Raw genomic sequence first — 57671 nt, forward strand, 5'->3', positions numbered from 1 at the left:
ATGCTGTTACTGCCGATCTATACCCTCCTCACGGCGCACGAACGACGTGGCGATACCGATGACTCCCTGACCGTGAGAGTAGGTCCGTACTTTCGGGTCCGACTCGCCGACTCGGTCCGCCTACATGAACTGAATCGGACAAAAGTAATGAAAAATAACTGATAAAAAGTCTCTCGTGGTGCCGGCAGGGATTACGATGGACGCGCCGCTACGGTCTCATACGGTTTATTGTAAGTCAGTCCCGGTGGTTCGCCAAGACGGTCCGGCTAACCACCGGTACACAGTTACAATAATCCGTATCAGTTGACGGCCTTGGAAAGCTCGGCACCCGCCTTGAACTTGACTACGTTCTTCGCCGCGATCTGGATTTCCTTTCCAGTCTGACGGTTTCGCCCTCCCCGTGCGGACAGCGTCGAGACGGTAAACTCCCCGAACTTCTCGCCTAATGACAACCTATCACCCTTCTTCAGAGCCTTCGTCGTCGCGTTGATGAACGCGTCGAGCGCCCGCTTCGCGTCCGCCTCCGATACCTTGCTGTCCGAGTCACGTCCCGTCTCACGCGCGATGTACTCCGCGTCGATCACTACGTCTGCGTCCCGGCACTTGGCGCTGGCTTCGTCACCCTTGCCGGGGTTGAGATCGAGGGCGGCCGCGAACTCCGGGCACGAGTCGAAGGTCACCGGCGAGTCGTCCGCAGGTCCCTTTCCGGACTCTGGATTCCGCCCCGTCCGGGCGGAGCGCTTCGAGATACTGAACGACCCGAATCCGACCAGTACGGCACTATCGCCCTTCTTCAGGGCCTTCGTCGTCGCGTTGATGAACGCGTCTAGTGTCTTCTGTATCTCCGACTCCTTCATTCCGGCTTCACTCGCCATCTGCTCGATCAGCTCCGCTTTGTTCATCGCCACTGCTCGACCCGTCGTAGTCAACAGGGCCAGTCCGAGGGACGTCGAGAGGATAGCGCCCCTCCGCAGTACGGTTCGCCGCGAGAGCTCGTTTTGGGACATGAATTGTTTACTCACAGTTCTCTATCGCTTGATCAATATATAAAGACATTGTAAGTTCCAATCTGTATATGGTTTTAATATCATCAGTTTGAATAGACTCGAATACTGACTGCGACGTTCTATGGGGAAACGGAGGCGCCGGCGCGCTCGCTGTCGTCGTGGATAGCCCGTGAGAACGTCCCGGAATCGACGCGACTTACGATCCAGCCAAGCCGACGGCTCGCGGCATCGGCGTCGGCGTCGGCGTCGACTTCCCCGGTGGCGACGGACGGGTCGCCGCCGCTTCGACCACGGACGGCGTCACGTCCGTCGCCACCTCGGGCGTCGCATCGAGGACGACCCCCGAGACGCCGAGTCGGACCCAGCCGAGATACGGGATTCTGACGCGCGCGATGCCGACGATCCACTCGGGTTTCACCGGGTCGCTGATCCCGTTCACCTGATCGTACTGTGCGTTGGCGTCGCCTTTCGTCACGAACCCGGCGTGTGGTGCGGGACAGTTGCGCATCTCCGCGCAGCTGCTCGCGCTCACGTACTCGGGGTTGGCCCTGTCGTACCAGTTTTCCCCCTCGTCGACCCAGAATCGCGCGCGATGGATCACTGGCGGCCCGGCGTCCCCGGGGTCGTCGTAGACGATCACCGAACCGTAGGCGCCGAACTTCCAGTAACCGGTCTCCCGGGCAACGTCTTGGGTGACGACGCCTGTCCCCTCGCGGGCGGTGTCGGGGACGAACCGACCGGTGTCGGTGATGAAGACGAGATCACCCTTGTGCATGTGTGGCTCCATGCTCCCGCTCTCGACGGCGACCATCGGCGGCCACACGCCACTGATAGCGAAGAGGAGGAGGCCGATGACGACGACGGCGCCGACACTCAGCGCCGTCTCACGCAGGATCAGGAGGGGTCCGTCGTTCGCCGTCGCGATCCGGCGAAGGGGCCCCATCGACTCCGTGCGTTCGCCGTCACCGCCGTCGCTTCGACTGCGCCGCCCGCGTTCGCCGTCGCTGGGACGGTAGTCGTCGGAGGGACGGGGACCGTCGTCGGCGCTCATCGGTTGCCGTTTACCGCCGGCCGAGTTGAAGGTTCTGGAGTTCCGGCACGCTTTTGCCCGCACCAATCGTCCCTCCCCTGTGCCTCTGGAGACGCCCGCACGGATCGCGCGCGAACTCGCTCGGCGCGGCTACAACGCCGAACGCGAGGCCGTGACCCTCCTCGCGGGTGCGACCGATCCGGCGGCGGCCCTCGACACCGCCGTCGAGACGGCGCCCGACGACGCGCTTCGACTCACCGCGGAGCACGTCCGCTCGGCACTGTCCACGGACGCACCGGCCGCCGCGTCTCCGCCGACCGATACCGACGCCACGGATACGACAGCATCCGCCGACACGGTTCCCGACGATACCGCCCCCGACGCCCCGCCAGAAGACCCCTCTGTTTCGACTGCAACTCCCTCCCCCTCGTCTGGGACTCAGGCGGCTGACGCTCCAGTTGAAACGAAGGGGTCTCGGAAGGGTGAGATGGCCGGCACAGAGTCGGCGTCGACCACGAGCGCAGACACGGCCACTGCCGACAGCGACACCGCCGCAGTCAAGCGATCTATCGACATCGCCGGCGACATCACCGGTCGAAGTACGGGCACCGGCGAGTACGGCGACTTCGTCTCCGTCTTCCGCGACCGTTACGAGAAGCTCTCCGGCAAACTCCGTGGGCGGGTGAACCACCGCCCGGCGTCGGCCGTCGCGGACATGCCCGGCGGGAGCGATGTGGCGATGATCGGCCTCGTCAACGACGTGCGCTCCTCGGCCAACGGCCACTGGATCGTCGAACTCGAAGACACGACCGGCACCTTCCCTTGTCTGATCACGAAGGACCGCGACATCGCGGACCTCGTGGACGAACTCCTCCTCGACGAGTGTGTCGCAGTGGAGGGCACGCTCTCGGACGACGCGGGCATCGTCTTCGTCGACGCGCTCCACTTCCCGGACGTGCCCCGGACGTACAAGCCCTCGACGGCCGACCGGCACGTACAGGCCGCCCTGATATCCGACGTGCACGTCGGGAGCCAGGAGTTCATGGCCGACGCCTGGCACCGCTTCGCCGACTGGCTCCACACCGAGGAGGCCGCGGCCGTCGAGTACCTCCTCGTCGCCGGCGACATGGTCGAGGGCGTCGGCGTCTACCCCGATCAGGACGAGGAACTCGACATCGTCGACATCTACGACCAGTACGACCGCTTCTCGGAACACCTCAAGGAAGTGCCCGGCGACCTCGACATCGTGATGATTCCGGGCAACCACGACGCCGTCCGGCTCGCGGAGCCCCAACCGGGCTTCGACGAGGAGCTCCGGGAGATCATGTCCGCCCACGATCCGCGGATCGTGGGCAATCCCTCCACCGTCACTATCGAGGGCGTTTCGGTGCTGATGTATCACGGCGTCTCGCTCGACGAGGTGATCGCCGAACTCCCCGAGGAGACAGCGAGCTACGACCACCCGCACCGGGCGATGTACCACCTCCTCAAGAAACGCCACGTCGCGCCGAAATACGGCGGTCACATGCGCCTCGCACCCGAGGAACGGGACTACCTCGTCATCGAGAACGTCCCCGACGTGTTCCACACGGGCCACGTCCACAAACTGGGGTACGGGAAGTACCACAACGTCCTCGCGGTCAACAGCGGGTGCTGGCAGGCCCAGACCGCGTTCCAGAAGAGCGTCAACATCGACCCCGACGCCGGCTTCGCGCCCATCGTCGACCTCGACACGCTGAATCTGACCGTTCGGAAGTTCGCCTAGCTCGCCGGGTCGAGTCGGTAGCGGACGGTCGATTTCCCGTCGAACGCCGGTCCCGTCCCTTCACGCCTGAAGCCGGCCGCTTCGGCCGCCTCCAGCACTGCCTCATCGTCTTCGATTGCCAGCAGTTCGACGGTCATCCCCTCCGTCGTCGCGAATCGGACGGGTTCGCCGAGCAGTCGTTCACAGGCCGCCGTCGTCCCCGCGAGTTGCGTGACGTGGACCGTCCCGTTTCGCACGTCGAAACTGACGAATCCGGCCACGTCCCGCGTCTCCTCCTCGGCCGTATCGGCGTTGGGACCTGCCGCCGTCGCCTCCCGCTGGGCGACCCGAACCGTCCGGTCGTGGATCAGGTTGCGGATCACGTCCGCCGGCACGTCCGCGATGGCCGAGAGCGCGTCGGCGTCGGCCTCGACCGCGTCGCGCACTTCCATGCCACTCCGTTGGCACGGGAGCCGTTTAAACGCTCGCTCCCGATCGGTGGCTGGTTCGTGGCGAATCCCGCCGGCCTCTACTTATAACTCCCTACCTGTCGAACGTTCGCCGATGGCATCGCCACCGCCCGGGATGGTCCTGGTGTTCGCCCTCGTTCTCGTCGCCCTCGTCCTGTTCGTCACCGAACGCCTCCCCAACGACACGACCGCGCTCGCCGTTCTGGTCTCGCTCGTCGTCTTCGAGCCGTGGACGGGCGTCACCGCGGCGGAGGCCATCTCCGGGTTCGCCAGTCCTGCAACGCTCACCATCGTCGCCATGTACATGTTGAGCGAGGGCATCCAGCGCACGGGGCTGGTCGAGCGGCTCGGTACGATGCTCGGGGAGGCCACCGGCGGCAACGAGCGGAAACTCCTCGGGGCGACCGTCGGGACGACGGGGCTCGCCGCCAGCGTCGTGAACAACACGCCCATCGTCGCGGTGTTCATCCCGATGATTACGGATCTCGCGGGGCGGTACGGGCTCTCGCCGTCGAAACTCCTCCTGCCGCTCTCGTACGCGGCGATGCTCGGCGGGACGCTCACCCTCGTCGGCACGGCGACGAACATCCTCGCCAGCGACCTCTCCAGCCAGCTGCTCGGTCACCAGCTCTCGATGTTCGAGTTCACGAAACTCGGCGTGGTGATCTTTCTCGTCGGTGCCGCGTACCTGCTCACGGTCGGCCGGTGGCTCACACCCGCTCGCATCGATCCCGCCGCCGACCTGACCGAGACGTTCGATCTGGGGAACCACCTCGTTCGCCTCGTCGTCCGGGAATCGTCGCCGCTGATCGGCTACCGTGTCGACGAAGCCGGCGAGGAACTCGCGGCGGCCGGCTACGATCTGGACATCCTCCAGATCGAACGCGACGGGGAGGCGTTTCTGGCGTCGGCGACCGACCGCCGCTTCGAGGACGGCGACCTGCTGACCGTCCGCACGTCGCTCCAGACGGCCAACCGGGTCGCCGGCGAGTACGGCCTCCGCCACCGCCACCGCGACGAGGTGACCGAGGACGACCTCTCCGAAACCCCACACCGCGGCACGCTGGTCGAGGTGGTGATCCCCGGCGAGTCCCGATTCGTCGGGAAACGGATCGGCGACTCGGCGCTCGACGAGCGCTTCGACACGACGGTGCTGGCCGTCCGCCGCGGCGACGAGGTGACGAAACGCGACCTCGACGCGGTCGAACTCCGCGCCGGCGACACGCTCCTCCTCCAGACGACTGCCGGTGCCATCGCCTACCTCGCGGACCGAGACGAAGTGTTCGTCACCCACGAGGCCGAGGATCCGGGTGACCTCGACGAGGCTGTGCAGGCGGAGACCAATGCCGAGCCGCTCGACGCCCACACGCCGGTCGCCGTCGCCATCCTCCTCGGCGTCATCGCCATCGCCGCGCTCGGCTTGCTCCCCATCGTCATCGCCGCCCTCGGTGGCGTCGTCGCCATGGTCGCGACGGGCTGTCTCCGCCCCTCCGAAGCCTACGAGGCCGTCAGCTGGAACGTCGTCTTCCTGCTCGCAGGCGTGATTCCGCTCGGGCTGGCGATGCAGAACACCGGCGGCGACGCTCTCCTCGCGAGCCTGCTCGTCGCCAGCACGGCCGTCCTCCCGCTGATCGGCGTCCTCGCGCTCGTCTACCTCGTCACCTCGCTGCTCGCGAACGTCATCACGCCGGTCGCGACGGTCGTGTTGATGATCCCCGTCGCCGTCGACACCGCGGCCCGGATCGGCGCCACCCGTCTCACCTTCCTCCTCGCCGTGATGTTCGCCGCCTCCACCGCCTTCATGACGCCCATCGGCTACCAGACCAACCTCATGGTGTACGGCCCCGGCGGCTACCGGTTCACCGACTACGTCCGCGTCGGGGCGCCCCTGCAGGCGCTCATGGCCGTCGTGACGACGGTCGGCCTCGTCGTCTTCTGGGGCCTTCGGTAGCGCCCGCGGCGCTCGTGTGTGGGCAGGACACGCACGACGAACACCTATGCTCGCTTCCGTCGCAGTTCTCGTGGGTGTCTCACCGTGACACGATACGACGAATGGACTGCTGCACAGGAGTCGACGACCGTCACTGTCGACGGCCACGACCTCGACGTTGCGTACTACGACGACGGCTCGGGCGACCCCGTCGTCTTCCTCCACGGCATCCCGACGAACTCCTATCTGTGGCGGGACGTGATCGATCCGATAGCCGACCGCCGACGGGTGATCGTCCCCGACATGGTCGGCTACGGCGCGTCGGCCATGCACGACGGGTTCGATCGTTCGATTCGGGCACAGGAGCGGATGCTCGACGCCCTCCTCACGGCGCTCGACATCCAGTCACCGTCGCTCGTCGGCCACGATCTCGGCGGCGGCGTCTTCCTCCGCTACGCGGCCCACAACCCGGACGCCGTCGACGAACTCGTCCTCTCGAACGCCGTGGCCTACGATTCGTGGCCCATCCAATTGGTCACTGATCTCGGCCTCCCCGAGACGGCCCGGACCACCAGCCCCGAGGAGATGCAGACGATGCTCGACGACCTGTTCCGCGATACGCTCGTCGGCGACGATCCCGACGAGGCGCTCGTCGAGGGTATGACGGCGCCGTGGAACTCCGCCGAGGGCGTCACGTCCCTCGTCCGCAACGCCGCCTCGACGAACACCAACCACACGACGGAGATCGATCCGACGGCCATCACTGCCGACACGCTGTTGCTCTGGGGGGCCGACGACGAGTTCCAGCCTATCCAGTGGGCCGAACGCCTCAGCGACGACATCGAGCGTGCCGAACTGGTCGGCCTCGACGGCGCGTCCCACTGGGTGATGGCGGATCGTCCCGACGCCTACCGGACGCACCTGTCGGACTTCCTGCGGTGACAGCCGCCGTCGACGGACTGGGAGCGGGCCATCCCGGCGCCGGCGCACGCACCCGCAACGGCCGGCGTCACACCGATTCGTTATCGCGCGGCACGGGGACGCTTTTGTCGGCGGTCGGTGTTGGTCCCTGACGATGCCGTCTCGGAAACACCGCGTCCTGCTGGTGATGGCCGTCGCCGAACTGCTGGCCATGTCGCTGTGGTTCAGTGCGACCGCCGCTGCGCCCGAACTCGCCGCCGAGTGGGGGCTGACCGACGCCGAGACGGCGTGGCTCACCATCGCCGTCCAGCTCGGCTTCGTCACCGGCGCCCTCCTTTCCTCCGTACTCACCCTCTCGGACGTGTTCCGGCCGCGCTACCTCCTCGCCGGCTCGGCCGTCCTCGGCGCGGCCGCTACCGCGCTCATCGCCGCCGCCGTCTCCGCGGCGCTCCCGGCTATCGCGCTCCGCTTTCTCACCGGCGTCGCCCTCGCCGGCGTCTACCCACCGGGAATGAAGATCCTCGCCGGGTGGTTCGAGGAGGGCCGCGGCTTCGCCATCGGCGTCCTCGTCGGGGCGCTCACCGTCGGCTCCGCGCTCCCGCATCTCATCCGCGCGGTCGGCGGTGTCGGCCAGCCACGGGTCGTGCTGTACGGCGCCGCCGCCCTCGCCACTCTCGGCGGCCTCCTCGCTCTCCTCGTCGAACCCGGACCGCACCAGGCGCCCGCGGCGCCGTTCGACCCCGGTGCTATCGGCCGCATCCTCCGTGACCGCGGGACCATGCTCGCCAACGGCGGCTACTTCGGCCACATGTGGGAGCTCTACGCCGTCTGGACGTGGATCCCGGCGTATCTGATCGCGAGTATGGCCGCGAACGGCGGGGGGTCGACCGGGCTCGCCTCCCTCCTCGCCTTCGCCACCATCGCCGTGGGTGGTGTCGGCGCCGTCGTCGCCGGGTCGGCCGCCGACCGGGTCGGGCGCACGCGCGTCACGAGCGTGAGCATGGCCGTCAGCGGCCTCGCCTGCCTCGCCGCGGGCGTCGTCTTCGGCCGCTCGCTATTCCTGCTCGTTCCCTTCGTCCTCGTGTGGGGGGTCGCCATCGTCGCGGACTCCGCGCAGTTCTCCGCGGCCGTCTCGGAACTGGCCGAGCAGTCGTACGTCGGCACCGCACTGACGCTCCAGACGGCCATCGGCTTCCTCCTCACCACGATTTCGATCCAGCTGATACCCGTGGTCGTCGACCTCGTGGGCTGGCGGTGGGCGTTCGCACCCCTCGTCGTCGGTCCGCTCCTCGGCACGCTGTCGATGCAGTGGCTCCGTCGCCTGCCCGAGGCGACGCGTCTGGCGGGTGGGCGGGGGTGATCCGAACGAATCCGTCAAGTTCTTCGAGCGACCAGTACCGGTACCGTGAGTGACGCCAACTCGGGCCCGCTCCAGCCGGACCGCCCCGACGCCGACCAGCCGTTCCGGGTCGACGCCCCCTTCGACCCGGCGGGCGATCAGCCCGACGCAATCGAGGAACTCGTCGCCGGCTACGAGGCCGGAATGGACGAGCAGACGCTCCTCGGCGTCACCGGCTCGGGCAAGACCAACACCGTCTCGTGGGTGATCGAGGAACTCCAGCAGCCGACGCTGGTCATCGCCCACAACAAGACGCTGGCCGCCCAGCTATACGAGGAGTTTCGAAACCTCTTCCCCGACAACGCGGTCGAGTACTTCGTCTCTTACTACGACTACTACCAGCCCGAGGCGTACGTCGAACAGACGGACACGTTCATCGACAAGGACGCCTCGATCAACGACGAGATCGACCGCCTGCGCCACTCCGCGACCCGTTCCCTGTTGACCCGAAACGACGTGATCGTCGTCGCCAGCGTCTCGGCCATCTACGGCCTCGGTGACCCCGCCAACTACGTCGACATGGCGCTCCGCCTCGAACGGGGTCAGGAGATCGGCCGCGACGACCTGCTCGCCCGGCTGGTCGACCTCAACTACGACCGCAACGACGTGGACTTCACGCAGGGCACCTTCCGCGTCCGCGGCGACACCGTCGAAGTGTTCCCGATGTACGGTCGCTACGCCGTCCGCGTGGAGTTCTGGGGCGACGAAATCGACCGTCTGACCAAACTCGATCCGCTGGAAGGGGAGGTAAAGAGTCAGGAACCCGCCGTGTTGATCCACCCGGCAGAACACTACTCCATCCCCGAGGAGCGACTGGAGAACGCTATCGAGGAGATAGAGGTGCTGATGGAGGACCGCGTGGCCTACTTCGAGCGACAGGGGGATCTGGTCGCCGCCCAGCGGATCGAGGAGCGCACCACCTTCGACATCGAGATGCTGCGCGAGACGGGGTACTGCTCGGGCATCGAGAACTACTCCGTCCACCTCTCGGACCGGGAGTCCGGCGAGGCGCCCTACACCCTGCTCGATTACTTCCCCGACGACTTCCTCACGGTCGTCGACGAGTCCCACCAGACCCTCCCCCAGATCAAGGGACAGTACGAGGGCGACAAGTCCCGCAAGGACTCGCTGGTCGAGAACGGCTTTCGGCTCCCCACCGCGTACGACAACCGCCCGCTCACCTTCGAGGAGTTCGAGGAGAAGACGAACCGGATGCTGTACGTCTCCGCGACCCCCGGCGACTACGAGCAGGAACACTCCGATCAGGTGGTCGAACAGATCGTTCGGCCCACCTATCTCGTCGACCCCGCGGTCGAGGTTGCGGACGCGACGGGGCAGGTCGAGGACCTCATGGACCGCATCGACGAACGCATCGAACGCGACGAGCGCATCCTCGTGACGACGCTCACCAAGCGGATGGCCGAAGATTTGACCGAATATCTCTCAGAGGCCGGCGTCGCCGTCGAGTATATGCACGACGAGACGGACACGCTGGAGCGCCACGAGTTGATCCGCGGTCTCCGGTTGGGTGACTTCGACGTACTCGTCGGCATCAACCTCCTCCGGGAGGGGCTGGACATCCCCGAAGTCTCCTTGGTCGCCATCCTCGACGCCGATCAGGAGGGGTTCCTCCGGTCGGAGACGACGCTCGTCCAGACGATGGGCCGGGCGGCGCGCAACGTCAACGGCGAGGTGGTGCTCTACGCCGACGACGTGACGGACTCGATGCAGTCGGCTATCGACGAGACGCGGCGGCGCCGGCGCATCCAGCAGGAGTTCAACGAGGAACACGGCCACGAACCGACGACCATCGAGAAGGCGGTGGGTGAGACGAACCTGCCGGGGAGCGAGACGGACACCTCGGGCGTCACGGGCGACACCCCCGAGACCGAGGACGAGGCCCGTGAACGGATCGAGGCGCTGGAAGAACGGATGCAGGCCGCCGCCGACAATCTGGAGTTCGAACTCGCGGCCGACATCCGCGACCGGATTCGTGACCTGCGACAGGAGTTCGAGTTCGACGACGCCGACGACGGCATCGCGCCCGAACTCGATTCAGAGTTCTGAGCGGCAGGACGGGGTCGGCCGCCCCGGTACGCCTCTCGATGGTAACTATCACCAACGTTTATGGCGCGACGGTAATATGATACTAGGTGACACGGATGAGCCACGAAACTGATCCCCCCCTTCGTGGAGAGGGCCGACCGACTCCCGAAGACCCGACCTCGCACAGCCTCATCGGCCGTCTCGCCGCGTATCTCGCCGAGTGGCCACGGAAGTATATCGACATGCAGGTCGAGGCGCTCGATCCGAAGCGCTGAGAAGAGCGAGCAGCCGTCTTCTTCGGCCGTCAGTTCCCGCTGTGGCAGTTATCCGAGTCCCGCCGCCATCAGGAACAGCGCCGTCGAGATGATGCCGAACAGCATCGCGACGAACCGCTTGATCGTGCGGGTACTGAGCGCGTTGGAGACGTAGGGGGCGATCTGACCGCCCGTCACCGTCGCCGGGACGGTGAACACGACCATGTTCCACGGCGTCGAGGCGAGCGAGAGGGAGTGACCGCCGACGATGCCACCGCCGAAGACGTGGACGAGCGACGCGAGAATCGCCGTCAGCGCGACGACGATGTGGTTCGTCCCGATGGCCACCCGGACCGGCACCTTCGTCCCGAGCATCGAGATGATGCCGAGTTCGCCGATGCCGAAGCCGGCGAGCCCCTGGAACGTGCCGCCGATGCTGTAGTTAGCCGCGCGGCGCAGGTAGCCACCGCGGGTGTAGGTGTAGTCGTCGCCGTCGCGGTCGACGCGCGTGACGGTGCCGTCCTCGGCCGTCTCGACGCCCGCGGGGCCGAGTTTGTCGTCGTCGTCGGGGAGACCGGCCGCTGCCGGGTCGGCGGCCGTCCCGCCGTCGGCGGCCGGATCGGCATCGGCGTCCGCGTCGTCGCTCCCGCTGTGATCCAGATTCGTCTTGAACAGGAGGTAGGCGGCCGCCAGCAGCGCGATCCCGAGTAGCGCGTGGAAGAGCGGCTCCGGAATGACGAACGAGAGCAGGGCGCCCCCGACGACGAATGGGATCGACCCGCCGACGAGCGTGAGCGCCAGTCGGCGGTCCACGAGGCCGTACTGGATGAAGGCGACCGAGGAACTGGAGAGGCCAAAGGCCTCGCTGATGAGGCCCACCTTCACCAGCGTCTCCGGTTCGAGCGGGTGGGCGAAGAGCGGGAAGATGAAGATCAGGAAGGGCACGAAGAGCGCGGACCCGCTGATGCCGACCGTGTTCACGATGGTCGCCCCGAGCAGGAAGACGGGGAAGAGCCACCAGTACTCGAGCCAGTAGTTCGCCCCCGGATCGCTCGCCGTCGTCGGGGCCGTGAAGAACACGGCGACGACGAACGCCACTGGGGCGGTGAATACGAATACGTGCTGATACTTCAGGAACCACTTCTGGATACGGCTGTATGAGGATGTACTCATCGGTCCGTCTGTGATTTAGCGGCCGGTGCCTGCGACCGTCGACACCGGGCGGTGCGACGACGCGGGTGCGAGGAGGAGGGTGTTCGTACTGGGAAGCGACACGCCGTCGACCGCGTCACGACTCATTGTCAGCGTGTCCGTAGCGAACTCCGTGTAAAAAGCCTTGAGATTCAGTAGCGGCGTGGGGACCACCACCACGCGCCACGTTCAGGATTGAGGCCCCACTACACACCTTGAAGTCTTTATACAATAATATCAAACACACAATACGATGTCATCTAGAGCCGCGGTGGTAATCGTACTGATCCTCGTGGTGGCTAGTGGTAGCCTGCCGACACACGCTCTCGATCCCTCGGCTCCGCTCGCACAGCACGGTGGCGGCGACGGAACGCCGATGGGTGGTGGTGACGGCGGCGATGGGCGGCGAACGCCCGACGGTGGCGACGGGCAGCGCACCCCCACCGACGACGGTCGACGGACATCCGGTGGTGACGGGCGAAGCACCCCGACCGGTGGGGACGGTCCCCGGACGAACGTCTCGGTCGACCACCGTCAGCCCGGTAACGCCTCGATCATGGTCCACAACGCCGCGGCGAACCGGACCGTTCACATCCAGTTCGAGCGGATGGCCGCGAACCCGGAAACGGGATTGATGCTCCGCGAGATGACTATCGCAACCGGCGACCCCGAGTACCAGTTGGCCGTCCGCACGACCACCCGCGCCAGCGAGGGTGTCACCCCCTTCCCCGGCGACCCTCCGTTCGGCTACCTCAACGTGACCCACTCGGTGCCCAACGCCAACGTCACCAACGCCTCTCTCACGTTCACGCTCAACCGCACGCGACTGCGCGAGCGAAACGTGACTGCCGAGAACGTCAGCCTCTATCGCTACCGGGAGACTAACCGGACGTGGCAGCGCCTCCAGACTCGGGTGATGGAGCAGAATCGGACGCAGGTGACCTACCGATCCGAGTCGCCGGGTCTCTCGGAGTTCGCCGTCGCACCTACTGCCGAGACGACGACGCCCACGGCGACCGCCACGTCGACGCCGACTGCGACGGCGACACGCACCCCGACGGCGACTCCATCACCGACGCCCCGACCCTCGACGCCGACGCCGACGCCGATGCCCGGAACCGACGGCTCAGCCCCCGGATTCGGCTTCCTCGCTGCCCTGCTGGCACTGTTCGTGCTGGGCCGCCTCTGGAAGCCGCGCTGATCCCGCCATCACACTTTTGCGCGTTCCGTCCCCACCGACTCTCATGTCTCGCGCCGCCGTCGACGTGGATGATCTGCTGAAACTGGTGCTCATTCTCGTCGTCGTCTGGCTCGCGCTCGAAATCGTCGGTGAGGTGTTCGACCTCTTCGTCGGCCTGCTCAACCTCTTCCCGACGCTGATCGGGCTACTCATCGTTGTCCTGATCGTCCTCTGGTTGCTCGACCGGATCTGACGGCTCCGGTACGCTCTTTTCTCCGCCCCGTCACCGTCCGCCGTGTACAGTCTCAACGTCCCCGTCCCGGGCGCCGTCGAACGCCTCGCGGCCGACCTCCACCCGCGACTCACCCCATTCGACCGGGTTCGCGACCGCCACACCCTCGTCTGCAAGCGGTTCGAGGCCGACGAGGGCGACTACGACCACCTGCGCGAACGCCTCCGGGTCACGCTCTCGCCGACGCCCGCTTTCGAGGCGCAGATTACGGGCATCGACACCTTCGAGACACCCACCCACGGCCCCGGCCCGGTCGTCTACCTCGCCGTCGAGAGCCCGGGTCTCCACGACCTGCACCGGCGGTTGGTCGACGCCTTCGGCGCCGTCCACGACGAACTGGAAGGCGAGGCGTACGTCCCGCACGTGACGCTGGCCCGCGGTGATGGACGGGACGCCCTCGCCGACCTCTGCACGCTCGATATCGAGCCGATCACGTGGACCGTCTCCGAACTCCACCTCTGGAGTCGCGCTCGCCGCGAGACGGCGTGGCGAGTGTCGCTGCCGCGCTAACGGGTCTCGACCCGCATCGGCATCCCGTCCTGTGGGTGCATCGTCAGCGACCCCCGGAGGTCGAAATCGTCCGTTCCCGTGTATTGCAGCCGATACTCGCGGCCGATCACGGCGAGGATGAGTTTCGCCTCCAGCAGCGAGAACTGCTTGCCGATGCAGTGGCGTGGCCCGCCGCCGAACGGGAAGTGTGCGAACCGGGGACGCTCGGCGCTCCGGTCGCGCGTCCACCGATCCGGATCGAACCGGTCGGGGTCGTCCCACCACCGCGACGACCGGTGGACGGCCCACTGCGGGAGCATGACGGCCGCCCCTTCGGGAATCCGGTATCCCCCCAGTTTCACGTCCACGACTGGCTCCCGAAACATGGCGTACACCGGCGGATACAGCCGCATCGTCTCCTGTAACACCCGATCCAGATACGTCAGCTCCCGCGCGTCCGCGAACGTCGGTGACCCGTCGAGGACCGAATCGAGTTCGGCGTGGACGCGCCCCTCGGCCACCGGATGCTCCGCGAGCAGGTAGCAGGCGTAGGTAAGCGTCAGCGCCGTCGTGTCGTGGCCCGCCAACAGCATCGTCATCACCTCGTCGCGGAGCTGTTCGTCCGTCTGCTCGCCCCGCCGTTGCGCTCGGAGCAGGATCGACAGCAGGTCCATCGGCGGATCGTCGTCGTCCGCGTCCCCCTCGGTGCCGCGGCGCTCCGCGACGATCTCCATCACCACGTCCTCCAACTCCTCCAGCGCCGCCTCGAACGCTCGGTTCTCCCGGGTCGGCACCCAGTTGGGCGTGACGAAGCGGAACGGGTCGGGTTCGAAGCGAGCCCCGAGGGGTTCGAGGGTCTCCTGAATCGTCCGCACCCGCTCCTCGGAGAGGTCGATGCCGAGCATGGCGTCCGCGATGATCCGCACCGTCAGCCGCGCCATCTCGAGTTCGACGTTCAGGTCGTCACCTGTCGACCACTCCGCGACCGCGGCCTCGGCGTGCCGCGTCATCGTGTCGGCGATCCCCGCGATCCGCGACATGTTGAACGCGGGATTGGCGAGGTCGCGCTGGCGGCGCCACCGATCCCCCTCGCTCAGGAGGAGACCGTCACCGAGGAGCTGGCCGAGCGCGTCGTCCTGAAACGCCGGTTTGCGGTACTTCCCGTGGTCGCCGACGAGCACCCGTTCGATGTCCGTGGGGTTGGTGAGGATGTACGTTTCCAGTGGTCCGAGGTCGACCCGAACCACGTCGCCGTACGCCGACTCACACGCACTCAGGAAGTCGAACGGATCGCGTGCGTACTGTCTGCTGTTCCCGAAGACGGGTTCGCCGCGGGGACCGGGCGGCCGTGCGCGTGACCGTGGCTGCTGGGGCATCGACCGGCGTTAGGATGGGACCGGCATAAGCGCGTGGCTCGCTAGTTCTCCTCGGTGACGAACCAGTAGTCGTACGGCCGATCGTCGTACGCTTGCAGGGAGAGCGTCACGCGATACGGGCCAGCAGGGGGGCCGTCGACGACGCGAACCCGCTTCCCGCTCGCATCCTTGATGCCGGTCACCGTCGTCCCGTTCCGATACGTCGCCGTCACGTTCGTGGCGATCAGCGCGTGCCCCGCCGTGAACCGACCGGGGGCGGTGATCCGGCCGAGCGAGCGCTCGCCGTCGAGAGCGGTCAGATCGAGTGTGACCGATTCCGAGCGGTAACACTCGCCTTCCGGCGGGGCGATGGGTGTGATCGTCGGCTTGTACGGTCCGGTGAACGTCCCCCGCCAGCACGGGCCCATGTCGCCCGCGCGTTCGACGAACACCACCTGCAGGGTCACCTCGACCGACTCGATATCGTCGGGAATCGTGCCCGCGCTGACGGCGTACTCGACAGCGACGGGTTGGGGTGTCGCCGTGGGCGGAGGTGTGGCCGTCGCGGTTGGCGTCGACGTGGCGGTCGGGTCGGTGGTGTCGGAAGGACCAGTGGGCGCGGTACAGCCAGCGAGCAGGATGACTGCCGCGAGGACGAGGTGGAGGGCGTCTCGCCGCATACGTTCGCCCCGTAGCGCCCGAGACAAATGTTTTCGGGAGCCGCGACGGCGACTTTTTCAGCCGTGCGGTCCTCCCGTCGCTATGAACGGGGCGCTCGTCCTCACGGGCCTGCTTCTGATCGCCGTCGGTGCGGCGATGATGGTGTTTCCCCTCCGTGTCCGCAGTTACGTTCCGCCGCGCCAGTGGCGACAGGATCCGGAGCGAGCCGAACGCAGGCAGGTGCGCCGCGCCCGCGCCATCGGTGGGCTCATCGCCGTCGGCTTCGGCTGTCCGGCGTTGCTCGCCGGACTCGTCCTCTAAACCCTACGGCGTCGGCGGATCGCCGTCGTAGGCGTCGAGGTCCGCGTAGAAGTTCAGCATCGCGAACTTCACCTTCTCCGGCGCCACGTCGATGAGTTCGTCCCGTTCCTCGGGTGGGAACGAGTCGCGGACACCGTACTTCCCCATGTCGCGGCTGGCGCGGGTGTATCGTTTGTCGAGGAGGACGCGCACGCCGTAGTCGTCGGGAGCGCGGATCACCCGCCCGAGCGCCTGTCGGGTCTTGCGGATCGTCGGAATCTCGACGGCGTAGCGCCACCCCGCTCCCCTGCGGTCGTCGTAGATCCGGTCGTAGGCGTCCTGCACCGCCTCCAGCCGTTCGGAGAGGTTGGGGTAGGGGACACCCACGACGACGACGGTTCGGGCGTCGTCCCCGTCGAAGCTCACCCCCTCGCCGAGGGTGCCCCAGAGGGAGGTAAAGAGGGTCGACCCGCCGGCTTCGCCGGCGGTCGGAGGTGTCGAAGCCCCCTCGCCTTCGACGAACCGCTGGCGCAGGTCCTCGGTGGGCGTCCCCGCCTCGTCGAGGTATCCGCCGAGGCGTTCGTGATAGCGCTCGGCCTCCGCGTACGAGGGACAGAAAACGAGCGTGTTGCCGGGGGTCATCTCGATCACGTCCGCGAGCGTCTCCGCCACCGTCGCCTGCGTCTCGGGGTCGTCGCGCTCACTCGCGAACAGTGCCGGCCCCTCGACGGCGTACGTACGCCGGCGTTCCTCGGGGTACGCCAGCCCGTAGGCCATCGTCACGGGGTCGCCGAGGCCGAGAACGTCTTCGACCACGTCGAACGGGCGGAGCGTCGCGCTCATCAACACGCTCGCGGCCACTTCGTCGAACAGGCCCTCGGTCACTTCGCGCGGGATGCACGTGTAGAGTTCCGCGCGGCCGTACACCTCGTCGGTGCCCGCGTCGCGCCGCACCGCAGCCATCGGGTGTCGCCCCAGATCCGCCCCGTGGCCCATCCAGTCCGCGATGAAGCCCGCCGCCTGCAGCGTCGCGGACTCCGTGCGGGTCGTCGTCTCGCCCCGGCGGTAGGCCTCCTCGTACTCCTCGTCTAGTCGTTCGCCCACCTGCAGCGCGAGGTCGATCTCGGCGTCGATGCCGCTCCCCTCGTAGGCGTCGAGGAAGGCGAGCGTGAGGTCGTCCCGGCGGTCGTCGTTGGCGATGGCGAGGTCGTGCCAGTCGTCGCCAACCTGTTCGCGTTCGCCGAAGCCGAGGGCGTCGTCGACGGCCGTTCCGAGCCCCGTTCGAAAGGCCTCGATCACGTTTCTCGCTCGCCCAGCCCGCGAGTCGTCGGCCTCGTCGAGTTCGGCCAGCGCGCCCTCCAGCGTCCGCGCGGAGAGGGTCCGGGTGGCGTGGTCCCGCGCCGCCGACTCGACGTTGTGCGCCTCGTCGAAGACCGTGATCACCTCGGCGGGATCGCGGTCCAGCCACCGGAAGAAGTGTTCGCGGATCGTCGGATCGAGCAGGTGGTGGTAGTTACAGACGGCGAGGTCGATGCCGTCCATCCCCTCCTTGAGGAGTTCGTACCCACAGAGGCCGCGCTCGTCGGCGTAGGCGTAGATTTCCTCGGGCGTGCGCACGTCCTCGAACAGCCAGTCGTGGAAGGCGTCGGTGTCGCGGGTGAGGTTCGCGCGGTAGTGCTCGCAGATGTTCGCCGCCTCTAGCTCCTCGATCTCCTCGTCGAGCGCTTCGAGTTCGTCCATGACGGCCGCGCGGGCCTCGCCGGCCTCGCCGTTGCCCTCGCGCACGTCGTCCAAGAGCGCCTCGCTCCGCTGGGCGAGTTCCTGTCGGTCGGCTTCGGCCTCCACGAGCGAGCGGGTGGTCTCCTTGAGGCTCCGACACTCCTCGTAGCCCACGTCGAGGTGGCACATCGAGCCTTTCCCCTTGAAGACGACCGCGCGAATTGGCTCTTGGGCCCGGATGGCTCGGGCGTCCTCGACGAACTGCCGCATCTGCTGGTGGACGTTCGTCGTGATGACGACTGTCCGGTCGTGTTCGCGGGCGTGCGCGAGCGCCGGCACGAGCGCCGAGAGCGTCTTGCCCGTCCCCGGCGCGCCCTCCATGAGTACGTCCTGTCCGCGTGTGAGGGCGTTGGCGATGCGGTCCATCGCCTCGCGCTGGTTCGGATACGGATCGTCGTATGGGAAGAACCGCTCGTATCCCGCCGTGTCTGCCACGACAGGGAGTTACGCGTGCTCGGATTAAAGCATCGGGGTCACAGCCGGTCCGCCGTCGCCGCGTAGACGCCGCCGAGGACGGCCCCGTACACCACGTGCCACAGGAGCGACGGCGGCGCGAAGTTGGGGAACGGCGGCGAGGCGGGAGAGCCGACGACGCTCAACCACACGGGCATCACGAGCGCCGCCAGTCCGATCCACGTCGCGACACCCCAGCCGATTCCGAGACCGACCTGGCGGCCCGTCCCCTCGACACCGAACGCGCCGACGAGGGCCGCGAACACCACGCCCAGCACCGCGCCGTGGGTGACGTGGACCGCCATGCCGACCGCTGGATTCGGCGGCGGCGCCAGCCCGTACAGCGACGGAATCGCCACCGTCAGTACCGGCGGATTCATCGCCAGGACGAGTCCGCCCATCACCAGCGCCCCGACGATACCGCCGAAGACGCCGGCCTGCCAGTTGCCGCTCGATTCGCCGGTATCGCCGACCGTCTCTGTCGCCGTCGACATACCCGAGACGAGTTCGCCTGACGACATTTCCGTTCGGGAGTCGGGTGCGGTCGATACACGGCGTCAGAAGGATGATATACCCGGTCCGACCACCGATAATTCCGTTCCGGTGCTGTGCGGATGTGTGACACGACCGCACGGACGACGACACGACGCCCAACCTATCTACGTCTAGTAATTAGTTATTAATCATTTACGCGTGACAGTAACCTATGTCGCTCGAAGACCGACATCTGGAGAACGAGTACTACACGCAGGCCGAACACGGCGACTTCGAACTGTTCGACCTCGGTGACTTCGAACTGGCGTCCGGGCAGCGGATTCCGGACTGCAAGCTGGCGTACCAGACCCACGGGAAGCTGAATCAGGCGAAAGACAACGTCGTCGTCTTCCCGCACATGTACTCCGGCACCCACCGCGACATGGAGATGTACGTGGGCGAGGACATGGCCATCGATCCGAAGGAGTACTTCGTGATCATGCCGAACCAGCTCGGCAACGGCCTCTCCACGTCGCCGCACAACACGCCGCCACAGGACGGCGGGATGGGCAACTTCCCCGACGTGAACATCGAGGACGACATCGACGCGCAACACCGACTGGTCACGGAGGAGTTCGGCATCGAGGAGATAGAACTGGTGCTCGGGTGGTCGATGGGCGCCCAGCAGACCTACGAGTGGGCGGTCCGGTATCCCGAGATGGTCAAACGCGCCGCGCCCATCGCAGGCACGGCGAAGGTGACGCCCCACGACCAGTTGTTCATCGAGGCCCACATGGAGACCATCCGCTCCGATCCAGCGTGGAACGACGGCTTCTACGACGACCCGCACGCGGTCATCACGGGCCTGAAGCGCCACGCCCAGATCTGGTCGGTGATGGGGCTCTGTACGCAGTTCTACCACTACGACGAACGCGCGTGGGAGGATGCCGGTTTCACGTCCGTCGAGGACCTGATGGCGAACTTCTGGGAGGACTGGTTCCTGCGGATGGACCCGAACAACCTCCTGACGATGGCGAAGAAGTGGCAACACGGGGACGTGAGCCGGAACACCGACGGCGACCTCGAGGAAGCGCTCGGCCGTATCGAGGCCAAGACGTTCGTGATGCCGTTCGAGGAGGACATGTTCTTCCCCGTCAGCGACTGCGCCCACGAGGAGTCGATGATCCCGGACAGCGAACTCCGGCCGATTCCGAGCCTCTGGGGCCACTTCACCATGTTCGGCATCTTCGAGGAGGACAAACAGGCTATCGACGACAACATCCGGGAACTGCTCGAGACGCCCGTGTAATCGGGAGCGTCGGCTCCGTCGACGTTCGAGCCGTCTCCCTTCCGACGGTCGTTACTCAGGATCGCTGACAATAGTTAACACAGTTCACGAACAAGTGGGAGCTAGTGCTCGTCGCGCGGGATGGGCAGGGGACGAGACACGGCGGGACGGGCACACCGGGGAGGACACGATGGCGACAACAGCGCGCGAGAACAAAGAACTCGTCCGACGGTTCATCGACGAAGCGAACGACAAGCACTACGACCGGGTTGCGGAGCTGTTCACGGCCGACTACACCAGACACGATCCGGATGCACGGGTCGACGAGACGGGGCCGGAGCCGTTCGTCGAGGCGCTCCGACGACTCCACGAGGCGTTTCCCGACAGCGAGGTCCACATCGGCGAGATCGTCGCCGAAGGGGATCTGGTGGCGTTCGAGGGGACGATGACGGGAACCCACGAGGGCGTCTTCCGGGGACTCGACCCAACCGGCGAGACGATCGAGATACCCGGAAACGCCATGCATCGAATCAGGGACGGCCGGATCGCAGAGACGTGGGCTACCTGGAATTTCCTTCTCGGACTGCAGCAACTCGGGGCTATCGACGCGTTGGGAGAGTAGCGACCTCCCACCTTCCGGTTCGGCGTGCGGTATCCTACGCCAGCAGTTCGACGAGTAGGCCGGCCTGCGCGTGCAGCCGGTTTTCCGCCTGTTGCCAGACGATGGACCGGTCGCTCTCGACTACCTCGTCGGTGATCTCCTCGCCGCGGTGGGCGGGCAGGCAGTGCATCACGAGGGCGTCGCTCCCGGCGAGGAGGTCGTCGTTCACCTGATACCCCTCGAACGCCGCCAGTTTCTCCTCGCGTTCGTCTTCCTCGCCCATCGACACCCACACGTCGGTGTAGACCACGTCTGCCCCGTCGACGGCGTCGGCGGGGTCGTCGACGAGCGTCGGCGTCGGACCGAGGTCGGCCGCCCGCTCCAGTACGTCGTCGTCGATGCCGTACTCGGGGGGCGTGGCGACGACGAGGTCGAGGTCGGCGAGCGCCGCCCCGAGGACGAACGACTGCGCGACGTTGTTGCCGTCGCCAACCCAGGCGACGGTCACGTCGTCGAACCCGCCGAAGCGCTCGCGGATGGTGAGCAGATCCGCGAGCGTCTGGCAGGGGTGGGCGTCGTCGGTCAACCCGTTGATCACCGGCACGTCCGAGTAGGCGGCGAGTTCCTCGGCGTCGGCGTGGTCGAACAGCCGCGCCATGATGGCGTCGGAGTAGCCGGCGAGGGCGCGCGCGGTATCCTTGACGGGTTCGCCGCTGCCGAGGTGGATGTCGTCCGGGCCGAGGAAGATGGCGTGTCCGCCGAGGCGGGTCATCGCCGTCTCGAACGACGTTCGGGTGCGCGTGCTCGGCTTCTCGAACACCATGGCGAGCGTCTGCCGGTAGAGTTCCGTGTCGTCTTCGCCGGCCTTGATGGCCGCCGCGCGATCCAACACCGTCTCCAGGTCCTCGGCCGTGAGGTCGTCCACGTCGAGGAGGTGGGTCGTTTCGATCATTGCGGTGGTTGCAAGCGTTGACAGGCGTCGATCAACACCTCGATGGAGCGGTCGTACTCGTCCAGCGCGAGGTGTTCGTTCGGCGCGTGGTCCAGATCCGAATCGCCCGGCCCGTACGTAATCATCGGGCAGTCCCAGACCGAGGCGAAGACGTTCATGTCGGCCGTCCCCGTCTTACGGAGGAGACGCGGGTCGCCCCCGGCCTCGCGGATGGCCGCCCGGAACGCCCGCGCGACGGGCGTCCGCGGACTCTCCATCACCGGCGGCACCCGGTCGTACCAGTGGACGGTCCCCGTATCGAGTTGGCCGTCGGCCATCTCGCGTACGTCCCCCACCGTGTACTCCGGGGGGACGCGGAACTGCACTTCCATCGTCGCCTCGACGGAGAGGCCGTCCGCGCTGGGGCCCCCCTCGAACGACGTGGGCTTGCAGGTGACGCGCTCGAAGACGGGGAGGTACTCGTCGGGGTCGAACTCCTCCTCTACTCGTGCCCACCAGTCCATCGCGTCCTGAATCGCGTTGTTCTCCGGCCGGGAGGTGTGCCCCGACTCGCTGGTGGCGACGTACGTCCCGGCCAAGAGTCCACGATAGCCGAGCGTGATGCCCGTCCATCCGCTCGGTTCGCCGTTGATTAGGGCGCCGGGTTCCGGGCGGTCGCTCTCGATGACGTGGCGCGAGCCACGGGAGTCGACCTCCTCACCAACGACGCCGAGGAAACTCACGCCGGTCTCCACCGCGGCGACCGCCATCGCTGCCAGCGGCCCGGTCGCGTCGACGCTCCCGCGACCCCAGAGTTCCTTTCCACGCTCCACCTCCCGGATCTCGACCGGGATGTCGCCCGGCACGGTGTCGATGTGGGAGGTGAGGAGGACCGAATCGTCCGCCGGCGCGTGGACGTTCCCCACCTCGTCGATCCACACCTCGCGGTCGTGGGCCTCGAAGAAGTCGACGAGGCGCTGGGCCGCCGCTTCTTCCTCGCCGGAGGGCGAGGGGATGGCGACGAGGTCGACCAGCAGTTGCTGGGCGTCCGTCAGTTCCGCGTCGGCCACGTCGGGAAGCGCCTCGGTCATCCCAGTACCGCCTCCAGTGAGTCGACGAACTGGTCGGCGTGGCTCTCGCCGATCGTCAGCGGCGGCAGGAGGCGGAGGACGGTCCGCCCGGCCGGCAGCGCCAGTACCTGCTCGTTCAACGCGAGATCACGCAGGAGCCGGTTCGATCCCCGCTTCACCTCGATGCCGATCATCAGCCCCTGTCCGCGCACGTCGCGGATCGGGAGATCGGTCTCCTCGATGGACTCCATCAGGTAGCTCCCCACGTCCGCCGCCTGCGTCGGCAGATCCTCGTCGACGACGACGTCGAGGGTGGCGTTGGCGGCGGCGCAGACGACGGGCCCGCCGCTGAACGTCGACCCGTGTTCGGGGTCGGCGTCGGCGATCCAGTCCGCACACACCGTCGCGCCGAGGGGCAGGCCGCTGGCGATGCCTTTCGCCGTCGTGAGGATGTCCGGTTCCACCTCGGAGCGCTCGCACGCCCAGAGCGTGCCCGTCCGCCCCACGCCGGTCTGAATCTCGTCGAAGACGAGGGCGGCGCCCGCCTCCTCGGTCACTTCCCGTGCGCGACGCAGGTACGTCGCGTCGGCGGGGTGGATGCCCCCCTCACCCTGGATGGGTTCGAGGAAGACGGCGGCCGTCTCCTCGTCCACGGCGTCGGCGAGTTCCTCGCCGTCGCCGTAGGAGACGAACTCGATGCCGTCGACGAGGGGTTCGAACGACTTCTTGTACTTGTCCTTCCACGTCATCGACAGGGCACCGAGGGTACGGCCGTGGAAGCCACGGCGGGTGGCGACGATCTTTCCCCGCCCGGTGGCGTTGCGGGCGAACTTCAGCGCCGCCTCGTTGGCTTCCGTCCCGGAGTTACACAGCCAGACGTTGTCGAGTCCCGGCGGCGCCACCGTCGCCAGTTTCTCGTACAGTTCCGTCCGCGCCTCGACGGGGTAGGACGCCTGTACGTACATGAGGTCCTCGACCTGCGACTTCACGGCGTCGACGACCTGCGGGTGGCAGTGGCCGACGGGCGTGACGGCGTAACTCGCGCCGAAGTCGAGATACTCCGTGCCGTCCTCGGCGTAGAGGTAGGCCCCCTCGCCGCGTTCGATGCCGATGGGCTTCTCCGAGAAGACGAATCCGCTCATGTGTCCTCCAGGGCGCTCGGGTGGATGTGTGTACCGCTTTCCCCCAGTGCTGCCGTGACGGGGTCGTCGGCGTTGGCGTCGGCGACGATCACCTCGCTTGCACCGCGCTCCAGCGCCTCCGTGGCGGCCATCACCTTCTTGGTCATGAACCCCTCCGCGGCGTCGGTCAGCGCGTCGTACTCCGCGGGGGTGGTCACCGATTCGATCAGCGTCGACGGGTCGTCGGGGTCGGCGTAGACGCCTTCCACGTCGGTCAGGACGACCAGCGTCGCGCCGAGGGCGCCCGCCACCGCGGCGGCCGCGCGGTCCGCGTCCGTGTTGACGGGCACGCCGTCGTCGGCCAGCATCGGCGGTCCCGCGACGGGCGTGTAGCCGTCTTCCAGTAGCGTCTCCAGCAACCCGGCGTTCACCGACTCGATTTTCCCCGAGTGGTCGCCGCGCTTGATCTTCTTCTTGCCGTCTTCGACGACACGCACGGCGGATTTCCGGGGGCCGGTGATGAGGCCGCCGTCGACGCCCGAGAGGCCGACGGCGTCGACGCCCGCCTCGCGGAAGGTGGCCACGAGTTCGGTGTTCACCTTCCCCGCCATCGCCATCGTGAACGCCTCCATCGTCGCCTCGTCGGTGAAGCGGCCGACGACGCCGCCCGGCGTCTCGACGTACGTGGGGTCGATGCCGAGCCGATCCAGCAGGTCGTCGACGGCCGTCGACCCGCCGTGAACGACGGCGACGGGTTCGCCGTCGGCGACGAGGTCGGCGATGTCGGCAACGGCGCCAGCCGGATCGACCGCTTTGGCGCCGCCGATCTTGACCACGACCGACATCTCACGGCGCCCCCACGGGGTGCAGGCCCTGGAACTCCAGGCCCGCGGTCTCCTCGAGGCCGAGCGCGACGTTCGCGGCGTGGACCGCCTGCCCGGCCGAGCCTTTCATCATGTTGTCGATGGCGGAGAACACTACTAACCGCCTGTTCCCGGGGTCGAGTTCGAATCCGACCTCGCCGTGGTTGGTGCCCGCGACGGCCTTCGGTTCGGGGTAGCGGTAGACGCCACCGCCGCCGGCGACGGTGCGCATGAAGGGTTCGTCGCCGTAGCTGTCGCGGTACGCACCCCACAGCTCTTTCTTCTTCACCGGGCCGTCCGGGAAGACGTGACAGGTCGCGGCCGCGCCACGGGTCATGTCGACGGCGTGGACGGTGAAGGAGACGGAGAGACCGAGGAACTCCTCGATTTCGGCTTCGTGGCGGTGCCCCGTCGGGGCGTAGGGGCGGACGATGCCCGAGCGCTCGGGGTGGGAGGAGGCCGCACCGCCGCCGGCGCCGCCCTCCGAGGAGCCCACTTTCACGTCGACGACCACCTGCTCGTCACCCGAGAGAATATCGGCGTCGAAGAGGGGTTTGAGCCCCAGTATCGTCGCCGTCGCGTTACAGCCGCCGGAGGCGATCAGATCGGCGCCGTCGAGGTTGTCGCGGTTGATCTCCGGCAGGGCGTACTCCGCTTCTTCGAGGAGGTCCGGCCGGTCGTGGCCGTCGTACCACTCGTCGTACTGTTCCTCCGTACTCAGCCGGAAGTCGGCGCTCAGGTCGACGACGGTGTCGGCCGCGTCCTGAAAGGCGTCGATGCGCTCCATCGAGACGCCGTGGGGCGTCGCCGCGAAGAGCACGTCGACGGATTCGAGATCCTGCGGGTCGGTAAAACGGAGGTCCATGTTCCGCAGGTTGGGGTGCTGGTGGCCCACCGTCTTGCGTTCGTAGCTCCGACTCGTCGCCTGCGCCACCTCGAACTCGGGGTGGCCGTTCAGCAGGCGGAGGAGTTCGCCGCCCGTGAAGCCGCTGGCGCCGACGACACTGGCGGTGTAGGTGTCGGTCATGCCGTCGCCTCCTGTGCTGCCTTCGATTCCAGCCAGTCCACGATGGCCGCAGGCACGTCGAAGTCGACACACGAGTCGAGCGCCTTGAACTCCACCGTGTGGTTCACCTCGTGGACGGTGTACGAGTCGCCCGTCTCCATCAGGTCGACGCCGAGCAACCCGCCGCCGACGGCGTCGGAGGCGCGTTTCACGAGATCGGCCACCTCCTCCGTCACCTCGAACTCGTCCACCTCGCCGCCTTTCGCGGCGTTGGTGAGCCAGTGATCCGAACTCCGGGTCATGGCCGCGACGGGTTCGCCGTCGGTGGCGACGACGCGGATGTCGCGGCCGGGCTTCTCGACGAACTCCTGAATGTAGAACACCTTGTGTTCGTAGTGACCGAGGGTGGCCTTGTGTTCCAGAATCGCTTCGGCGGCGCTCCGGGAGTCCACCTTCGCCATCAGGCGCCCCCACGAGCCGATGACGGGTTTGAGGACGCAGGGGTAGCCGAAGGCCTCGATGGATTCGAGGGCGCTGTCGGTGGTGAAGGCCACGTCCGTGTTGGGCGTGGGGACGCCCGCGGCTTCGAGGACGAGGCTGTTTTTCACCTTGTCCGCACAGAGTTCGGCGGTGTCCGCAGCGTTGACCACGGGGATGCCGTAGGCGTCGAGAAAGCGAGTCACGTACTTGCTCCGGCTGGTCGCCAGACAGCGGTCGACCGCGATGTCCACGTCGTCGAACGCCGCAGGCGCTTCGCTGATGTTGAACCGCTCTTTCCGAACGTCGATTTTCGTCACCTCGTGGTCGCGGTCCCGCAGCTCCGAGAGGAGGAGCTTCTCGTCGCGCCTGATCCGCGAGTAGAGGAGTCCGACGTGCACGGCTACTCCTCCTCTTTGGCCTTCGCGAGCACCTTCGCCGCGAGGCGCTCCTGGAAGCCGTGGTACTTCGCGACGCCCGTCGCGTCGGCCTGCGTGATATCGCCCACGTCCTCCGTGTTGAACGAGGCGAAGCTCTCGTCGTAGACGGCGTACTTGCTGTCGCGGCCGACCGGGCGAGCCTGCCCGCCTTCGAACCGGATGGTGACCGTCCCCGACACGCGGGTCTGCGTCTCGTCGATGAAGCCCTCCAGCGCCGCCATCAGCGGCGCGTCGACGAGGCCTTCGTAGCCCTTCTGGGACCACTCGTTGTCGACGAGTTTCTTGAAGTCGCGCTCCTCTTTGGTCAGGACGAGCGACTCCAGCGTCTCGTGGGCGTTGAGGAGCGTCGTCGCCGCCGGGTGCTCGTAGTTCTCGCGAACCTTCAGGCCGAGCATCCGGTCTTCCATCATGTCCGTGCGCCCGACGCCGTACTTCCCGGCCACCTCGTTGAGGTGTTCGATGAGGGCGATCGGTTCCATCTCCTCGCCGTCGACGGCGGTGGGATAGCCGTTCTCGAAGGTGAGTTCGATCTCCTCGGTGTCACCGGACGGGGCGCGCGTCCAGTCGTAGATCTCCTCGCCGGGGACGTGGCCGGGCTGTTCGAGGTCGCCGCCCTCGATGGAGCGACTCCAGAGGTTCGTGTCGATGCTCCAGACGCCCTCGTTGCCGCCCTCGACGGGCAGTTCCTTCTCCGCGGCGTACTCGATCTCCCACTCGCGGGTCAGGCCGAGTTCGCGCACGGGCGCGATGACTTCGAGATCGGAGGCGCGCCAGACGGCTTCGAACCGAAGCTGATCGTTCCCCTTGCCCGTACAGCCGTGGGCGACGGCGTCGCAGTCCTGCTCTTTGGCCACGTCGAGAATGGCCTCGGCGATGACCGGCCGCGCCAGCGCCGTCCCGAGCGGGTAGCCCTGATACGTCGCGTTCGCGCGCACCGAGTCGAGACACTGCTCGGCGAATTCGGCCTTGGCGTCCACGACGTAATGTTCCAGATCGAGCGCCTCGGCCGTCTCCGCGGCCTCCGCGAACTCGTCTTCGGGCTGTCCAACGTCGACCGTGACGCCGACGACCTCGTCGTACCCCCACTCCTCTTCGAGAAGCGGGACGCATACTGTCGTATCGAGGCCGCCGGAGAACGCGAGTGCCACACGTGTCATTACCGACTTCTCGACCCTTCAAAGACTTAAATTCTACGTTTTTGTAATTGAAATAAAATGCGAAACGGGACGCTCACGGGAAGTCGCTGGTGTATCGGACGCACGGGGAGAGTGGGAGAAAGGTGGGCCTAACGGCCCCGTCGTCGCGGTCGTCGGACCGCGGGCGAGAGGCGGACGAGTTCGGACGAGTACGCCGATGTCCGGTCCATTGTCGCTAGAAATCGCGGCTCGCTACTAATATCTTGCGAACGGACGGCGGACGCGGCCGTTTCTACTCCTCTTCTTCGTCGTCGGGGACGACCCGCCTGTGCACCGTCCCACCAGTGAACCGCCGTCGGTCGTGGGGCATGCTAGCATATACGACGACTGACAGCATAACCGTATCGGCGCTCTCTCGGCTCACTGGTGCCTGAGGCGCCGAAACTGTGTGATCGGATCGAGCAGCCAGGTGATGCTCGCGAGGACGACCAGTAACACCGCGGCGAACGGGAGCCCCACCGACGGCACGAGTGCGACGACGACGCCCACCGACAGCGACGCGATGCCGTAGATGATGGCGAGGATGGTCACCGTGATGAAGACACTCTGGCGCTGGTTCGCCCGCCGGTTCGCGTCGATCCAGTCCGCGTAGCCCGTGAGGAGGTCCGTGTGCAGACTGCGCCGGAACTCCCCGTCTGCGTAGCCCCCGTCGGCGATCCACCGGAGATCCTCGGCCCCGACGCCAGCGTGGTACTCGCCGGTCGCGTAGGTGATGGCCGCCGCCGCCATCGCTCCCACGAGGCAGGCCAGACCGGCCAGCGTGAAGGGGTTGAGCAACTCGACGGCTGTGGCCTCCCGCCCGTCGTACACGAACGAGAGCAGACTCAGCAACAGGCCGAGCAGAACGGTGACCACCTGAAACAGCTGGATCGCCTTCCCGTCGACGTTGTCGATGCTCGATAGCTGTTCGTCGAGAAAGCGCCGCGCTTCGGCCAGACTCGTCTCCAGTCCCCCGAGTTCGTCGTCCACGTCTCCCATCCGTAGTCGTACGTCGGCTCGGGAAATAGCAGTTCCCCGGCGTTACTCCGTCGGCACTGGCGGCTCGTCGCGTACCGGCCCGCCGGCCGACCGCGCCGTCCCCGCGGCCCGTAGATACTCCGAGACGCGGTCGCGCACGTCGACCACGTCGCCGACGACGGTGACCGCCGGCGGGTCGATTCCCACCTCGCGGGCACGGTCGGTGATGGTGTCGAGCGTTCCCGTCACCGTGAACTCGTCGGCACGGGAGGCGCGTTCGATCATGGCGACAGGCGTCTCGGGATCGACGCCGCCCGCGCGGAGCGCCGCCATGTTGTCGGGGAGACGGCCCACACCCATCAGGATCACCAGCGTCCCGCCGGCGGTGACGGAGCGGGCGAGGGCGCCCCAGTCGAGGGCGCTGTCCGCCTTCGTCGGGTCCTCGTGCCCCGTCACGACGGTCAGGCTGGACGCGTGGTCGCGGTGGGTCGGGGGAATGCCGGCGACGCTCGCGCCAGCGACGGCGCTGGTGATGCCGGGGACGATCTCGAAGGGGACGCCCGCCGCCGCGAGTTCCTCCGCTTCCTCACCGCCGCGGCCGAACACGCAGGGGTCGCCGCTCTTGAGGCGGACCACGTCGTCGCCGGCGGTCGCGTGCCGGACCATGCGGTCGTTGATCTCGGCCTGCGTCGTCCGCTCGCCGTCGCCGCGCTTGCTCACGTCGATCAGGTCGACCGACGCGGGCGGCAGATCGCGGATCGTCTCGCTCACCAGGCCGTCGTAGAGCACCACGTCGGCCTCGTCGAGCAAGCGACGGGCTTTCACCGTCAGGAGATCGGGATCACCCGGCCCGGCGCCGACGAGATAGACCGTGCCGACGCGCATCTATCGGTCGCCTCCCGTCATCGTCCCCGCCCTCCCGGCACGTCCTCGCCGGCCTCGGCGTTCGCCGCGTAGCGCTCCAGTTCGGCCGCCAGCCCGCGTGCCTGGTCCGGCGAGAGCGTCAGGCAGTCGGCGTGGGGTTCGACGTGGTCGAGATCCGAGCCGTCGAACTCCATCCGGAGGCGGACCGTCCCCGGCGACTCCTTCGGCCGATCCACGTCGACGACGGCCGCCGACTCGTCGCGCCAGTCCGGCCCGACCGCGTGGCCTTCGACGAAATCGAAGGTCGTGTACGCCGTCACGTCGAGTAGTCTGATCGGCATCAGTCCGACGAGATGGGGATGTCGTCGACGGTCGTGGGGGCGGGGCTCGGGTCGTCGGTGAACGGGTACCACGACTGCTTGGCGTCGTGCATGTACGGGTCCTCGTAGTCCGTCTCCTCGGGTTCACAGAGGTCGACGATTGGCTCGGTGCCGAAGTCCTCGACCCACTCGCGGAAGGTCTGGCCGTCCTCGCGGTGGGCGGCGAACGCTTCGACCAGACTCCGGATCGCGCCGGGCACCTCGTCGGCGGGCACGCGCTGGCTGACCCACTCGACGAACTCGGGGTGAGGGCCGAGGCCGCCGCCGACGCCGATGTCGAGCGCCTCGACGATTTCGCCGTTCTTCTGGGCGCGCATCCCCTGCAGGCCGATGTCGGCCGTGTAGGCGTGGCCGCAGTCGGCGGTACAGCCGGAGTAGTGAATCTTGATCGTGTCCACGTCGTCCGGCACCTCGACGTTCGTGTTCAGCCAGCGGAGCGTCCGCGTCAGGCGAAGTTTCGTCTCCGTGAGCGCCAGCCCGCAGAACTCCGTGCCGGTACAGGCCATGCCGCCACGCTCGAACGGCGACGGTTCCGGTCGATGGGTGTCCAGCAGGGGTTCGTCGAGGAGGGCGTCGAGCGACTCCTCCTCGACATCCATGATCAGCGGGTTCTGGCGCCGGGTGAGTCGGATCTCGCCCGAGCCGTACGCCTCGGCCACGTCGCCGAGGGCGATGGCTTCCTGGGCAGTCATCCGACCGACGGGGACGTTCAGACCGACGTAGTAGTCGCCGCTCGGCTGTTCGTGGACGCCGACGTGGTCGGTCTTGCCCGCCTCCGGCGGCTTGCCCGCGTTGTACGTGTACTGCTCGCGGAAATCCCGCCCGGCACGGTGGAGGTCGATATCGACGTACTCCTCCTGCAACAGGTCGCGGATCTTCTCCGTCCCCCGGTCGTCGACGAAGAACCGACTCCGGTTCTTCTGGCGGTTGTCCCGCCGACCGTGTTCGTGGTAGAGTTCGACGAATCCACGAACCACCTCGTAGGCGTTCTCGGGCCGGACGAAGGTGTCGATGCTCCGCGCCCGACGTGGCTGGCGCCCGCCGAGGCCGCCGCCGATCCGGACGTTGAAGCCGGTGACGACTTCCCCATCGATCTCTTTCTCGGCGGGTTCGAGGCCAATCCCGTTGATCGCGTCTTGGGCACAGCCTTCCCGACAGCCGGTGACGCTGATGTTGAACTTCCGGGGCATGTTGGCGAGGTCGTTGTCGCCCCGGAGATCCTCTTGCAGGCGTTCGAGAAGGGGTTGTGTCTCGACGAGTTCCGCCTCGTCCTTGCCCGCGACCGGACAGCCGACGATGTTGCGCATCGTGTCGCCGCCCGAGGAGCGGGTCGTCACGCCGACCGACTCCAGTTTCTCCCAGATGGCGGGCACGTCCTCCAGGTTGATCCAGTGAAGCTGGATCGACTGGCGGGTGGTGAAATCGAGCCAGGCGTCGCCGAATTCGGGGTTGTCGACCGGGCCGGTGGCGTACTCGCGGGCCACCTCGCCGATGGCTCGGAGCTGTTCGCCGGTCATCTGCCCGTTGGCGTTCGTCAGCCGCATCATGAAGTACGACTCCTGCCCGTCGCGCTGGTGGAAGACACCCCAGAACTTGAACCGCGAGAACCACATGTCCCGCTCCTCTTCGGGGATCGACTCCCACCCCTTCTCGGCGAACTCGAGAATCTTCTCGCGAACCTCGTCGCCGTACATTCCCTCCTTCCAGGTCTCTTTCTTGTTGCTCATGGCCGCCCTCCGAAGCTAGGCATTCGTCCAGCTTTACTCCTAATATCTTCAATAGGTGTAGTGTTTGTCACGTCAGATTATCTGTTAGTTCGAGATTATAAGCATAACCGTTTACAAACGGATATTTTAACATGGTTGGATCGATGCCTGTTCGGTTTATTATGGAATATTCCGCATATAAGGTTGTATTTCGTCGACTCGCTCGCTATTGAGTGGACATTCGTTGTCCAAAATCCGGAAACGTCGTCGTCGAACGTGTCGGCGGCAGTCGTCGGATCGCGTCGGTCGCGCGCCTCATTCGGATTGTTGTAACTGTTTACCGGAGAGTCGTCGTGACGTGTCGACGACTCTCCGGTAATGACTTACAACAACCGTATCAGTCGTCCGCGCTGGCGATGTTCCCCTCGTCGCCGAAGGAGTCGTCGGCCGAGAGGTCGATCTTGTACGACTCGTTGATGTACCAGTACGCCGCGCCCATCATGACGACGCCGGCGAAGGTGTTGCCGACCGTGACAATGGAGATGTTGTAGGCCATGTTGACCCAGTTGATCGCCGCGGGGCCGGCCTGTCCGGTCGTGATCGTCAGGAAGTTCGCCAGCGAGAGCACGGTCATGTTGGCGACGCTGTGTTCGAAGCCCGTTCCGATGAACGCCAGCAGGCACCACCAGATCATCACGAGTTTGGCGATGGCGTTCTCGAGGCGGAAGTTGCTCCACACCGCGAGCACGACCAGCCAGTTACAGAAGATGCCCTGAATGAACAGTTCGAGTGGCGAGAGGGTCATCTTCGTCTCCGCGACGGCGTAGACCAGCGTCGGATCGGAGAAGACGCCACCCCAGGCCGCCATCGCGGCGACCAGCAGGGAGCCGAAGAGGTTGCCGATCCACGACCACACCCACACCTTGCCGAGTGCGCCCCAGCTAGTGCGCCCCTCCAGGGCACCGACGCCCATGATCATCGCGTTGCCGGTGAACAGTTCGGAGCCGGCGACGATCACGAGGCTGAGTGCAATCCCGAAGGCACCGGCCATCACCACGCCGCGGAGGGGTTCCAGCGGCGTCCCGACCATCGGGGTCCCCAGTGCGAAGATGAGGAGGATCGCGAGACCGATGTACGCCCCCGCCATCCCCGCGTGGATGAGGTACGCCGGGAGTTTCTTGTCGATCAGTTCGATCTGTGCTGCTGCCGCCTCGCTGACACCGTCGAGCGTGTTGTCGTACACCTCACTCACCTCCCTCGTCTACTGCCGACCGCGTACGTGGGACGTTCGCATCTATGCCGAGACTCGGCCGGAATGTTTGCTTTGGTTCCTTTTCAATAGACGATCGTCCGGGTATTTCGGAATGAAGGCCATTTTCCTTCATATTTCGTCGGATAGTCGATCTTACTGCCCGTATATAATCCTGATCATTAGGCCTCTAATTTTTTCCAAGGTATGCACCATGAATTGAGGAATATCTCTGGCATATATAGTTCATATGTCCAAATATAAGGTCTCGAATCGGAGTTCTGACGGGCGACGCCCTCGCCCGACCGAGTGTCGGGCGACATCCCGGCCGCGAGGCGTCACGCGCTCACGCGTAGCACGAGCCAGATTCCCAGACACGCAACCGGGGGGATGGTCAGGTTGTCGTCGAGGACGTAGCCGCGCACGACGGGTGTGAAGCCGTCGGCGACCGTCGCGCCGGCGCTTCCGACCGCCGCGGCGACGAGCGCCGGCGGGAGGGGGACGTGCGGCACCAGCACCAGCGCCGCCAGCGCGAAACAGACACCGAACATGACCGCGATGACGCTGGCGCGTTTGGCTCGCCCCGCCTCGTTCGATCCGAGGAGGCCGCTGATCGGATCGCCGAGCGTCAGCATCAGCATGCCGGGGACGGCGACCAGCGGGTCGAACACGAGCGCGACGCCGGCCATGCTGAACATGTAGAGCGCGTAGCCGGCGACGTTGTCCCGTTCGTACTCCCGCGTGAGCGTCTCGTAGATGGCCCAGTCGAGGCCGATCCAGAGTCGGATCGTCTCGAGCCCCGCGGCGACGCCGGCGCCGACGAGAAGGAGCCAGCGGAGCGTCGTCCAGTCGGCCAGTCCCAGCAGGTAGAGCGCCGGGAAACCGACGCCGCTGGCGTGGACGGCGCGCCGCCGGAGTTCGGCCATGCTACGAGCGCGTCACGTCCGTCTCGACCCGTTCGTACGTTTCCAGCAGGTCGTCGAACGCCGCCCGACCGTCGAGGATGGCGCCGAGTTCCGCCGCCAGCTCAGCGGTGGGAACCCGTACCTGTGCGGTCGTGTCTCGATCCCGAACCGTCACCGTTTCGTCCGCCGCTTCGACGCTCTCGTGATCGACCGTCACCGACAGCGGCGTGCCGACCTCGTCCTGCCGGCGGTAGCGGCGGCCGATGTTGCCCGAGTCGTCGTGGGCGACCGACAACCCCGCTTCGCGCAGGGCCGCCACCACGTCGTCGGCCAGCGTCTCCAGCGCGTCGTCGCTCACCAGCGGGAACACCGCCACGTCCGTCGGCGCCACCTCGGGCGCGAGCGAGAGATACGTGCGCTCCTCGCCGTCGATCACGTCGCTGTCGTACGCGTGCGCGATCAGGGTGTACACCGTCCGGTCGACGCCGAAGGAGGGTTCGACCACGTGCGGCGTGACGTGTTCGCCCGCCTCCGTCTGCTCCTCGATCCGGAAGTTCGTCACGTCGGTGTCGACGGTCACCGTCTCGCCGTCCACCTCGACGCGTACCTCGTCGCCGTCGAACGCGTCCGGGTTCCGTTCCGCGAGGTCACGCAGCGCGTCGGCCACGTCGCCCGCCTGCCCGCCGAACTCCGGGCCGAGGACGCTCATGTCGGGATCGACGACCGCCCGTTCGACCGTCCGGGGCTCGTCGTACTGTTCGAAGACGGTGAAGTCGTCGTCGCCGTGTTCGGCGTGCTTGGAGAGGTCGTAGTCGCCGCGGTAGGCGAAGCCGGCGATTTCGATCCAGTCGCCGGCGGTGGGGTCGTCGAGGTCCTCGTCCGCCACGGCGCCGCCCACCTCGCTCTCGGCGTCCCAGCAGTCCGCCGCGTAGTGGGCGCGTTCGCCCGGGAGATGCTGGCGGAACCGGAAGCGGTCGCCGTCGACGCCGATCCGCTCGTACCACTCGCGGGCGACGCCGAGGTAGTAGGCCACCCAGTCGCTCGCGACGATGCCCTCATCTACTGCCTCGCCGACCGTCGCCTCGACGTAGCCGCCGTCGGGATCCTCCTGCTCGTCGGCAGGGTACAGTCGGAGCGACACGTCCGCCACGCGGTCGAGCGGCGGTTCGTCCGTGTCGGGGTTGACGAACTGTTCCAACTCGGCTTGCGTGAACTCCCGGGTGCGGACGAGGCCCTTCCGGGGACTGATCTCGTTGCGGTAGGCCCGACCGATCTGCGTGATGCCGAACGGAAGCTTGTTGCGCGCGTACTCCTTCAGCCGCGGGAACTCGACGAAGATGCCCTGTGCCGTCTCGGGGCGGAGGTAGCCCGACTGGCCGGAGCCGGGACCGATGGTCGTCTCGAACATGAGGTTGAACTCCTCGACCGGCCGGCCGGCGAGGGGCGCCCCACACGAGGGACAGGCGATTTCGTACTCCGCGACCAGTTCCTCCACCTCGGGGATGGGCAGGCTCTCGGCCTCTTCGATGTCGCTCGCGTCCTCGATCAGGTGGTCGGCGCGGTGGCTCTCGCCGCACTCGCCACACTCGACGAGCATGTCGTCGAAGCCGTCGAGGTGGCCCGACGCCTCGAACACCGCCTCGGGCGCGATGGTCGGCGCCTCGATCTCGTCGTTGCCCTCGCGGACGGTGAAGCGGTCACGCCACGCCGATTCGACGTTGCCCTTGAGCGCCGCGCCCTCGGGACCGAAGGTGTAGAAGCCGGCGACACCGCCGTACGCTTCGTTCGCGCCGAAGAAGAAGCCGCGGCGCTTCGCGAGTTCCGTGATCGCGCGCGCGTCGCTCATCTACACGCCCCGTAGCAGATCCACGTCGCGGACGATGCCGGTGAGCGACCCGCCCTCGACCAGCGGCACCTGTTCGATGTCGTTCGAGAGCAGGAGCCGGGCGACCTCCTGAGCGGTCTTGCGACCGGAGACCGTCACCAGGTCGTCGGTCATGAAGGTCTCGACGGGTTCGCGCGGAATCTCCACGTTCCGGGTCGGGAAGTAGCGGTTGCCGACCGCCTTGATCCCCTCCCACATCCAGTCGTCGTCCTCGTTGGCGATGCTCTCGCCGGTGTCGTCCTCGCCTTCGACCACGCGGGCCACCTCGATGATGTCGACTTCGGTGAGCATCCCCGTCATTTCGCCGTCGTCGTCGAGGACGATCGCGTAGGGGACGTTCGCGTAGTTGATCTCGCGCTCGGCCACGGTCAGCGGCGTCCCGCGGTGGGTGGTGTTGACGGCCGCCGTCGCCAGCGACGCGACCGGCGTGTCGCCGTCCACGTCGCCGCGGGCGATCGCCCGAACCACGTCCGTCACGGTGAGGATACCCTCTAGGCCGTCGTCGACGACCGGCACTCGGCGGGCGTTCTCGGCGAGCATCATCCTCGCCACCTCGACGAGGTCGGCGTCCACCGTCGTCGTCGGTACGTCCCGCATCAAGAGGGCGAGCTGGTCTTCGTCCGGGTTCTCGATGAGATCGTCTCGCGAGACGAGGCCGCGGTACGCTTCCCCGTCGTCGGTCTGTTTGACGACGGGAATCGACGAGAAGCCCCGCTCCTGGAGATACTCGAGAGCGTCGTCCCGGGTGCCCGGGAGGGCGACGGTGACGACGTCCGCGCGGGGCGTCATCGCGTCGGCTACTTGCATGTCCCCCGTTCCGCCGCCCACCCTCTAATACTCTGCGAAGGACACGCCCGGACCGTCCTCCCCACACCTCGTATCGACGTATTTATATGCGGGTGTTACTATCTAACATACATGGCGCCCGATGCGACGGCTGTGGGGGGACAGGGTTCGGATGTCATGGCTTCGGTGGATGACGGGACTGGGGCCCCGGAGTTCGTCATCGCCGACGTTTCCCGTGACGACGCCTGGGTATCGATCCAGCTTCGAGACGCATCCGGCCTCGACGACTGGCGGTAACGCCCATCCTCCGCGAGACGCGCTCGCTCCCGACTTTTAGACGCGACTCTGCCGACGACGATCCGCGGGCTTTATTCGCTCGACCAACACACTGAGGCCTATGTCGAGCGACGCCCCCGGGAACGTCCTCTTCGTCGTCATGGACACGGTTCGGGCGGATCACCTCACCCCCTACGGCTACGACCGGCCGACCACGCCCGGTCTCGCCGACTTCGCCGCCGAGGCGACCGTCTTCGAGGAGGCGGTCGCCCCTGCGCCGTGGACCCTCCCCGTCCACGCCTCCCTCTTCACCGGCCTCTATCCCAGTCAGCACGGCGCCGACCAGGAGAATCCTTATCTGGAGGGCGCTACCACCCTCGCCGAGACGCTCTCGGCCGCCGGCTACGACACCGCGTGTTACTCTTCGAACGCCTGGATCACGCCGTACACCCATCTCACCGACGGCTTCGACGACCAGGACAACTTCTTCGAGGTGATGCCCGGCGACCTGCTCTCCGGTCCCCTCGCCCGCGCGTGGAAGACGATGAACGACAACGACCGCCTGCGGGCCATCGCGGACAAACTCGTCTCCCTCGGCAACGTCGCCCACGAGTACTTCGCGGGCGGCGAGGGGGCCGACTCCAAGACGCCCGCCGTCGTCGACCGCACGCAGGAGTTCATCGCGGATTCGGAGGACTGGTTCGCCTTCATCAACCTGATGGACGCCCACCTCCCCTACCACCCGCCCGAGGAGTTCGCCGCGGAGTTCGCCCCCGGCGTCGATTCCGCCGACGTGTGCCAGAACTCCAAGGAGTACAACTCCGGCGCGCGCGACATCGACGACGACGAGTGGACCGACATTCGCGGCCTCTACGACGCCGAAATCGCCCACATCGACGCGCAACTCACCCGCCTGTTCGACTGGCTCAAGGCGGAAGGCGAGTGGGAGGACACGATGGTCGTCGTCTGCGCCGATCACGGCGAACTCCACGGCGAACACGACCTGTACGGCCACGAGTTCTGCCTCTACGACCCGCTGATCAACGTCCCGCTGATGGTCAAACACCCCGCTCTCGACGCCGACCGCCGGGACGACACCGTCGAACTCGTCGACCTGTACCACACGGTCCTCGACGCCCTCGACGTGGCGGGCGGCGAACCGGCCGCGTCGGGCGACACCGCGGTCGCCCGCGACCCGACGCGCTCGCTCCTTTCGGCCGACTACCGCGCCTTCGACGCCGCGACCGACCCCGACCCCGGACAGGAAGCCGCCCCCGGCGGTAACTACGGCTTCGTCGAGTACTCCCGGCCCGTGGTCGAACTCAAGCAGTTGGAGGAGAAGGCCGCTGCCGCGGGCATCGACCTGCCGGAAGACTCCCGGTTCTACTCCCGGATGCGCGCCGCGCGCCGCCCCGACGCGAAGTACGTGCGGATCGACCGCATCGACGACGAAGCCTATCGCCTCGACGACGACCCCGCGGAGACGACGAATCTCGCCGACGGCGACGACGACGCCATCCGCGCCACCGAGGCGGCCCTCACCGACTTCGAGACCCACGTCGGCGGCGCGTGGACCGGCGCCGCCGACGCCGACGTGACCGACGACGCCGTCGCCGACATGGACGAGGACGCCCAGGAGCGCCTGCGCGACCTCGGCTATCTGGAGTAGCGGACGATTTTTTCGTGTTGGGAGACTATCATCTAACATGGAGCCCAACGTCGGCGGCACCGACCGCACCGTCCGAGTGATCCTCGGGACGCTCGCCCTCCTCTCGTCGATGGCCGTCGTCGTCTACGGCGGCGGCCTGACCGGCGGCCGTCAGATCCTCGTCGCGGGCGTGATGCTCCTCTTCGCGGCCATCATGTTCGCCACCGTCGGCGCACGTCGCTGTCCCGTCAACGCCGCCATCGGCCGGAACACCTGTCGGAGCCGGAAGTAGCCGCCCTCACTGCCGTCGAACGGCGACGAGCAAGCGGCCGACGATGACGGCCCCGACGGCCGTGAGTCCGGTCGACAGCGTCCCGTCCCCGCGCGTCGTCGGCTGTTCCCCGTCGTCCTCGCTCGCGGTCGTCGTCGCGGCGGGTGTCGACGCCGTCGTGGTCACCGCGGGTGTCGCGGTCACGGTTCGCGTGGGCACCGGGTCGGTCGGCGTCTCGACTCTCGGCGTCGCCAGCGTCACCGATTCGCGGTGGTCCCGTCCGGCGGTGTCGACGGCGCGGATCACGACGGTCGTCTCGTCGCTCGCGGCCGCGAGCCGCTCATGGATCTCGACGCTGGAGGTTGCGTCCCCGTCGTAGGCTGTCCGGCTGTCGACCACGTCGCCGTCCGGGCCGACCGACTCGACCACCACCCGCGTCACTTGCCCGTTGGCGACGGTCCCCGCTACGTCGACGTGGCTTCCGTTCACCCGCGCGTCGGTGATCGTGATCCGTGGCTCCAGGTGACCCCGGTAGTCGAGTGGAACGGTCCACTCCCGCTCGTTCTCGTTCACGTCCGTCGCCTCGAGGACGATACCTTCGGTGCTGTCGCTGATCGGGACGGTGAACGCGAAGTCGACGGCGAGACGCGACCGCGTCGGTTCGGCCGACGTGGGGTTCGACACGAAGTTCTTCTGGGCCGTGCCCGCGACCCGATACGACAGCGTGTTCACTTTCACGTTGTCGCGGACGGTCCCCGCGACGTGGAGCGTGTCGCCGGTCCGTTCGAACCGGTTCAGATCGATCACCGGGCGCTGATCGTCGAGTACCCACACCGTGATGTCGTGTGTGCGTCGCTGGCCGTGCACGTCGACGGCGACGACGTGGAGTTCGTTTCTCCCGAGGCCGAACAGAATCGGCTGGGAGACGTTGTCGCCGGGATTCTCGATCCGGTACGTCTCCAGATCACGCCGCGACTGCCCCCCGAACCGCCACTCGTAGGTCCGTTCGATCCGCACCTCGCGGACGCCGCTCTGGTCGTCGAGGTCGGCCGCGAGCGTCGTCGCTCCCTCCCGGACGGCAATCTGCCCCGTCGGTGGCCTCCCGACCGACTCGAACGGTGACGTGAACGTCACCAGTGGTGCAGTCGAGTCTTTCAGTATCGTCGCCGTCCAGCGCTCGGTCGAGTCGACGACGACGGCTACCTCGTGGTCACCGTCCGTGAGGCCGAGCGTGACGCGTTCCGAGAACGTCGTCGCGTTCGGCTCGAACGACCGGCGCGACTCCCCGTCGACGCGAATCGTCACCGACTCGATCGACTCGGCGCCCGTCACTTCGATATCGAGGACCGGATCGTCGGTGACGGTGCGCCGCTCGCCGCTCTCGGTCGGCGTGCCGTCGACGGCCACCTCGACCGTCGCCCGCGCCGTCGCCATCGTCGGGGCGAGCGCCGCCACGAGGACGACCCCGACCAGCACGACGGCGAGCCGGTGGCGTCTCGGCTCCATCCGTCACTCACGTTCGGCTCCGGCGCGAATCAATCCTCCGTCCAGTAGTACAGATCCTCGCGCGGCGCGTCACAGTCCGGACACGCGTCGGGCAGGTCGCCGAGTTCGCCGACCGCGCCACACTGCGAACACCGCCAGATCAGTTCCGCTCCGCCGAACTCGTGACCGGCGCGTTCGTGTTCGATCGAGAGCGCCTCGATTCCCTCCCGCGTCGTCACGAAGACGCCGTCCTCATCGAAGCCGCGGATGGTCCCGAGCGCCGTGCCGTCGGCGTCGTACACCGTCTGCCCGATCGTGAGTCGCGTCTCTTCGGTCATGCCCCACCTTCGCGTTCGCGCCGCTTAAGTATAAGTGAGTAATCAGGAACTCTCCGACGCCGTCCGGCTTCCGTCAAGGGCGTACACCGTCCCTCCGACGCCGACGAACGCGAGGTTTCCGGCGGTGGCCGGTCCGGAGGGCCGCGATTCGGGTGTGAACCGCCACCGTTCCGTTCCGTCTGCCGGGTCGAAAGTGTGGATCCGGTCGCCGCGGACGTCGGCAAAGACGGTGGTCGAGGCGTGGACGCCGACCTCGACTGCCGGCGGCGTGAACGACCACGCGCGCTCGCCGGAGACCGGATCGAGGGCGTAGACGCCCGGCCCACCCACGTACAACCGCTCGCTCGTTCGAGCGACGCTCGGCCGGAACCCATCGGTGTCGACCGAGAGCGTCCACCGCGTCTCGCCGTCCAGCGGACTCACTGCCAGCAGCCGGCCCGCGCGGTCACCCACGAACACCGTCGTGCTCATCGCTTCGCGAGGGGTCACCACCCGCGACATCGTGAACTCGACATCGCGACGCCAGCGCTCGCGCCCGTCCCCGAGTCCCACCGCTCGCACCGCGCCGTCGTGGCCGACGAAGACCCGCTCGCCGCGGGAGTCGACGGCCGGGCCGTGGATTGCGGTCGAACTGTCGATCCGCCACCGCTCCGCGCCCGTCGCCGCATCGAGCGCTCGAACCCGCGCCGGCGTCCGCACGAGGAGCGTCTCCCGTCGGACCGCGTGGCCGCTCGGAAGCGCGTCGCCACTCTCCACACGCCACCGCTCGTGGCCGTCCCCGGCGGCCAGCGCGTACACGGTTTCGCCGCTCCGTGACACGTCGTCGTCCCGCGTCCCCACGAACACCGTGTCCGCGGTCGTACCGAGCGGGTAGAACCGCCGTCGCTCGGGGGCGTCGAACTCCCAGACACGCGTCCCGCGAGTGGGGTCGATCGCGTGTAGTTCCGCTGCGCCGTCCGTCACCCGCGTGGCGACGTAGAGGCGCGGCCCCGCTTCGCCCTCGGCGTATATCGGTTCGGTCACCGCCGGGGCCGGGAGCGACACGCGCCACTGCTCGGTGCCGTCCGCCAGTCCGACGGCGTGGAGGGCGTGGCCGCCCTCGCCCGCGCCGCCGCCGTCGCTCCCGACGCACACCACCGGCCCGTCGGCGCCGGGGGCGAGTGCTACGACGTCGAGCGCCTCGTGTGGCGTCTCGTGGCGCCAGCGAACGGGGACCGTGCCGTTCGTGGGCGTCGCCGTCGCCGTTGCCGTCGCACTCGACGCGGTGTCGGTGGCGCTCCGTCTCGACGACTCCGTCGACTCGCTCGACCGATTCGTACAGCCAGCGACTGCCGTCAGTGCGGCGAGAAACGCTCGTCTGGAGGGCATCGTTCGCCCATGGCTAACGACCGCCCCCGATATGTGTACTTCGCTCGCCGCGCTACATGAAGTCGTCCAGCCGCGACGGCTTGTTGTGGTCGTCCTGGAACACGCTCTCCAGACTCTTCTCCAGTACTTCCAATCGCTGTTTCGTGTACGGCCGGCAGTCGAACTCGTCGGCCACCTGGATGGCGGTGTCCATGTACTTGTTCACCGACCCCTCGTGGACGGTCAGGTTCACGCGGCCGCCACACTCCCGACAGTCGCCCGAGAGCGGCATCCGTCGGTACGACTCGCCGCAGTCCAGACACCGGGTCTCCTGCCGCGAGAAGGCACGGAGGTTGCCGATCAGGTCCGGCAGGAAGTGGTACTCGATGACCCGCTCGGCCACGTCCGTCTCGTCCACCGCGCGGAGTTTGCGGGCCAAGTTTAGCTGCGCGTCCATCTTCTCCATCATCGACCCGAGCGTCTTGTACGCCGACAGATCGGGTCCGAGCGCGATGTTCGAGGTGTCGTGGGTGTGGTCGAAGCCGTGGTACTCCGTCTCCGTGTCCAGCGACTCCTCCGCGATTTCGATGTCCACGTCCTCGGGGTCGGCCATCTCGCGGGTCGCCTCGTAGAAGTCGAGGGGATACTCCCGCACCACGTCGACGTTGTGCGCCTCGTCGTCGATTTCGGTCGGGTCGATGCGCGAGGACATGACGAGGGGGGCGTCCATCGAGTTGTGAGCGTACAGCCAGTTCGCGGTGAAGATAGGTTCACCGCCGACCTGGAGGTCGTAGAGGTGGCCCTCGTACTCGACCGCTTCGATTCCCTGGATCCGGAGGTAGGAGAGGTCACCGTCCACGAGCGGTCGGAGGTCCGCGAGTCGCGGTTCTGCGGCTGCCGGCAGGTTGCGACTCTCCAACTCGGCGACTATCTCCCGTAATTTCTCCAGCGATACGTTCTCGCGTCGCCGGAGATACTTCGGAATCAGTTGCTTGATTCCCTCGATGTCCATCTCGCGGATTTCCATCAGTGCGTCCGGGATCGGGACGACGAGACTCTTCGGCTGATACGGTTGCTCGCCGTCGAGAATCCTGCGTAACGGATTGTCGGTCGCGCCTCCGGACACCGTCACCGTGTATATGTCCTGCCTGTTCCCGTCGCGTTCCGTCCTCGCCGAGACGTTGGCGACCAGTCCGAGGCGGTGGAGTAGGAACACGAGGCCATCCTTGACGTCCTCGCTGGTCGAGTGGAACGCGATGGTCGTCGCGTTGTCGTCCGTCTTCTCGCTCCCGTCGCCAGCGATGAAGCCGCGAAGGAACGAAAGCGCAACCTCGCGTGGTGCCCGCAGGATGCACTCGGGGATCACTTTCTCGCTGGAGTCGTACGACTCGGCGTCGACGAATCCGAGTCCGTAGAGCACGTCGCGGAAGACCGTCGGAAGCCGTATCTCGTACGCGCGGTTCGACCACCTGATCGAGGGATCGTGGCCCAGCGTCGACTCGACGTGCGAACGCGCTCGTTCGATAATCGCTTCGTCGCTGTTGTGGATCGCCGGATACGTACCCGACAGCGTCCCCTCGGCGACGAACAGGCCGAGAAGCCACGCGAACTCCTCGTCGACCGCAATCTCGCGGTCGATTCCGGTCTCGGATCCCGGTAATCCGACCGTCACGTCGGTCGGAACGCCCTCGAAGCCTCCCGCATCGAGGATGCGTTCGAACCGGTCGTAACCGATCTTGCGCTTGGCGAGACGGTACGAGAGCCCCCGCATGAACTCGTCGTGGGCGTCGCTCCCGTGGCCCGTCGACTCCCAGACGGTTCGGAGCAGGTCCTCGACACGATCGTCGATGAAGATGTACGGATCGTCGACCGCCTCGGTGACGTTGATGGTCGTCTCGACCGGGTCGATATCGAGTTGTCGCGGTGCGAGGACGAGATCTCCCTCCTGCAGGTCCTCGCCGGCGACTTCCTCGATTCCGTCGTCGTAACGGAAGAGGCTGTGATCGGCGGTGATGTCAAGTGACCGGCCGAACTGCGTCTCGACGCGCAGGAGCGTCTCGTTCTCGTCGGCCGGATACCGGATCGCCTTCTCGATCGGTGCGAGCGATGCCCGATGATCGTCGTCGAAGACGTACGTCTGCCATCCTTCCGAGAGACACGGCTTCTTGCGGAATTTCCCGTCGCGTACGATTTCGCTATCGAGTTCGTCCCAGAACGACTCGACAGTCAGGAAGCGGACCTCGCCTTCGGGCGAGACGGCAACCAGTCGTGAATCGGCGGCGACGCTCCCGCCTCGCTGGTCGGGCAAATACTCCCGACTGAAGTTGAGGAGGCCGTCCATGAGGAGCATGACGCAATCTTCGTCTCCATCGCAGTTGCGACGCTTCGCTGCATGAAAATAAGGGTGCGCGTACCCCACCGCCGCCGACGTGAATCCCACGACCCGCCCGACCACCGCCGCCGACGTGTGCGGCGCCATCCCGAAGACGAGTTCGCCGACCAGATCCTCCCGCTCCTCCACCTCGTAGAAGGCGGGCAGGTCGTAGAACTCCGTCAGCAGGTCGTCGACGAAGTCGGCGGTCTTCAGCAGATGCTCCGCGGCGCCGTCCGAGAGGACGATGTCCTGCACCCTGAGTTCGACCAGTTGGTCGTCGAATCGGAGCGGTTCGCCGTCGATATCGGTCTCGTAGCCGAGTTCGCGGAAGTCCTCGGCGGTCACGTCCAGTTCCTCCGGTTTGACCGCCGTCACCGGCAGGTCCGTCATGTCGTAGCGGACCGTGCCGTCCTTGAACGCGCTGACGCCGTGTTTCGCCCGGAGGACGCCCTTCTCCATCGGTTCGGGCGTCTTGTCCGCCGAGGTGAGCCCCTTCACGCCCTTGAGTATCTCGAACGCCGCCTCGCGTTCGCCCACGTGGTCGAGCGCCTCCTGATAGCGCTCTCCGAGGTCGATCCGCTGCCACTCGGCGCTGGTCACGTCCCGCTCACAGCGGTCGCAGTACACCCGCCCGGACTCGTCGGGGTCCACGATCCGTTCACAGGATTCGCACTCGTAGACGGGTTCGGTGTGGGCGCCGCAGTCCGGACACTGCGTGCGGTGGGTGGTCGCGCCGCAGTCGCCACACACCCGGCGACCAACCTGCACGTTCACGATACCCCGGCCCGCGTCGGTGCGGGCGCGGGCCGCACTCCCCACGTCGCGCTGGCTCCCCCCCGCTTCACCGATCGGAAAGAGCGTGTGGACCGCGGGCGAGAGGTCGCGGCGCTCCGATTTCTCTGGTCGGCCCATCCGGTTGCCGATCCGGGTGGGGGCGCGCTCCCGAACGGTGAAAGGCGCCACCTCGTTGATCGCGCGGATGGCGTTGTCGCCGTCGGCGTACTCGCGGGCGGCGGACGGGAGGTCCGCGAGGGTCCACGTCCGGTCGAGGTCGGTCGTCACGCCGAGCGACCGGGCGAGCGGCCGCCAGTCCGCGATTCGAAGACCCTCGTCGGTCGCCACGTGTTCGACGAGGAGGGTTTCGAGCGTCCGTCGAACCCCTTCCGTCGCCTCGACGAGGAGTTCGTCCGCCGTCTCGCCTGCGCCTTCCGGCGCCAGTCCGACCCCGCCATCGCTCTCGACGGCCACTACGTCGCCGTCGGCAACGGCCCCGGCCAGTTCGTCCACCGCCTCGACGCTCACGTCGTGCCAGAGGTAGGTGTACGCCGGGTGGAGCGGGCAGTCGTACTCCGTCGCCCACCGGAGCGCCGCCTCGACCGTCGGATCGTCGAGGGCGACACGGGGGTCGTCCCGGAGCGCCTGCACGTCCGCGCCGCTCGCTTCGAACTCCTGTATCCACCACTCGACCGTGTAGGAGGCGGGGGCGAGCGGGTGGTTGTTCTCGACGAACTCGCCGTAGTTGACGAGATACTCCCCGAGGTCGAGAATCTCCTCGACGCCGTTGCGAATCTCTAACGCCTCCGCGGGGTCGTCGATCCGGCGGACCTCACCGTTCGCGAGGCGGACCGTCGGGCCCTCGATGGTGTCGACGGGTACGACCCCCGCGGCTTTCCCCGGACGCTCGGTCTTGATCTGCGTGCCCGTCGCGAGGAAGTCGTCGACGAGGTGCATCGTCGCGGGGTGGACGCCCGCGGTGGCGAACCCGTGATTCCTGGCGCGGCCGTAGCGGAGGCGGAAGCCGCCGTCCTCGGAGGGGTGGCCGAACACCGGGCGGCCGGCGATCAGGTCGCGCAGGAACTTGGTCGACGGGTCGACGCGCGGGGGACCGGCCGGGGTCTCGTCCGCAGGTTCGTCGTCGGCTGCGTCCGTCTCGTCCTCGTCGTCGGCGTCGTCGCCGTCGTCGGCACTTTCGTCGCCCTCGTCTTTCCCGATGGTGCCGTCGATGAGGTCCTGGAGCCACGGCCACTCCACCTCGTCCAGATCCCGGGTGTAGCGCTGGATCTTCGGTGCCTTCAGCGCGATCCCCTCCGCGAGGACGAGACACATCCCCCCACGGGCGGAGTTGGTGTCGATCCGTTCCAGATCCCGGAAGCCCGACACCTCCTCGTCGCCCGTCGCCTCGCCGTCCAGCATGATCGGTATGTGCTCGGCGATGAACTTCGTCTCCTTGTCCTTCGGCGTGTACTGGAGGCCCGTCTCGGAGTCGTAGAGGCTGATCTCCTCGGCGTAGCGCTCGATCTCGTCGTCTCGGGGTTTGAACTCGTCGATGCCCAACAGGGAGCGCGCGTAGTCCGCAACGAGGACGGAGAGCGCCTGTGCCGTGCCGCCGGCCGAACGGATCGGCCCCGCGTAGTAGACGTTGACGAACTCGGTGCCGTCGTCGTTCTCCAGCACTTCGACGCGATCGATCCCCTCGATCGGGGCGGCGACGACCCCCTCGGTCAGGAGGGCGACGGCCGTCCGGACCGCACCCTCCACCTTTCCCGCGTTCGTGTCGTAATCCCCCACCTCGCCCTCGACGAAGTCCGTGACCAGCGCCAGCGCCGCCTCCTCGCGGCTCATCTGCCCGTCGAGTTCCCGCACGCGTTCGGCCACGCCGTCGATGCCGAGGATGTTCTCTACCCGGTCGGCCATGTCGCGCGCGACCGGTATCTCTACTTCCTCGGTGGGATCGGCGCCCCGCGACCGCGCCAGTTCGGCGCGCTCGAACGCCTCGTCGAGTCGGTCTTCCATCCGCTCGAAGTACGCCTCGTCGTCCGGTGTCACGGGTCGGTCGGATCGTCGGTCGGTCGGTCGAACGATGCCCCGTCCTCGAAAGCACGGAGATGCACGGTGCCTTCGACGGCCGTCGCGGCGTTGAGGTAGCCGCCGACCGCCTGCCCGCTCGGTCGCGTGAGAACGGCGTGGGGGCGGGCGACCGCCTCGCCGTCGTCGACGGTGACGCCGCCGATGCAGGCCGCGACCGACAGCGGTTCGTCGAACCGAACCGCGCGGTGTTCGGCGGCCGTCGGATCGTAGTGCCACACGTCCGCGTCGCTGACCGTCCCCACTCCGGTGAACCACGCCGACGCGACCCCCTCGGCGTCGGCGGCGTGCTCGATGGCCTCCCGCCAGTCGTCGCCTTCCTCGATGGCGACGCGGTACTCCGCACTCACGGCGAGTTCACGAGCGTCCATAGACGCGACACGGACGGGGCCGGATTAAACCTAACCTTCGGCCACTCGGCGTCGGTCGACGGTGCCGCCGCTGGCGAGGTGAACAAACACCGCGGCGACGTGCCGTTTAGAAGGGAGCCTGCGGGCCTTCGTCGCTCGTCTCGCCGTCGTCGCTCGTCTCGCCGGGGAACGAGGGCTCCATGCCGCCGTGGCCGCCCTCGCCGCCCATACCTTCCATGCCGGTGTCGGCGTGGACTTTCGTGATCTCGGGAATCTCTTTGACCATCCGGCTCTTGATCGCCTGAATCGTCATCGGGGAGATGCCACAGCCGGAACAGGCGCCGCCGAGCTGGATGCTCACTTCGCCCGTCTCCGTGTCGATGTTCTGGATGGCGGCGCTGCCGCCGTGCATCTGGATCTGCGGGAAGTTGCGTCGCAGGAAGTTCGTCACGCGCTCGCGGAGGTCGTCCTCGGCGTCGCCGTCGGTGTCCTGAGCGTCAGTACTCATGCGCGGTGATTGGATTCCGACGGGCTTAGGCCTTTGGTTCGCCGCCACTGTCGACCCCGAACACGCTCCGCAGTTCCGCCTCGATTTCGTCGACGTAGCGCTCGAGCGTCGCCTCCAGTTTCTCGTCGTCGACGATCACCGCCGTTACCCGCTCTTTCGGGTTCTCGGGCAGTTCGACCCGGAAGTCGCCCTCCTCGTAGAAGGGTTCGGACTCGTTCAGTACCTGCTGGTCGATGGCGTGGACGAGTTCGGAGTCGAACTGGTCGTTCATCGTCTCGAAGGCGTTCTTGTACGCCCGCTGGAGTTCGGTGAAGTAGTTGGCGTACTTGTCCTCGAACTTCTCGGGATCGAAATCGACCATGCCCGCCCGTACCTCGCCGTCCGGCAAAAGTCGGACGGTTATAGGCAGTATCGGAACTCGCGATAGAGTCACCCTACTACCCGTCCTCGACCCGAATCTCGTTGACGCTGATGTGCAGGAACGTGACTGGCGCGCCGCCGCCGCCGGTGAGCACCGGTTTCTGGTCCGCGAGCACCGTGTCGTAGTGGACGGCCGTCCCACCCTGCACGTCGCTCACGCCGCCGACGACGCCGCCGTACACCTCCGCGCCGCCGCGCACGGCGACGTCCTGGTTCCCGGGGGCGTAGATCACGCCGTAGAAGTTCGCGCCGCTTTGCACCGTGACCGTCGACTCGCTGGTGCCGTAGAGCCAGATCTGGTCGCCGCGGTCGCCCACGCTCGTCCAGTCGGTCCGAATCTCGTAGTCGCCGGTGGCGTAGACGTGGACCCTGTTCGACCCGGTCACGTCGACCGGCGACCCGCCCGTGGTCGACACGTCGCCGTCGACGACGAGATAGATCGGCCCGCCGCTGGTGTCGAACGTGAGGTGGTCGCCGCCCGAGAGCGCCATCTCGTCGAGGTAGTAGGTGCCGTTGGTGAGCGTACAGTCGGCGTACGCGCCCCCGCAGTTCCCGGCCTCGATCCGGTCGGCGTCGCTCCCCGCGTTGTCGTTCGTCGCCGCGGCGGTGGAGAGACGCGTCTCGATGGTGTGGTCGATGGGCTGGAGGGTCGGTGGCTGCAGATTCCGCGCCACCGACACCGCACTCAGATCCGGTTGCGGACCGTTCTCCACGACGTTGCCGTTGACGTTCGGCCAGACGCCGCTGTCCTCGAACGTCCCCGCCATCGTCAGGTCGCCGTTGATGTTCTGCCCGTTCGCCGGGTAGAAGTCGCCGCCGACGTGCACGTCGCCGTTGACCGTCCCGGAACTGCTCGCGTAGTCGCCGCCTGCCTTCACGTCCTCGTTCACCGTGACGCCGCCGCCCGTCTCGACCACCCGCCCGCTGACGACGGCCGGGCTGTCCAGATTCCCGCCGCCGCCGAGGAAGAGGTCGCCGTCGGCGACGATCTTCTCGTCGACGCTGACGCCGCCGCCCGAGAGGTCCGCGTCGCCGTCGACGATCAACTGTCCCTCTACGTCGATGCCGCCGCCGGCCTCGAAGTCGCCGTCGACGCGCATGTCGCCGTAGATGGTCCCCCCGCCAGCGTTGACGAGGTCCTCGCCCACGTAGACGCTCCCGTTCTCACCCCGTGTCGCGGGGTAGGTCCCCTCGGAGGAGTTGTAGCTGTCGACGGTCGCGCCACCCTGCACCGTCACCGTCGGCGACCGGGCGGCGATGGAGTTCCGAATCTCCCGCCCCCGCGTCGGGACGCTGAGGACGACTTCGACCGACCGATTCGCGTCTATCACGGTCACCGAATCCGCGTCGGTCCGCGTCTCGAAGTAGTCGGCCCACGCCCGGTAGTAGTCGCTCCGGATCGTCACACGCACACTGCCCGCGTCCAGCGGGTTCTGCCGCCCCGCGCTGGCGTTGGGGAACGCGGCCCGCGTCGGCCCGTCGGAGAACCGCAACGCCTCCGACGAGGACGCCGACCCGCGGAGGACGACCAGCGGGAAGGTCAGGGTCGGATCGCCGCCCGTGCTCGTGCCCCAGCGATAGTGGAACTCCGGGGGCGAGATCATGCGCGCCTGCCCCGACTCCTCGCGCCAGACGCCGCCGCCCTGATACGCGACGGTCGTCCCTCCGGTTCGGTACGTCACCGCCCCCATCGTCGTGTTCACGAGCGGCGGCCCGGTGGCGTTGGCGCCCATCCGCTCGATGGTTATCCGCCCCGCGGACTCGTCGACCGCCGCCTGTCCCTGCCCGCCGAGGGATACGCGCCGCGTCTGGGCGTATCCGAGTGCGACTTCACTGACTTCGGAGTCGACCGTCGACATGGCGAGTTCGGCCTGGCCGGCGCTCGCCTGATCCCGAACGTCCTGGAGCGCACTGCCGCCGACCACCAGCACGGCTGTCGTCCCGGCCACCGCGAGGCCGATAACGAGCACCACGCCGATGACCGTACTCTGGGCGCGGCGGGCTTCTGGAGGGCTCACGTAGGGGGGACCGGACGTCATCGTCGATTCTCGTCGCGACGATACGGCGAGAATCGACGGACAGTTACGATCCCCCCTAACAGCCGCCTCGATCCGTTGGTCGCGCCGCCCGATCCGACGCGTCGATCCGGCCCTGTTCTCATCTGTGATATTTATAGGGTCCGAACGGGTTTTTATCTTTATATTTTTATCTGATAGGTGTCGGGAGCGGGGGAAGCGAGTCGCCACACGACCGCATTCGCCTCCCGTTGGCGTCTCACGGGTGATACTCGGTGTCGCTACTCCGCGTCGAACAGGTCCGTCGAGAGGTAGCGCTCGCCGCTATCGGGGAGGACGACCACCGTCGTCTCCTCCGGGTGTTCCGTCGCGTACTCGGTCGCCGCCGCCAGCGCCGCCCCCGAGGAGATGCCGACGAGCAAGCCTTCCTCTCGACCCAGTCGTCGGGCGGCGTCGCGCGCCGCGTCGCCCGTGACCGCTCGCACCTCGTCGAGCAGGTCGGTGCGCAACACTTCGGGGAGAAAGCCCGGGCCGATTCCCTGGATGTCGTGCCCGTCCGCGCACTGTTCGGAGATGGTCGGCGACTCTGCGGGTTCGACGGCGACCAGCCGCACGTCCGCGCCCCGGTCCGCGAAGAACTCCCCGACGCCGGTGATGGTTCCGCCGGTTCCCACCCCAGCGACGACGGCGTCCACGTCGCCGCCCGTCGCCCGCCAGATTTCCGGCCCGGTCGTCTCCCGGTGGGCGCGCGGGTTCGCCTCGTTCTCGAACTGCCCGACGAGGACGGCGTCGTCGGCGTCGGCCAACTCCGCCGCCCGCCGGTTCGCGCCGCCCATCCCCTCCTCGGCCGGCGTCAGTTCGAGTTCGGCGCCGAGGGCGGCGAGCATCGTCCGGCGTTCGACGGACATGGACTCGGGCATCGTCAGGACGCAGTCGTAGCCGCGGGCGGCCGCCACCGTCGCCAGCCCGATGCCCGTGTTCCCGCTGGTCGACTCGACGACCGTTCCGCCCGGCGGCAACTCGCCCGACGCCTCGGCGGCGTCGATCATCGCCTGTGCGATCCGGTCTTTCACCGAGTACGGGTTCGCCGCCTCTACCTTCCCGAGGAGGCCATCGGCGAAGCCGTCCAGCCGGAGCAGCGGCGTCTCGCCGATCAGTCCCTCCACTGAGTCGACGACGTTCCGCTGGATCGTCTCGCTCATAGCTGAGGCTACCCCGGTGTGGGGCGTGAGCCTTCGCCCGCACATATTCGCCTACTCCAACTGCGCCGCGACGAGTTCGTCCGCCGCGGCGACGAACGCCGCCTGCTCGCCGGCGGGAATCGTCGCCCCCGCGGCCACGTCGTGCCCGCCGCCGTCGCCGCCGACCGACCGCGCCGCCTCGCGCATGACGGTCGAGAGGTCGAGTCCCTGTCGGACGAGGGTGTGCGACCCGCGGGCCGACACCTTCACTTCTCCCTCGTCGTCGGCCTCCGGCCGACTCTCCGTGGAGCGTGGCTCCACGCTCGCGAACGCGACGATCGGTCGGTCCCGCCGGACGCCGTCCGCCCCCAGCGCCATCCCCGCCACGATACCGACGATGGTTTCCCGAATTTTCGTCCCCGCGTCGAACCACTGCACGTGATCCTCTATCGTCACGCCCTCCGATTTCACGAGTTCCAGCCCCTCCGAGAGGTTCTTGCGGTGGTTGCGAAGGAGCGTCCGGGCACGATCCAGCGCCGCGCCGCGGTCGCCCAGACACACCGCGAGGCCGACATCTGCGCGCTCGTACCGTGCCGTCGCGTTCAGGAGCGTCGAGAACTCGCTCACGTCGCGTAGTTCCGTCCCTTCCTCTTCGGCGGTGAGGGTGTAGGTCGTCCCGATCAGGTCGTTTACCCGACTCGCGGGGACGCCGCTCGCCACCGCCCGCTTCAGGAGGGCGCTCGCCACCGTCTGCCGTTCGTCGGCGGTCAGATCGACCCACCGCTTCCACTCGCCGTCCGCTCGGAGGTCGGCGTCGAGGTCGGAGAGAAAGCGCACAGCACCGGATTCGTCGCCCGTGATCCCCGGAATCCGCACGTCGCTCGCGTACTCCAGCAGTTTCGGGAGCGGACGCGTCTGCCGGCCGTACATCGCCAGATCCGTCCCCTCCTGTAGGACGCCCGCGTCGACGCCCTCGGCCACGATGCCCTCGTTGGCGCCGGTGAGGCCGTCGACGCCCGCCTGCATATCGCCCACCGCGCCGACGACGGCGAGCGCCGCGAGGTCGCGGTTCTCGTCCCCGCCAAGCGCCCGCGCGAGACAGTACGCCGCCCCGGCACCCGAGAGTTCACTCGCGCCGTTCAGCCCCTCTAACAGGGGGTTGCAGTGGTAGTCCGTCTCCGCGTCCGCTGGCTGGTGATGGTCCGCGATCACGGGGGTGAAGGCGTCGGCGTAGTCGACGATCACGTCGAGTTGGCCGCTCCCGAAGTCGGTAAAGAGGACCGTCTCGTGCTCCGTCGCGACGATACGCGCGATAGCGGGCTCGTCGAGTTGTTTCTCGAAGACAGTGTCGAAGGGAATCCCCGCTCGCTCCAGTGCCGTCGCGGCGACGGCGGCGCTCGTCAGGCCGTCGGCGTCGATGTGGGAGGCCAGCAGGACCGAGTCGGCGTCGCGGAGGCGGTCGGCACACGCCGCCGCCCGCGCGGCCAGTTCGGGGACGGGTCCGTCCATCGTCGTCGAGTCGGTCGTCATCGCTGATAAACCTTCGACCCGCTCCCTACCGCTCGCGTAGCGCGGCGACCGTCTCGCGGGCCAGCGCCTCGAACGTCGCCTCGGCGGGCACCACGTCAACCTCGATGCCCAGCGATTCCGCCGTCTCCCGCGTCGGCTCTCCGATGACACCGACGACGGCCGCGTTCAGGCCCACGATTGCTGCGGATCGGATGCCGCGCTCGTCCGCCGCATCGAGGAAGTGTTCGACCGTCAGAGAGGAGGTGAAACAGGCGGCGTCGAGGTCGCCCGCCGCGGCGAGGACGGCCGACTCGCCCGCGCCCTCGGGTCGGACGAGACGATAGAGAACCGTCTCGTGCACGTCTGCACTCGCGTCCCGCAGGCCGTCGAGCAGAACCGGGCTGCCGTGGTCGCTCCGGGCTACTTCGACGCTCGCGCCCTCGGTGCGGTCGGCCAATAGATCGACCAGCCCGGTCGAAGAGTAGTCGTCGGGAACCAGATCGACCGCGTAGCCCGCCGATTCGAGGGCGTCGGCCGTCTTCGGCCCGATGGCGACGACCGTCGCGTCGCCGGGTTTCCACTCCCCCGCGACGAGTTCGGCACCCGTCTTGCTCGTGAATACGACGTAGTCGGCGTCCTGCGGGTGCTCGCCCGTCGGCTCGACCGCGAGCATCGGATCTGCCACTGGCTCGATGCCGAGGTCCGTCAAGAGCGACCGGGCCGCGTCGAGACGGTCGTCGTCGGGGCGGAAGACGGCAACGCGGGGGGCGTCCTCGCTCGCGCTCACGCGTCGGCCTCCTCACCCTCGTCCTCGTCCGCCTCCTCGCGCGCCCGATCGATCAACTCCGCCGCCCCCTCCGCTCGCAGGTCGGCTGCGAGGTCGGCCGCCGCGTCGGCGTGATCCGTGATCGGGAGGTCGGCCGTCCGCTCGATTGCCTCCGTCCCGTCGAGCGAGAGGACCTGCACCGCCACGTGGACGTACTCACCCTGCACGACGGCGTAGACGCCGATAGGGGCGATACAGCCGCCGCCGAGTTCCGCGAGTATCGTCCGCTCGACGGTCGTCTCGACGCGCGTCACGGGGTCGTCGACGAGGTTGCGGATCGTCTCCGTCGCCTCCGCGTCCCCGCGGGCCGTCACCGCGATGGCGCCCTGTCCCGGCGCGGGGACGAACGCGTCTTTCGGGAGGCGCGTCGTCTCGACGCTATCGAGCAACCCGCTTCGCCGCAGCCCCGCCTCTGCGAGAACGATGGCGTCGTACTCCGTCTCGACCGCGCGCTCCATCGCCTGCCGCTCCAGTTCGGTCAGGCCGTCGAACCACTCCTCGACCGGTTGGTCGAAGTTGTCGGGATGTTCTCCCTCGTCCTCGTCCTCGGCGTCCATCCGCCGCTGGTGTTCGCGCTGGAGTCCCGGCGCCAGCAACTTCTCCAGTCGGGTGTCGACGTTGCCCCGGAGGGGTTCGACCTGCAGGTCGGGTCGCGCCCGCCGCAACTGCGCGCCCCGTCGGAGCGACGAGGTGCCGACGACGGCGCCCTCCGGCAGGTCGTCCAGTTCGGCGCCGTCGGGCGTCACGAGTACGTCGCCCGCTGGCGCGCGTTCGGGAACGCCCGCGACCACTAACTCGGGCGGCGACTCGGTCGGCATGTCCTTCATCGAGTGGACCGCGGCGTCGACGTCGCCGTCGAGTACCTGTTCGTCGAGCGCCCGAACGAACGCGCCCGTCTTCCCGAGGCGGTGAATGAGTTCGTCCCGAATCTCGTCGCCGCGGGTCGACACCTCGACCGTCTCGACGTCGAGGCGTCGGGCGGAGAGGCGGTCGCGGACGCTCGCCGTCTGCCGTCTGGCGAGGTCGGACCCGCGCGTCGCTAGCCGTATCGTCCCGCGCGTGCTCATATCCGAGCCGTCGCCCCCGAGCGTGAAAAGCCCACCAGTTCCGCCGTCAGCGGCGTCAGAGGTGACTACACGACGGCGCGGGGGAAGCTATTCCCGTCGTCCCGGAGTAGCCGCCACCGATGTCGAAGATCCCGACGTACAACGCGGTCGGCCTCTCCCCGACGGTGTGGGGAGCCGAGGAGCGTAGCGACATCGAGAAGAATCTGGAGCACATCCACGAAGCCCTCTCCGCGGCCACGTGGCTCAGCGGCCTCGAACTCCCCGTCAAACTCGCCGTCCTCCCCGAGGGCGCCCTCCAGGGGTTCACCGACGAGGTGTTCGACATGGACCACGCCACGTACCGGGAGGAGATCGCCATCGACATTCCCGGCCCCGAGACCGAGACGCTCGGGGAGTACGCCAAGGAGTTCGAGGTGTACCTCGTCGCCTCCGCGAAGGAGAAGGCGCCGGAGTACGACGAGAAGTTCTACAACACCGCCTTCGTCATCGACCCCGACGGCGACATCGTCCACACGCACCGGAAGGTGACCCCCCTGTTGCCTGTGGAGCGCTCGGTTTCGCCTCACGACGTGTGGGACGACTGGCGGGAGAATTACGGCGACGACCTCGACGACATCTTCCCAGTCGTCGACACCGATATCGGCCGCATCGGCATCTCGCTCGCCATCGAGGGGGCCTACCCCGAGTACGTCCGCGGCCTCGCCATGAACGGCGCGGAGGTGATCTGCCGGATCGCGTGTCCCGAACCGCTGGTGGCGAACGATAGCTGGGAGATTCAGAACCGGGCGCGGGCGCTCGACAACACGTGTTACGTCGTCGCGCCGAACCTCGGCACCTACTACGTCACGCCCGACGCCGAGACGCCGGTCGACACCTTCGGCGGCGGGTCGATGGTCGTCGACCACCGGGGCCAGATCCTCGCGGAACACGAGTATGGCGCTGGCTCCTCCTACTGCGCTGCGCCCGTCGACGTGGAGGGCCTGCGCGAACACCGCACCGAGTCGCCGCTCACGAACTGGATCAAGGACCTCCGCACCGAACTCATCCGGCCCATCTACGACCGGGAGATCTACCCCAAAAATCTGTGGCTCGACCGCCAGCCGGTCGATCACGAGACGTACGCCGAGGAGGTGACGGAGCGACAGATCGAGAAGATGGTCGAGGCGGATATCTTCGTCCCGCCGTATCACGAGCGGGCAGACGAGGGGTGACCGCGAACATCACTCCGGCTGATAGGGATCGGTCGCCGTGTCGAGGCGGTAGACATCCGTGGCGGCGTCGAAGTCGTCGTCGAACGCGTAGAGGTAGCCGAGCCCCTCCGCTTGCATATACGCCACGATAGCGGCGTCGACGAACGAGAACTGCTCGTGCTGTCGGAAGAGCGCTTTCGCCGTCGCGAACTCGTCCGCGGTCAGGGCGTCGATGTGGAAGCGCGCGTTCTCCTCTATTCGGTCGAGAAAGTCGACGGCAGCCGCGTGTCCGGCGTGGGTTGTCAGTCCGTTCAGCGTTTCTGCGAGCACGTAGTCGAGAATCACTGCCTCCGGAAGGTCGGCGGTATCGATGCCCGTGAGGATGGCGAGGGCCTCGTCGTGTGCCTCGTCACGACGGTACGCAGCGGCGAAGAGAACGGTCGTATCGAGGAGTGCTCGCGGCATCTATTCCGTGTCGACGCCCCACGCGTCGTGGTCGGTCGTGACTGCGGTCTCCTGCTCACCGTCGTAGCCGTCGAAGTCGCTGAACGTGCCGCTTCGCTGCTGAACGACCCGGACGCGGAGCGTGCCGTCGTCCTCGATGTGCCAGCGGAGCGTGTCGCCGTCGTCGATGTCGAGTTCCCGGCGGATGCGAGCGGGGATGTTCGCTTGATTCCCCGACACTTTGCTCTCGGAGTCGACGTTCTCACTGCTCATGCCTACGAGTAGGTGATCACCCTGCATAAATCGTAGTGTGCGCTCACACTATCCGCCCCGATTGGTAACGGCCGTCTCTCGTGTCGCACACTGTCGAGCGGTGCTCGGCCTACAGCGCTTCCTGATACGCGTCCAGCGTCCGCTGGATGTCCTCTTCGGTGTGGGCGTAGCTGACGAACTGCGCCTCGAACTGGTTGGCGGTGAGGAAGATCCCGCGCTCTTTCATCTCCTGCCAGAACACGCGTTCCCAGCGGTTGGTCTCGGCGGCGGCCACGTCCGCGCCCGTCTTGGGACAGGCGTCGTAGTTCGGGCAGTCCGTGCGCTGGCGACAGCCCGCCTCACAGCGACCCTCGCCGCCCTCGCCGTGCCGGGTGAAGATGGTCTTGAAGATGCTCCCGGTGCCGACGACGGTGTACTCGGGCGCGCGCTCCTCCAGAATGTCCGTGATGCCCGCGCGCAGTTGCTCGCCCAGCGCGTTCACGTGGTCGTACACGTCGTTCTCGGCGGCGTAGCGCAGGGTTTCGAGGCCGGCGGCCATCGTCACCGGGTGGCCCGAGAAGGTGCCCGACTGGAACACGTCGCCGC

Annotated in this window: 54 protein-coding genes (1 of these 54 only partly in view); 16 read left to right on the top strand and 38 right to left on the bottom strand. The window is 67.3% G+C overall.

All coding sequences use genetic code 11. The annotated features are described in order from the left end of the window. Positions 1-299: 299 nt before the first annotated feature. Together DU502_RS19005 and DU502_RS01155 are read right to left on the bottom strand one after the other, a co-directional pair. Positions 300-902 (bottom strand): HU family DNA-binding protein, encoded by a 603-nt coding sequence (locus DU502_RS19005; protein WP_121921440.1) that lies wholly within the window; start codon positions 900-902, stop codon positions 300-302. Positions 903-1203: 301 nt separating this feature from the next. Then, positions 1204-2058, bottom strand: coding sequence for a S26 family signal peptidase (locus DU502_RS01155; RefSeq protein ID WP_121921099.1), 855 nt, complete (start codon positions 2056-2058; stop codon positions 1204-1206). A gap of 79 nt (positions 2059-2137) precedes the next feature. On the opposite strand from DU502_RS01155, the gene DU502_RS01160 reads away from it, so the two are divergent. Next, positions 2138-3802 (top strand): DNA-directed DNA polymerase II small subunit, encoded by a 1665-nt coding sequence (locus tag DU502_RS01160; protein WP_121921098.1) that lies wholly within the window; start codon positions 2138-2140, stop codon positions 3800-3802. On the opposite strand, the gene DU502_RS01165 is transcribed toward DU502_RS01160, so the two are convergent. Further along, on the bottom strand, positions 3799-4233 hold the full coding sequence (locus tag DU502_RS01165; RefSeq protein WP_121921097.1) for a hypothetical protein: 435 nt from the start codon (positions 4231-4233) through the stop codon (positions 3799-3801). The two genes, DU502_RS01160 and DU502_RS01165, sit on opposite strands and share 4 nt — an antisense overlap. 112 nt (positions 4234-4345) lie before the next feature. Here DU502_RS01165 and DU502_RS01170 point away from each other — a divergent pair, with 112 nt between their 5' ends. From DU502_RS01170 to DU502_RS18025, 5 genes are all read left to right on the top strand, one after another. Continuing rightward, positions 4346-6202 carry an SLC13 family permease gene (locus DU502_RS01170; protein WP_121921096.1) on the top strand — a complete coding sequence of 619 codons (1857 nt, stop codon included), beginning with the start codon at positions 4346-4348 and terminating at the stop codon, positions 6200-6202. An 84-nt stretch (positions 6203-6286) separates the two neighbouring features. Continuing rightward, the gene (locus DU502_RS01175) at positions 6287-7123 is read left to right on the top strand and encodes an alpha/beta fold hydrolase (protein WP_121921095.1); all 837 of its coding nucleotides are present in this window, start codon (positions 6287-6289) and stop codon (positions 7121-7123) included. Positions 7124-7256: 133 nt separating this feature from the next. Beyond that, a complete protein-coding gene (locus DU502_RS01180; RefSeq protein ID WP_121921094.1) occupies positions 7257-8462 on the top strand; it encodes an MFS transporter in 1206 nt (401 codons plus the stop codon). A 45-nt stretch (positions 8463-8507) separates the two neighbouring features. Further along, positions 8508-10568 carry an excinuclease ABC subunit UvrB gene (gene uvrB, locus DU502_RS01185; protein WP_124896988.1) on the top strand — a complete coding sequence of 687 codons (2061 nt, stop codon included), beginning with the start codon at positions 8508-8510 and terminating at the stop codon, positions 10566-10568. A gap of 86 nt (positions 10569-10654) precedes the next feature. After that, positions 10655-10822: a hypothetical protein gene (locus DU502_RS18025; protein ID WP_158601178.1), complete on the top strand. Its 168-nt coding sequence runs from the start codon at positions 10655-10657 to the stop codon at positions 10820-10822. Between the two features lie 48 nt (positions 10823-10870). On the opposite strand, the gene DU502_RS01190 is transcribed toward DU502_RS18025, so the two are convergent. Continuing rightward, on the bottom strand, positions 10871-11974 hold the full coding sequence (locus tag DU502_RS01190) for a sulfite exporter TauE/SafE family protein (RefSeq protein WP_121921092.1): 1104 nt from the start codon (positions 11972-11974) through the stop codon (positions 10871-10873). A 271-nt stretch (positions 11975-12245) separates the two neighbouring features. On the opposite strand from DU502_RS01190, the gene DU502_RS01195 reads away from it, so the two are divergent. The 3 genes from DU502_RS01195 to DU502_RS01205 are packed head-to-tail and all read left to right on the top strand — an operon-like array spanning position 12246 to position 13974. Continuing rightward, positions 12246-13193: a PGF-pre-PGF domain-containing protein gene (locus DU502_RS01195; RefSeq protein ID WP_121921091.1), complete on the top strand. Its 948-nt coding sequence runs from the start codon at positions 12246-12248 to the stop codon at positions 13191-13193. A gap of 43 nt (positions 13194-13236) precedes the next feature. After that, on the top strand, positions 13237-13425 hold the full coding sequence (locus DU502_RS01200; protein WP_121921090.1) for a DUF7554 family protein: 189 nt from the start codon (positions 13237-13239) through the stop codon (positions 13423-13425). A gap of 42 nt (positions 13426-13467) precedes the next feature. Continuing rightward, on the top strand, positions 13468-13974 hold the full coding sequence (locus tag DU502_RS01205; protein ID WP_121921089.1) for a 2'-5' RNA ligase family protein: 507 nt from the start codon (positions 13468-13470) through the stop codon (positions 13972-13974). On the opposite strand, the gene DU502_RS01210 is transcribed toward DU502_RS01205, so the two are convergent. Beyond that, positions 13971-15329 carry a cytochrome P450 gene (locus DU502_RS01210; RefSeq protein WP_121921088.1) on the bottom strand — a complete coding sequence of 453 codons (1359 nt, stop codon included), beginning with the start codon at positions 15327-15329 and terminating at the stop codon, positions 13971-13973. The genes DU502_RS01205 and DU502_RS01210 overlap by 4 nt on opposite strands. Before the next feature lie 41 nt (positions 15330-15370). Beyond that, complete coding sequence (locus DU502_RS01215) at positions 15371-15988, bottom strand: hypothetical protein (RefSeq protein ID WP_121921087.1); 618 nt, start codon at positions 15986-15988, stop codon at positions 15371-15373. Positions 15989-16070: 82 nt separating this feature from the next. Between DU502_RS01215 and DU502_RS01220 the strand changes: the two genes are divergently transcribed. Then, positions 16071-16289, top strand: coding sequence for a hypothetical protein (locus tag DU502_RS01220; protein WP_121921086.1), 219 nt, complete (start codon positions 16071-16073; stop codon positions 16287-16289). A 3-nt stretch (positions 16290-16292) separates the two neighbouring features. Here the strand turns inward: DU502_RS01220 and DU502_RS01225 are convergent, their stop codons facing one another. Together DU502_RS01225 and DU502_RS01230 are read right to left on the bottom strand one after the other, a co-directional pair. After that, on the bottom strand, positions 16293-18482 hold the full coding sequence (locus DU502_RS01225) for an ATP-dependent DNA helicase (RefSeq protein ID WP_121921085.1): 2190 nt from the start codon (positions 18480-18482) through the stop codon (positions 16293-16295). Positions 18483-18520: 38 nt separating this feature from the next. Next, positions 18521-18994: a DUF6789 family protein gene (locus tag DU502_RS01230; RefSeq protein ID WP_121921439.1), complete on the bottom strand. Its 474-nt coding sequence runs from the start codon at positions 18992-18994 to the stop codon at positions 18521-18523. Between the two features lie 212 nt (positions 18995-19206). On the opposite strand from DU502_RS01230, the gene DU502_RS01235 reads away from it, so the two are divergent. Both DU502_RS01235 and DU502_RS01240 read left to right on the top strand, forming a co-directional pair. Further along, positions 19207-20283 (top strand): alpha/beta fold hydrolase, encoded by a 1077-nt coding sequence (locus DU502_RS01235; protein ID WP_121921084.1) that lies wholly within the window; start codon positions 19207-19209, stop codon positions 20281-20283. Positions 20284-20452: 169 nt separating this feature from the next. Further along, the gene (locus DU502_RS01240; protein ID WP_121921083.1) at positions 20453-20884 is read left to right on the top strand and encodes an ester cyclase; all 432 of its coding nucleotides are present in this window, start codon (positions 20453-20455) and stop codon (positions 20882-20884) included. 34 nt (positions 20885-20918) lie between these two features. Here DU502_RS01240 and argF read toward each other — a convergent pair whose 3' ends face one another. From argF to DU502_RS01315, 15 genes are all read right to left on the bottom strand, one after another. Beyond that, complete coding sequence (argF, locus tag DU502_RS01245; RefSeq protein WP_121921082.1) at positions 20919-21815, bottom strand: ornithine carbamoyltransferase; 897 nt, start codon at positions 21813-21815, stop codon at positions 20919-20921. Beyond that, entirely contained in the window at positions 21812-22885 is a 1074-nt protein-coding gene (locus tag DU502_RS01250) for a [LysW]-lysine hydrolase (RefSeq protein WP_121921081.1), read from the bottom strand. The genes argF and DU502_RS01250 overlap by 4 nt, the downstream gene beginning before the upstream one ends. Then, the gene (locus DU502_RS01255) at positions 22882-24006 is read right to left on the bottom strand and encodes an aspartate aminotransferase family protein (protein WP_121921080.1); all 1125 of its coding nucleotides are present in this window, start codon (positions 24004-24006) and stop codon (positions 22882-22884) included. Before DU502_RS01255 ends, DU502_RS01250 begins: the two co-directional genes overlap by 4 nt. Beyond that, positions 24003-24830 carry an acetylglutamate/acetylaminoadipate kinase gene (locus tag DU502_RS01260; protein WP_121921079.1) on the bottom strand — a complete coding sequence of 276 codons (828 nt, stop codon included), beginning with the start codon at positions 24828-24830 and terminating at the stop codon, positions 24003-24005. Before DU502_RS01260 ends, DU502_RS01255 begins: the two co-directional genes overlap by 4 nt. Before the next feature lies 1 nt (position 24831). Beyond that, positions 24832-25875 (bottom strand): N-acetyl-gamma-glutamyl-phosphate reductase, encoded by a 1044-nt coding sequence (argC, locus tag DU502_RS01265; RefSeq protein WP_121921078.1) that lies wholly within the window; start codon positions 25873-25875, stop codon positions 24832-24834. After that, positions 25872-26732 carry a lysine biosynthesis protein LysX gene (gene lysX / locus DU502_RS01270; protein WP_121921077.1) on the bottom strand — a complete coding sequence of 287 codons (861 nt, stop codon included), beginning with the start codon at positions 26730-26732 and terminating at the stop codon, positions 25872-25874. Before lysX ends, argC begins: the two co-directional genes overlap by 4 nt. Positions 26733-26734: 2 nt before the next feature. Then, a complete protein-coding gene (locus DU502_RS01275) occupies positions 26735-27928 on the bottom strand; it encodes an argininosuccinate synthase (protein ID WP_121921076.1) in 1194 nt (397 codons plus the stop codon). A gap of 399 nt (positions 27929-28327) precedes the next feature. Further along, positions 28328-28945, bottom strand: coding sequence for a hypothetical protein (locus tag DU502_RS01280; protein WP_121921075.1), 618 nt, complete (start codon positions 28943-28945; stop codon positions 28328-28330). 42 nt (positions 28946-28987) lie between these two features. Further along, positions 28988-29809: a uroporphyrinogen-III C-methyltransferase gene (gene cobA, locus DU502_RS01285; RefSeq protein ID WP_121921074.1), complete on the bottom strand. Its 822-nt coding sequence runs from the start codon at positions 29807-29809 to the stop codon at positions 28988-28990. Between the two features lie 17 nt (positions 29810-29826). After that, on the bottom strand, positions 29827-30129 hold the full coding sequence (locus tag DU502_RS01290) for a DUF6360 family protein (protein ID WP_121921073.1): 303 nt from the start codon (positions 30127-30129) through the stop codon (positions 29827-29829). Continuing rightward, entirely contained in the window at positions 30129-31895 is a 1767-nt protein-coding gene (locus tag DU502_RS01295) for a nitrite/sulfite reductase (RefSeq protein ID WP_121921072.1), read from the bottom strand. The genes DU502_RS01290 and DU502_RS01295 overlap by 1 nt, the downstream gene beginning before the upstream one ends. Before the next feature lie 376 nt (positions 31896-32271). Next, complete coding sequence (locus tag DU502_RS01300) at positions 32272-33117, bottom strand: formate/nitrite transporter family protein (RefSeq protein ID WP_158601177.1); 846 nt, start codon at positions 33115-33117, stop codon at positions 32272-32274. A gap of 344 nt (positions 33118-33461) precedes the next feature. Then, the gene (locus DU502_RS01305; protein WP_121921070.1) at positions 33462-34049 is read right to left on the bottom strand and encodes a diacylglycerol/polyprenol kinase family protein; all 588 of its coding nucleotides are present in this window, start codon (positions 34047-34049) and stop codon (positions 33462-33464) included. A 1-nt stretch (position 34050) separates the two neighbouring features. Continuing rightward, positions 34051-35874 carry a glycine--tRNA ligase gene (gene glyS / locus DU502_RS01310; protein WP_121921069.1) on the bottom strand — a complete coding sequence of 608 codons (1824 nt, stop codon included), beginning with the start codon at positions 35872-35874 and terminating at the stop codon, positions 34051-34053. Continuing rightward, a complete protein-coding gene (locus DU502_RS01315) occupies positions 35875-36720 on the bottom strand; it encodes a CBS domain-containing protein (protein WP_121921068.1) in 846 nt (281 codons plus the stop codon). It abuts the gene before it with no gap. Between the two features lie 111 nt (positions 36721-36831). Here DU502_RS01315 and DU502_RS18030 point away from each other — a divergent pair, with 111 nt between their 5' ends. From DU502_RS18030 to DU502_RS01325, 3 genes are all read left to right on the top strand, one after another. Further along, on the top strand, positions 36832-36996 hold the full coding sequence (locus DU502_RS18030; RefSeq protein WP_166033599.1) for a DUF7556 family protein: 165 nt from the start codon (positions 36832-36834) through the stop codon (positions 36994-36996). A 100-nt stretch (positions 36997-37096) separates the two neighbouring features. Beyond that, on the top strand, positions 37097-38644 hold the full coding sequence (locus DU502_RS01320; RefSeq protein ID WP_121921067.1) for a sulfatase: 1548 nt from the start codon (positions 37097-37099) through the stop codon (positions 38642-38644). A gap of 37 nt (positions 38645-38681) precedes the next feature. Continuing rightward, positions 38682-38915, top strand: coding sequence for a YgaP family membrane protein (locus tag DU502_RS01325; protein WP_121921066.1), 234 nt, complete (start codon positions 38682-38684; stop codon positions 38913-38915). 6 nt (positions 38916-38921) lie between these two features. On the opposite strand, the gene DU502_RS01330 is transcribed toward DU502_RS01325, so the two are convergent. The 12 genes from DU502_RS01330 to hemC form a co-directional block, all read right to left on the bottom strand. Further along, the gene (locus DU502_RS01330) at positions 38922-40400 is read right to left on the bottom strand and encodes a hypothetical protein (RefSeq protein ID WP_121921065.1); all 1479 of its coding nucleotides are present in this window, start codon (positions 40398-40400) and stop codon (positions 38922-38924) included. 29 nt (positions 40401-40429) lie between these two features. Then, positions 40430-40717, bottom strand: coding sequence for a DUF7130 family rubredoxin-like protein (locus tag DU502_RS01335; protein ID WP_121921064.1), 288 nt, complete (start codon positions 40715-40717; stop codon positions 40430-40432). 42 nt (positions 40718-40759) lie between these two features. Then, entirely contained in the window at positions 40760-42085 is a 1326-nt protein-coding gene (locus DU502_RS01340) for an outer membrane protein assembly factor BamB family protein (protein WP_121921063.1), read from the bottom strand. A 52-nt stretch (positions 42086-42137) separates the two neighbouring features. Beyond that, positions 42138-47264, bottom strand: a complete 5127-nt coding sequence (locus DU502_RS01345; protein WP_124896989.1) for a DNA polymerase II large subunit — start codon at positions 47262-47264, stop codon at positions 42138-42140. Beyond that, complete coding sequence (locus tag DU502_RS01350) at positions 47261-47674, bottom strand: PPC domain-containing DNA-binding protein (RefSeq protein WP_121921062.1); 414 nt, start codon at positions 47672-47674, stop codon at positions 47261-47263. The genes DU502_RS01345 and DU502_RS01350 overlap by 4 nt, the downstream gene beginning before the upstream one ends. A gap of 106 nt (positions 47675-47780) precedes the next feature. Further along, positions 47781-48161: a NifU family protein gene (locus DU502_RS01355; protein WP_121921061.1), complete on the bottom strand. Its 381-nt coding sequence runs from the start codon at positions 48159-48161 to the stop codon at positions 47781-47783. Positions 48162-48186: 25 nt separating this feature from the next. After that, positions 48187-48522 carry a DUF5783 family protein gene (locus DU502_RS01360; protein ID WP_121921060.1) on the bottom strand — a complete coding sequence of 112 codons (336 nt, stop codon included), beginning with the start codon at positions 48520-48522 and terminating at the stop codon, positions 48187-48189. A 76-nt stretch (positions 48523-48598) separates the two neighbouring features. Next, positions 48599-50620, bottom strand: coding sequence for a DUF7289 family protein (locus DU502_RS01365; protein ID WP_121921059.1), 2022 nt, complete (start codon positions 50618-50620; stop codon positions 48599-48601). 257 nt (positions 50621-50877) lie between these two features. Further along, positions 50878-51798, bottom strand: a complete 921-nt coding sequence (gene cysK, locus DU502_RS01370) for a cysteine synthase A (protein ID WP_121921058.1) — start codon at positions 51796-51798, stop codon at positions 50878-50880. Between the two features lie 51 nt (positions 51799-51849). Next, positions 51850-53286 carry a single-stranded-DNA-specific exonuclease RecJ gene (locus DU502_RS01375; RefSeq protein ID WP_121921438.1) on the bottom strand — a complete coding sequence of 479 codons (1437 nt, stop codon included), beginning with the start codon at positions 53284-53286 and terminating at the stop codon, positions 51850-51852. A 46-nt stretch (positions 53287-53332) separates the two neighbouring features. Further along, positions 53333-54073 (bottom strand): uroporphyrinogen-III synthase, encoded by a 741-nt coding sequence (locus DU502_RS01380; RefSeq protein ID WP_121921057.1) that lies wholly within the window; start codon positions 54071-54073, stop codon positions 53333-53335. After that, positions 54070-55179, bottom strand: a complete 1110-nt coding sequence (hemC, locus tag DU502_RS01385) for a hydroxymethylbilane synthase (RefSeq protein WP_121921056.1) — start codon at positions 55177-55179, stop codon at positions 54070-54072. The genes DU502_RS01380 and hemC overlap by 4 nt, the downstream gene beginning before the upstream one ends. Positions 55180-55298: 119 nt before the next feature. Here hemC and DU502_RS01390 point away from each other — a divergent pair, with 119 nt between their 5' ends. Then, positions 55299-56390 (top strand): nitrilase-related carbon-nitrogen hydrolase, encoded by a 1092-nt coding sequence (locus tag DU502_RS01390; protein ID WP_121921055.1) that lies wholly within the window; start codon positions 55299-55301, stop codon positions 56388-56390. A gap of 9 nt (positions 56391-56399) precedes the next feature. On the opposite strand, the gene DU502_RS01395 is transcribed toward DU502_RS01390, so the two are convergent. The 3 genes from DU502_RS01395 to hemL form a co-directional block, all read right to left on the bottom strand. Then, a complete protein-coding gene (locus DU502_RS01395) occupies positions 56400-56834 on the bottom strand; it encodes a PIN domain-containing protein (RefSeq protein WP_121921054.1) in 435 nt (144 codons plus the stop codon). After that, a complete protein-coding gene (locus tag DU502_RS01400; protein ID WP_121921053.1) occupies positions 56835-57086 on the bottom strand; it encodes an AbrB/MazE/SpoVT family DNA-binding domain-containing protein in 252 nt (83 codons plus the stop codon). A 109-nt stretch (positions 57087-57195) separates the two neighbouring features. Then, positions 57196-57671: the end of a glutamate-1-semialdehyde 2,1-aminomutase gene (gene hemL, locus DU502_RS01405; RefSeq protein ID WP_121921052.1), read on the bottom strand. The gene runs 859 nt beyond the window's last position; only the last 476 of its 1335 coding nucleotides appear in the window; its start codon lies beyond the right edge, outside the window; the stop codon is at positions 57196-57198.

Source organism: Haloplanus aerogenes (assembly GCF_003856835.1).
GTDB lineage: Archaea > Halobacteriota > Halobacteria > Halobacteriales > Haloferacaceae > Haloplanus > Haloplanus aerogenes.

Bases quoted from the DNA above. Each gene is read 5' to 3' on its own strand.
- DU502_RS19005 (WP_121921440.1), bottom strand. From the start codon at position 902: ATGAACAAAGCGGAGCTGATCGAGCAGATGGCGAGTGAAGCCGGAATG.
- DU502_RS01155 (WP_121921099.1), bottom strand. From the start codon at position 2,058: ATGAGCGCCGACGACGGTCCCCGTCCCTCCGACGACTACCGTCCCAGC.
- DU502_RS01165 (WP_121921097.1), bottom strand. From the start codon at position 4,233: ATGGAAGTGCGCGACGCGGTCGAGGCCGACGCCGACGCGCTCTCGGCC.
- DU502_RS01170 (WP_121921096.1), top strand. From the start codon at position 4,346: ATGGCATCGCCACCGCCCGGGATGGTCCTGGTGTTCGCCCTCGTTCTC.
- DU502_RS01180 (WP_121921094.1), top strand. From the start codon at position 7,257: ATGCCGTCTCGGAAACACCGCGTCCTGCTGGTGATGGCCGTCGCCGAA.
- DU502_RS01190 (WP_121921092.1), bottom strand. From the start codon at position 11,974: ATGAGTACATCCTCATACAGCCGTATCCAGAAGTGGTTCCTGAAGTAT.
- DU502_RS01195 (WP_121921091.1), top strand. From the start codon at position 12,246: ATGTCATCTAGAGCCGCGGTGGTAATCGTACTGATCCTCGTGGTGGCT.
- DU502_RS01200 (WP_121921090.1), top strand. From the start codon at position 13,237: ATGTCTCGCGCCGCCGTCGACGTGGATGATCTGCTGAAACTGGTGCTC.
- DU502_RS01210 (WP_121921088.1), bottom strand. From the start codon at position 15,329: ATGCCCCAGCAGCCACGGTCACGCGCACGGCCGCCCGGTCCCCGCGGC.
- DU502_RS01215 (WP_121921087.1), bottom strand. From the start codon at position 15,988: ATGCGGCGAGACGCCCTCCACCTCGTCCTCGCGGCAGTCATCCTGCTC.
- DU502_RS01220 (WP_121921086.1), top strand. From the start codon at position 16,071: ATGAACGGGGCGCTCGTCCTCACGGGCCTGCTTCTGATCGCCGTCGGT.
- DU502_RS01230 (WP_121921439.1), bottom strand. From the start codon at position 18,994: ATGTCGACGGCGACAGAGACGGTCGGCGATACCGGCGAATCGAGCGGC.
- DU502_RS01235 (WP_121921084.1), top strand. From the start codon at position 19,207: ATGTCGCTCGAAGACCGACATCTGGAGAACGAGTACTACACGCAGGCC.
- DU502_RS01240 (WP_121921083.1), top strand. From the start codon at position 20,453: ATGGCGACAACAGCGCGCGAGAACAAAGAACTCGTCCGACGGTTCATC.
- argF (WP_121921082.1), bottom strand. From the start codon at position 21,815: ATGATCGAAACGACCCACCTCCTCGACGTGGACGACCTCACGGCCGAG.
- DU502_RS01250 (WP_121921081.1), bottom strand. From the start codon at position 22,885: ATGACCGAGGCGCTTCCCGACGTGGCCGACGCGGAACTGACGGACGCC.
- DU502_RS01255 (WP_121921080.1), bottom strand. From the start codon at position 24,006: ATGAGCGGATTCGTCTTCTCGGAGAAGCCCATCGGCATCGAACGCGGC.
- DU502_RS01260 (WP_121921079.1), bottom strand. From the start codon at position 24,830: ATGTCGGTCGTGGTCAAGATCGGCGGCGCCAAAGCGGTCGATCCGGCT.
- argC (WP_121921078.1), bottom strand. From the start codon at position 25,875: ATGACCGACACCTACACCGCCAGTGTCGTCGGCGCCAGCGGCTTCACG.
- DU502_RS01275 (WP_121921076.1), bottom strand. From the start codon at position 27,928: ATGACACGTGTGGCACTCGCGTTCTCCGGCGGCCTCGATACGACAGTA.
- DU502_RS01280 (WP_121921075.1), bottom strand. From the start codon at position 28,945: ATGGGAGACGTGGACGACGAACTCGGGGGACTGGAGACGAGTCTGGCC.
- cobA (WP_121921074.1), bottom strand. From the start codon at position 29,809: ATGCGCGTCGGCACGGTCTATCTCGTCGGCGCCGGGCCGGGTGATCCC.
- DU502_RS01290 (WP_121921073.1), bottom strand. From the start codon at position 30,129: ATGCCGATCAGACTACTCGACGTGACGGCGTACACGACCTTCGATTTC.
- DU502_RS01295 (WP_121921072.1), bottom strand. From the start codon at position 31,895: ATGAGCAACAAGAAAGAGACCTGGAAGGAGGGAATGTACGGCGACGAG.
- DU502_RS01305 (WP_121921070.1), bottom strand. From the start codon at position 34,049: ATGGCCGAACTCCGGCGGCGCGCCGTCCACGCCAGCGGCGTCGGTTTC.
- glyS (WP_121921069.1), bottom strand. From the start codon at position 35,874: ATGAGCGACGCGCGCGCGATCACGGAACTCGCGAAGCGCCGCGGCTTC.
- DU502_RS01315 (WP_121921068.1), bottom strand. From the start codon at position 36,720: ATGCAAGTAGCCGACGCGATGACGCCCCGCGCGGACGTCGTCACCGTC.
- DU502_RS18030 (WP_166033599.1), top strand. From the start codon at position 36,832: ATGGCGCCCGATGCGACGGCTGTGGGGGGACAGGGTTCGGATGTCATG.
- DU502_RS01320 (WP_121921067.1), top strand. From the start codon at position 37,097: ATGTCGAGCGACGCCCCCGGGAACGTCCTCTTCGTCGTCATGGACACG.
- DU502_RS01325 (WP_121921066.1), top strand. From the start codon at position 38,682: ATGGAGCCCAACGTCGGCGGCACCGACCGCACCGTCCGAGTGATCCTC.
- DU502_RS01330 (WP_121921065.1), bottom strand. From the start codon at position 40,400: ATGGAGCCGAGACGCCACCGGCTCGCCGTCGTGCTGGTCGGGGTCGTC.
- DU502_RS01335 (WP_121921064.1), bottom strand. From the start codon at position 40,717: ATGACCGAAGAGACGCGACTCACGATCGGGCAGACGGTGTACGACGCC.
- DU502_RS01340 (WP_121921063.1), bottom strand. From the start codon at position 42,085: ATGCCCTCCAGACGAGCGTTTCTCGCCGCACTGACGGCAGTCGCTGGC.
- DU502_RS01350 (WP_121921062.1), bottom strand. From the start codon at position 47,674: ATGGACGCTCGTGAACTCGCCGTGAGTGCGGAGTACCGCGTCGCCATC.
- DU502_RS01355 (WP_121921061.1), bottom strand. From the start codon at position 48,161: ATGAGTACTGACGCTCAGGACACCGACGGCGACGCCGAGGACGACCTC.
- DU502_RS01360 (WP_121921060.1), bottom strand. From the start codon at position 48,522: ATGGTCGATTTCGATCCCGAGAAGTTCGAGGACAAGTACGCCAACTAC.
- DU502_RS01365 (WP_121921059.1), bottom strand. From the start codon at position 50,620: ATGACGTCCGGTCCCCCCTACGTGAGCCCTCCAGAAGCCCGCCGCGCC.
- cysK (WP_121921058.1), bottom strand. From the start codon at position 51,798: ATGAGCGAGACGATCCAGCGGAACGTCGTCGACTCAGTGGAGGGACTG.
- DU502_RS01375 (WP_121921438.1), bottom strand. From the start codon at position 53,286: ATGGACGGACCCGTCCCCGAACTGGCCGCGCGGGCGGCGGCGTGTGCC.
- hemC (WP_121921056.1), bottom strand. From the start codon at position 55,179: ATGAGCACGCGCGGGACGATACGGCTAGCGACGCGCGGGTCCGACCTC.
- DU502_RS01390 (WP_121921055.1), top strand. From the start codon at position 55,299: ATGTCGAAGATCCCGACGTACAACGCGGTCGGCCTCTCCCCGACGGTG.
- DU502_RS01395 (WP_121921054.1), bottom strand. From the start codon at position 56,834: ATGCCGCGAGCACTCCTCGATACGACCGTTCTCTTCGCCGCTGCGTAC.
- DU502_RS01400 (WP_121921053.1), bottom strand. From the start codon at position 57,086: ATGAGCAGTGAGAACGTCGACTCCGAGAGCAAAGTGTCGGGGAATCAA.